This is a genomic window from Streptomyces sp. NPDC059679 (assembly GCF_042734105.1).
In the GTDB taxonomy this organism is placed as follows: Bacteria; Actinomycetota; Actinomycetes; order Streptomycetales; family Streptomycetaceae; genus Streptomyces.
Genome location: NZ_JBHWES010000030.1, coordinates 57,672 through 115,342 on the forward strand (window position 1 = coordinate 57,672; position 57,671 = coordinate 115,342).

A 57,671-nucleotide genomic window follows, 5' to 3' on the forward strand; every position below is an offset into this window, starting at 1 on the left:
GGGAGCGGGCCGGGCTTTACTTCGAGGCGAAGCAGTATGCCGAGGCCGCCCGCCTCCTCGTCCAGGTCGTCGAGGAGGCCCCGGAGCAGACCGCCCCGCGGCTGCTGCTGGCCCGCGCCTACTACCACTCCGCGCAGCTGGGCCGCGCCGAGGAGCAGCTGCGTGAGGTGATCGCGCGCGACCCGGTCGAGCACTACGCCCATCTGATGCTGGGCCGTACGCTCCAGCGGCAGGGGCGCGCCGAGGAGGCCGGGACATGGCTGCGGATGGCTGAGGCGTTCTCCACGGGCCAGGCGCCCGAGCTGGACTGACCGGCCTGAGCGGACAGGGCGGCGGCCGGACCTGAGGGTTCGGCCGCCGCACCTTACGTGGCGGCGACGGGCCTGGGAGTTCGACCGATGCGCCTGACGGGCGGTGCGCCTGACGGCTGCCGCGCCTGACAGGGCGGCGCCGGGCCGGGGCGGGTGTCAGCGGCCCATGGTGAGCCCGTCACGCGCCGCGCCTCTGCTGAGTACGGCGCGGCGGATGGTGTCCAGGGCCTCGGTGTGCCCGCCGACGCGCGGGAGGTTGACCACCCTGATCGGGTCGTTGTCCACGCCGTGGGGGATGAACTCCGCCTTCTTCACGGTCCATGGCTTGTCCGTGGTGGCGGGCGGGGCGAAGGTGAAGCGGGCGGCCGAGCCCATCTGGCCGCGCGGGTCGTTCATGACGCCCGCGACCTGGTCGCCCATGCCGTAGACGACCCAGGTGTCGTTCATTTTCTCGTACGCCTGGGGTATGTGGGCGTGGGTGCCGAGGATGAGATCGATGTCGTGGCGCCCGCCGTCCATCGAGGCGGTGAGCTTCTTGGCGACCGAGAGCTGGAGCTGATCCGGCGCTTCCTGCCACTCGGTGCCCCAGTGCAGGCTCACCACGACCACGTCGGCCCCCGCCCGGCGCGCGGCCCGGGCGTCCTTGACGATCTGCGCCGGGTCGATGAGGTTGACCAGCCACGGCTGGCCCTTGGGTACGGGGATGCCGTTGGTGCCGTAGCTGTAGGCGAGCTGGGCGACCGTGGCGTCACCGGCCTTCATGAGGGTCGGCATCGCGTGCTCCTCGGCGGAGCGGGCCGATCCGGCGTGTCGCAGCCCGGCGCGGTCCATCGCGTCGAGGGTGCGGGTCACGCCTTCCGCGCCGGCGTCCAGCGTGTGGTTGGAGGCGGTGGAGCAGGAGTCGTAGCCGAGTTCCTTGGCGGCCTCGGCGACCTCCGGCGGGCTTTTGAAGGTCGGGTAGCCGGTGAACGGCCCGCCCGCGGCGCCGTAGACCGTCTCCATATGGCATATCGCCAGGTCGGCCCCGGAGACCACGGGCTCGGCCCCGGCGAGCATGGGCCCGAAGTTGTAGCCGTTGCCGCCCGCGTCCGTGCGCGCCTGGCGGATCACCGAGTCATGGATCAGCAGGTCACCGGTGGCCACCAGGGTGAACCCCTTGGTGGGCCCGGGCTTCGCCGCGGCCGCGGTCCGGGAGGACTTCTCCCCCGATTCGGGGGTGGCGGGTATGCCGGCGGTGCACGCGGTCGCCGCGCCGAACAGCGCGGCGACCACGAGCGCGGTCCGTTGACGGGGCTCGAGAGACAACAGGCTCACCTCACGCTCACATGGGCCAAATAGGTGGATAGTCGTATTTATGTGCGTGTGGGAGTCCGCCTGAGTCGCGACAGCGCCGGGCTTCACCGGAACGGCCGACGAAACGCACCCGATGGGCCCACACCGCTACGCCGTCGGGTCGAGTGCCGCGGCGTGTCGTCGGCGTGTCGCAGGGGCGTGTCGCCGGGGCGGGGGCGGGGCGCGGAGCCGGGTGCGGAGCCGGGTGCGCGGTTCGCGGCAGTTCGTTAAGGCCGACAGTTGCCATTGCAGCGAACTGCCAGGCCATTCGGCCGCATTACGGCCCTACACTCGGGAAACCACACCGGAAATCGGCAGCCTACTTATCGAGGAGGCCAGACCCCTCATGCCCGCCAATGGCCCCGCCCCGGGGATTCCGCTTGCCGCCCAGCGCGAATTCTGGATCGCCCACTCCCTGCGCCCGGACAGCGTCGCCTACAACATCGGCGAATATATCGAGATACGCGGCCGGCTCCGTTTCGATTTATTCGAGGCCGCCCTGCGCCACGCCTTCGCCGAATGCGCGGCGCTCGCGGTGCGGTTCATCGCGGACGAGGCCGGTCCGCGCTGGGCGGTCAAGGGACGCGACGACTTCCCCCTCGTTCGCGTCGATCTGACGGCCGAAGCCGACCCGCGCGCCGCCGCCGAGCGATGGATGGCGGAATTCTTGACCAGGCCGGTTCCGCTGCCGGACGGTGAGCTGGTCGCCTACGCGGTGATCCAGTTGGCGGACGATCTCTATTACTGGTGCAGCCGATACCACCACATTCTCGTCGACGGATTCAGTGGACCGCTTATCGCGCACCGAGTGGCGGGGGTCTACTCGGCGCTGGACGCGGGCGAGGAAATACCGCCGAGCCCCTTCGGTGATTTCGGCCGCCTGCTGGCCGAGGAAGCGGAATACCGCGCTTCGGAAGCGTTCGTCCGGGACCGTGATTACTGGCTCGAGAAATTGCGCGACCTTCCGGAACCCGTTTCCCTGACCCGTCGGCACGCACCCGCCTCCGGTTTCACCCGGGCCTCGGACCGTCTGTCGCCCCAGGACCTGCTCGCCCTGGACCGCGTCTGCGAGCGGGCCAGAATCCATCGCTCCGCGATGCTCTTCGCCCTGGCCGCGCTGTATCTGCACCGGATGACCGGGGAGCCGGAAGTGGTGCTGGGGCTCGTCGTCGCGGCCCGCACCACCCCGGCCGCCAGGACCACCCCCGCCGTCCTGTCCAACGTCCTGCCCGTCCGGCTGTCCCCGCGCCCGGACATGACCGTCGAGGAACTGGCGCGCGCCGCCCAGAAGGCGATGCGCTCAGCCCTGGCCCACCAGCGCTACCGCGCGGCCGACATGGCGCGCCTGGTCTCGCAGGACGACCAGCCCGCCCGGCTGTACTCGATGATCGTCAACATCATGTCGTTCGACTACGACCTGCTGTTCGGCCCGCACCCCGCCGTCGCGCACAACCTGTCCACCGGCCCCGTCGAGGACCTCGCGCTCGCCTTCACCGACCACCTGGACGGCCGGGGCCTCTCGGTCGACCTGGACGCCAACGCCGCCGTATGGGGCGGCGCCGAGGCGCGCGGCCACGGCGCGCGGATCTCCCGGCTGCTGAGGACCGTCGCGGACGGCGGCAGCGGCATGCCGCTCGCCGAGGTCCCCCTGCTCTCCGACCGCGAACGGGGCTCGCTGCTGCGCAAGGCCACCGAGGCGGCCGTGGTGGTGCCCGACGCCACGGCGGACGAGCTCTACGAGCGGCAGGCCCGGCTCCACCCCGACCATCCCGCCGTGCTCTCCGGCTCCGCCGAGCTCTCGTACGCCGAACTCAACACACGGGCCAACCGGCTGGCGCGGGCGCTCATCGAGCGCGGCGTCGGCCCCGAGACACCGGTCGCGCTCGCGCTCCAGCGGTCCGTCGAGTTCGTCGTCGCCGTCCTGGCCGTCTGGAAGGCGGGCGGCGCCTTTCTGCCGGTCGACCCCCACTATCCGCCCGCGCGCGTCGAGTTCATGCTCTCCGACGCCCGGCCCGCGCTGACGCTGACGACCACGGCCCATGCGCGGACCGTCGGACACCTGTCTGGCGACCGGCTGCTCCTGGACGCCCCCGAGACCGTCCGCGACCTGGCCGGCCGCGACCCCGCGGACGTACGGGACGAGGAGCGGCACGCGCCGCTCGACCCGCGCCACCCCGCGTATGTGGTCTATACGTCCGGGTCCACCGGTACGCCCAAGGGGGTCGTGGTGACCCATGCGGGCCTGCCGAGCCTGGTGCACACCCAGCGCACCCGGTTCGGCGTCGGGCCCCGCTCCCGGGTCCTGCAGTTCGCCTCGCCGAGCTTCGACTCCGCGGTCTGGGAGCTGACCGCGGCGCTGCTGTCCGGCGGCTGCCTGGTCATCGGCGCCGACGGAACGCCGCCTGCGGGCCCCGAACTGCCGGAGCTGATCACCGGCATCGGCGTCACACACGCCGTGCTGCCGCCCGCCGTGCTGGCGAGTCTGGACCGCGGCACCCTCCCGGCCGGGCTCAGGCTGATGTCGGTGGGCGAGGCGCTGCCGCCGGCGCTGGCGGCCGACTGGGCCGCCGACACCGTCCTGCTCAACGGCTACGGCCCGACCGAGGCCACCATCTGCGCGGCCATGAGCGGCCCACTCGGCGGCGAGGGCACACCCCCGATCGGCAGCTCCGCCGCCAACACGGCCGCGTATGTACTCGACACCGCCCTGCGCCCGGTCCCCGTCGGCACGGTCGGCGAACTCTGGCTGAGCGGGCCCGGGCTGGCCAGGGGCTATCTGAACCGGCCCGGCCAGACCGCGCAGCGGTTCGTCGCCAACCCCTACGGCCCGCCCGGGTCACGGCTGTACCGCACCGGCGACCTGGTGCGGCGACGCGAGGAGGACCAGCAGTTGGAGTACGTGGGGCGCGCCGACGGGCAGGTCAAGGTGCGGGGCCTGCGGATCGAGGTCGGCGAGATCGAGGCCGTGCTGGCGGGCCATCCGGCGGTCCGGCGGGCCGTGGTGACGGCCGACGAGATCCGCCCCGGCGCCACCCGGCTGCTGGCCCATGCCCTGCCCGAGCCGGACACCGGCCACGCCACGGCCGCCGCGCTCCCGGCCGAGCTCATGGCCCGCGCCAAGAGCGGGCTGCCGGACTTCATGGTGCCCGCGCAGATCGTCCTGGTGGACCAGCTGCCGCTGAGCCCCAACGGCAAACTCGACCGGGCCGCGCTCCCGAAGCCCCAACCGGCCGAGGACACCGCACACCGGGCCCCGCGGACCGACCGGGAAGAGCTGTTCCACGAGCTCTTCACCGACATCCTCGGCCTTGACCACGTCGGCGTCGACGAGAGCTTCTTCGCCCTCGGCGGCGACAGCATCCTCTCCCTCACCCTGGTCAGCCGCGCCCGCGCCGCCGGGCTCGCCATCTCCCCGCGCGAGGTGTTCGAACACCGCTCGGTGGCCGCGCTGGCACGGGCCGCCCGCTCCGCGGCGGACACCTCCGACGGCGGCACCCCCCATGGCGAAGGCCGTCACACCACCGACGACAGCGGCGAGCTCTCCCCGACCCCGATCATCCGCTGGCTGACGGGCCTGGGGCCGGACGCCGTCAAGGAGTTCCACCAGTCGATGCTGGTGCGGGTGCCCGGCGACCTGCGCCACGACCACCTGGCCGGCGCGCTCGACACCCTGCTCGACCGCCATGCCGCGCTGCGCCTCCGGCTGGGCGCGGGGGAGGGCGGCGCGCTGGAGATCGCCCCGCGCGGCGCCGTCCGCGGCCATGAGTGCCTGACCCGGGTGCCCATGCAGGATGTGAACCCTGACGACACGGCGCGATGGCGCCGGGCCGTCGAGGCGGCCTCCGAGGCAGCTCGCGGCCAACTCGCCCCGGAGAAAGGGGCGTTGCTGCGGGTCGTGTGGTTCGACGCGGGCCCCGACCGGCCCGGCCGGCTGCTGGTGCTGATCCACCACCTCGCGGTCGACGGGGTCTCCTGGCGCGTACTGCTGCGCGACCTCGCCGACGCCTGGGCCGCGGCCGCTGAGGACCGGCCCCTCGCGACCCCCGGCCCGGTGACCTCGCTGCGGCGCTGGTCCCGGCTGCTGACCGAGAGCGCACACCACGAGGTCCGGACGGCCGAGCTCCCGCTGTGGGAGAACATCCTCGACGGCGCGGACCCGCTCCTCGGCCCCCGCCCGCTGGACCCCGCCCGGGACACCGCCACCAGCGCCCGGATGCTGTCGCTCTCCCTGCCGGCCGACGCCACCGCCGCCCTGCTGACCTCCGTACCCGAGCGCTACCACACCGGGATCAACGACGTCCTGCTGACCGCGCTCAGCCTCGCCGTGGTCGAGTGGCGGCGGCGTCGCGGTATCGGCGACACGGACGATGTGCTGCTGGAACTCGAAGGACACGGCCGGGAACACCTCGTCGACGGCGTCGACCTCAGCCAGACCGTCGGCTGGTTCACCAGCATGTTCCCCGCCCGGCTCGCCCCTGGAACACTCGACTGGGCCGAGGTGACGGCCGGTTCCGCGGCGCTCGGCACCGCCGTCAAGACGGTCAAGGAACAGCTCGCGGCGCTGCCGGACCACGGCATCGGCTACGGCATGCTGCGCCATCTCAACCCCGACGCGGCACACCGGCTCGCCGGACACCCAGGCCCGCAGATCGGCTTCAACTACCTCGGCCGGTTCACCGTGTCCGACGGCGCCGACTGGCTGCCCGACCCGGACCCCGACTTCGGAGCGCTGCGCGGCGGCTTCCCGCCCGCTATGCCGCTGCCGCACACCCTGGCCCTCAACGCGCACACCGAGGACCGGGAGGACGGCCCGCGGCTCACGGCGGTGTGGATCTGGGCGGGTGAACTGCTCGACGAGCCGGCCGTACAAGAGCTCGCCGACGCGTGGTTCGCCGCGCTCACCGGCCTGGTGGAACACGCACGGGCCATCGGAAACCTCGCGCACACCGCACACCGCGGCCACACCCCCTCCGACTTCCCCCTGGTCTCGCTCTCCATGGCCGAGGTGGAGCGGCTGGAGCGGACCGTGCCGGACCTGGCCGACATCTGGCCGGTGTCCAGCCTTCAGCAGGGTCTGCTCTTCCACGCCGTGTACGACGACACCGCCCACGACGACTACGTGGTGCGGTTCGGCCTGGACCTGGCGGGTGACGTCGACCCGGCGCGGCTGCGCACCGCCATCGAGGGGCTGTTCGCCCGCCATCCCGGGCTGCGCGCGTGCTTCGTACAGGAAGGGCTCGCCGAACCGGTGCAGGTGATCGCCGCCCAGGTGGCCCCGGAGTGGCGGGAACACGACCTGTCGCGGCTGGACGGACCCGCGCGCGAGGCTGAACAGGCCCGGCTGCTGGACGCGGACAGCGGGCGGCGCCTCCCCGTGGACACCGCCCCGCTGGCCCGCTGCATGCTGCTGCGGCTCGGAGCGGACAGCTACCGGATGATCCTCACCAGCCACCATCTGCTGCTCGACGGCTGGTCGATGGCGCTGCTGTCGCGCGAACTGCTCGCGCTGTACGACGCGGGCAACGACCCCGATGACCCCGCCGCGCTGCCCGCGCCCCGCCCGTACTCCGCCTATCTGTCCTGGCTGAAGGGGCAGAACACTCAGGCGGGGCTCGACGCCTGGCACACCGCCCTGTCCGGGGTGGCCGGAGCCACCCTCGCCGCGAGCCCGGACACCCCCGCGACGGCCGCCACCCGGCGGCACGTCCTGGAGCTGACGGCCGAGCAGACCGCCACGCTCACCGCGTACGCCCGCCGCCACGGCCTGACGCTGAACACGGTGGTGCAGGGCGCCTGGGCGATCGTGCTCGGCTGGCTGACCGGCCGCGACGACGTGGTCTTCGGCGTCACCGTCTCCGGCCGCCCGCCCGAGATCGACGGCATCGACACCATGGTCGGGCTGTTCATCAACACTGTGCCCGCCCGGGTCCGGCTGCGCCCGGACGAGACGTTCCCGGAGCTGCTGACCCGCGTCCAGGACGAACAGGCCCGGCTGCTGGACCACCACCACATCGGCCTCACCGACATCCAGCGCCGCATCGGCACCGGCCGGCTCTTCGACACCCTCCTGGTCTACGAGAACTACCCCCACGACCCGGACGCGCTGCGCACCGCCTCCAAGCGCCTGACCGTCACCGGGGTGCACCCCGAGGACGGCACCCACTACCCGCTCAGCGTGGTCGCGCTCCCCGGCGAACGGCTGCGGATCCACGTCAACTACTGCCCGGACACCGTCGGCCGGAGCCGGGCGTCGGCCGCCGCCGACGCGCTGGAACACCTGCTCACCGGGACGTCCGGCGCGCCCGGGGCGGCCGAGACCCCGGTGGCGCGGCTGCTGACCGCGGCCGCGCCGCAGCCGGCGCCCGGGCGCGTACGGTGCGAGGAGACCCTGCCGGAGCGGTTCGAGGCACAGGTGCGGGCCACCCCGCACAACATCGCCGTGGTCGACGGCCGGCGCTCCCTGACGTACGCGGAGCTCAACGACCGCGCCAACCGCCTGGCGCGGCTGCTGACCGGACACGGCGCCGGGCCGGAGCGGGTGGTGGCGCTGGCGGTCGACCGCCGGGCCGAACTGGTCGTGGCGCTGCTGGCCGTCCTCAAGAGCGGCGCGATGTATCTGCCGGTGGACCCCGCCTATCCGCGCGAGCGCATCGGATTCATCCTCGCGGACGCCGCCCCGGTGTGCGTGGTCACCACCACCGACACCGCAGCCGCGCTGCCCGACGGCCTCGGCGTACCGGTCGTGGAGCTCGACGCGCCGCAGGTCATGAGCGCCATGCGGGACCTCGCGCCGACCGACCTGACCGACGCGGACCGCGGCGGCCCGCTCACCCCGGCACACGGCGCCTACATCATCTACACCTCGGGCTCGACCGGGCGGCCCAAGGGCGTGCTGATCCCGCACGAGAACGTCATCCGGCTGTTCACCTCCACCGACCACCTCTTCGGGTTCGGCGCGGACGATGTGTGGACGCTGTTCCACTCCTACGCGTTCGACTTCTCGGTGTGGGAGATCTGGGGTCCGCTGCTGTACGGCGGCTCGCTGGTGATCGTGCCGCACACCGTCACCCGGTCCCCGGGCGAATTCCTGGAACTGCTGGTCGAGCAGGGCGTCACCGTGCTCAACCAGACCCCGTCGGCGTTCTACCAACTCCTCGGCGCCGACCGCGACCGCCCGGAGCTGGGCGCGCGGCTCGCCCTGCGGTATGTGGTGTTCGGCGGCGAACGGCTCGACGTCTCCCGCCTGGGGGACTGGTACACCAGGCGGCCTGACGACAACGCTGCCGCGCCGCGGCTGGTCAACATGTACGGCATCACCGAGACGACCGTGCATGTCACCCACACCGAACTGGTCCGCGCCGACGCTGTGCGGGACGGCTCGGTCAGCCCCATCGGGCGGCAGATCCCCGATCTGCGGCTGTATGTCCTCGACCATCTGCTGCGCCCGGTGCCCCCGGGCTCCGTAGGCGAGCTGTACGTCGCCGGCCCCGGCCTGGCCCGCGGCTACGCGGGGCGGCCCGCGCTGACCGCCGAGCGGTTCGTGGCCGACCCGTTCGGCGCCCCCGGCGAGCGCATGTACCGCACCGGAGACCTGGCCCGCCAGGGCGGCGACAGCGGGCTGGAGTACGTCGGACGGGCCGACGGCCAGGTCAAGCTGCGGGGCTTCCGGATCGAGGTCGGCGAGATCGAGTCCGCGCTCACGGCCCTCGACCAGGTGGCGCGGGCGGCCGTCGTACTGCGCGAGGACCGGCCCGGCAGACCGGCGCTGGTCGCCTATCTGCTGGCCGAGCCCGGCGCCGCGCTGCCCGGGGCCGCCGAACTGGCGGCGCTCGCGGCGGCCCGGCTGCCGGTCCATATGGTGCCCTCCGCGTTCGTGGAGATGCCCGAACTCCCGCTGACGGTCAACGGCAAACTGGACCGCGCCGCCCTCCCGGCCCCCGACTTCACGGCCGCCTCGACCGCGGCCCGGCCGCGTACCCCCGTGGAGGAGACCCTGTGCTCGCTGATGAGCGAGGCGCTGGGGGTGGGCAGCGTCGGCGTGGACGACGACTTCTTCCTGATGGGCGGCGACTCCATCGTCTCCATGCGCTTCGCCGACATGGCCCGCCACGCCGGTCTGGCGCTGCGGCCCAGGGACGTGGCGGAGGGCCGTACGGTCGCGGCGCTGGCCGCGATCGCCGAGCGGAGCGCGCCGCGCCGGGGGCCGGCCGGCGAGGGCCGCCACCGGGACGGCGGCGGCGCGGGCGACGGAGTGGGCGAGCTCCCGGCGACGCCGATCATCAGGCGCATGTGGGACGTCGACGGGCCGATCGACGCGTACCACCTCTCCATGGCGGTCCGCGTCCCGGCGGATGCGCGCCCCGAGCATCTGATCGCCGCCCTCCAGGCGCTCGTCGACCGCCATGACGCGCTGCGGATGCGGCAGCAGGACGACCAGGGGCGGCGGGCGCTGGAGATCGCGGAGCCCGGCTCGGCCCGGGTGGCCGACTGCTTCACCCACCAGGTCATCCAGGTCGCCGACGAGGCGGAGTGGCCCCCGGCGCTGGCCGAGGCGTCCTTCCGCCACCAGGCGGAGCTCGACCCCGCGTCCGGCCGCACCCTCCAGGCCATCTGGCTGGACCCCGGTCCTGAGCGGCCCGGCCGGCTGCTGATCCTGCTGCACCACCTCGTGGTCGACGGGGTCTCCTGGCGGTTCCTGCTGCCGGACCTGGCCCGCGCGTACGAGGCGGTCACCGATGGCCGGCGGCCGGATCTGCGGGCACCGGCGACCTCCTACCGCAGGTGGGCGCGCCACCTGGTCGAGGAGGCCATGGAGCCCGCGCGCGAGAAGGAACTGGAGATGTGGACGCGGATGTTCGAGCCGAAGCGGCCCACGCTGGGCGCCCGGCGGCTCGACCCGCGGACCGACACCCTGGCCTCGGCGCGGATGGCGCTCTTCGACCTCCCGGAGGAGGACACGGCGACGCTGCTCGCGGTGCCCGGTGCGCTGGGCGTGGACCTGCGCGATGTGCTGTACGCGTCGTTCGCCGTCGCCTACGCGCGCTGGCGGGGCGACGAGGGGACCGGTGTGCTGGTGGACCTCCAGGCGCACGGCCGTGAATTCCTGGCCGAAGGTGTCGATCCGTCGTCCACCGTCGGATGGTTCACCGCGCAGTTCCCGCTCGTCCTGGACCCGGGGGAGATCTCCGAGGAACAACTCGACGCCTCCGGCGCCGCGTTGACCGAGGGCGCGGCGCGGGTGGGGGCCCAGCTCGCGGCCCTGCCCGACAACGGCATCGGGTACGGCCTGCTGCGCTACCTCAACCCGCGTACCGCTCCGCAGCTGGCCGCGCTCGGCGATCCGCAGATCTCCGTCAACTACCTGGGCCGGTTCCAGGTCGGCGAGCGCTCGGCCCACTGGACCCCCACCGGCGAGGCGGGGTCGGCGATGGGCGGCGGGGCGGACGCCGGGGCTCCGCTGGAGCGCACCCTTACCCTCACGGTCGCGGTCGAGGACCGCGAGCGGGGCGCGCGGCTGGCGGCGCGGTGGATCTGGCCGTCGGGTGTCCTCGAGGACGACCACGTCGCCGAGCTCGCCCGGCGGTGGTTCGATGTGCTCAGCCGCTACGCCGGGCACGCCAGGGCGGCGCGTACCCAGGCGCCCTGACGGCGGTGACGGCGCCCCGTCCCGGCCCGGTCAGCGCATCTCCGGGATGTGCGGAACGGCGTCGGGGCGGCGCGCCGCCAGCCGCATCATGGCGATCGTGGAGCGGACGACCCTCCTCCTAGGCCCTTCGGGCCTGGGAGGTACCCCCTCCTTGACGTGGGCGGCGGTCCGGCTGGTGAGCACCAGCTCACGAGGCGTGTCGTCCGCCCGCACCGCCTGGATCAGCCCGTCCCGGCGGCCCAGGCTCACGCACTGCGCCACGAACCGGAAGCGCATCGGCCGCGGCTCGCGTCCGCGACGTCCGCGGGTCTCGTCGATGAGGCAGGTCGCCGCGTGCGAGGCGGCGGGCAGGGCGGCGTCGACGCGGATCCGGCCCTTTGGCGGACAGGCTGCCGCCGCCGACGACCGCGAGCTCACCAGGGTCGTCGAGCAGCCGTTTGTGCAGTTCGGCGGTGGTCTCCAGGGTGAAGGCGCGCTCGCCGGGGGCCACGGTGCGGCTGCCGAGCGCGTACACCAGGCGGTCGTACGGGAGGCCGACCAGGGTCACCCGCGCGTGCGGCGCCAGCCGCGGGGCGGCCATCAGCCCCGCGTAGCCCGCGCCCAGCACCAGGATGAGGGGACGGCGAAGACGTCGTGCAGACGAATCTGCGCCAGCCCTCGGCGAGCGGCCCCGATGTCGGATAAAATCAATCAAAGTCGATCAAATAGGACTCCTTGCAGCGATGACAACGGGGCCCGCATCTCCGCCGGGCCACCGGGACGGATGCCTATGAACAGCGGGTACGAGGGATCGGAAGAATTCGGTCCTGACCCCCTCGGAGACTTTCTCGCACGCTTCCTCGGCGTCGGACCGGCCGGGCAGCGCCCCGGCTCCCGGCACGTCGACTTCGGCCGCCTGATGAGCGAGCCCGCACGGCAGCTCGTCTCCTCCGCGGCCTCGTACGCCGCCGACCGCGGATCCACCGACCTCGACACCGAACACCTGCTCCGCGCGGCGCTCACCGCCGAGCCGACCCGCACCATGGTCGTCCGGGCCGGGGCCGACCCCGAAGCCCTCGTCGCCGAGATCGACCGGCAGACGGGGGAGGGGCCGCCGCGCGGCTCGGTCGCGGTCACGCCCGCCGTCAAGCGCGCGCTGCTCGACGCCCACGAGATCGCCCGGTCCTCCGGGTCCTCGTACATCGGCCCCGAGCACGTACTGATCGCGCTCGCCGCCAACCACGACTCCACGGCCGGGCAGCTGCTGCACGCGGCCCGGTTCGAGCCACGCCCCGGCCCGCCCGGCGGCCTCGCGGCGGCCCCCGGCGCTGCCGAACCCCGCCCAGGACCCAACCGGCGGGAGACCCCCAACCTGGACAAGTTCGGCCGCGACCTGACCGAGATGGCCCGCGAGGGCCGGATCGACCCGGTGATCGGGCGCGACGAGGAGATCGAGCAGACCATCGAGGTGCTGGCCCGCCGGGGCAAGAACAACCCCGTCCTCATCGGCGAGGCCGGCGTGGGCAAGACCGCCGTCGTCGAGGGGCTGGCCCAGCGCATCGCCGAGGCCGACGTCCCCGACATCCTGCTCGCCCGGCGCGTCCTCCAGCTCGACTTCCCGGGCGTCGTGTCCGGCACCCGCTACCGAGGCGATTTCGAGGAGCGGCTGACCGGCATCATCGACGAGATCCGCGCCCACTCCGAGGAACTGATCATCTTCATCGACGAGCTGCACACCGTCGTGGGCACCGGCGGCTCCGAAGGCGGCCCGATGGACGCCAGCAACATCCTCAAGCCCGCCCTGGCCCGTGGCGAACTGCATGTCATCGGCGCCAGCACACTCCAGGAGTACCGCCGCCACATCGAGAAGGACGCGGCCCTCGCCCGCCGCTTCCAGCCCATCATGGTGCCCGAGCCCGCCCCCTCCGACGCGCTGGAGATCCTGCGCGGGCTGCGCGACCGCTACGAGGCCCACCACCAGGTCCGCTACACCGACCAGGCGCTGCTGGCGGCCGTCGAGCTCTCCGACCGCTATCTCACCGACCGCTTCCTGCCCGACAAGGCCATCGACCTGATGGACCAGGCCGGCGCCCGCGTACGGCTGCGCTCCAGCACCAGGGGCACCGACATCCGGGCGCTGGAACGCGAGGTGGAACAGCTCACCCGGGACAAGGACCAGGCCGTCGCCGCCGAGCAGTACGAGCGGGCCACCTCGCTGCGCGACCGGATCGGCGAGCTGAACCGGCGCATCGAGGAGGGTTCCGGCAAACAGCACCCGGCCAGCCGGGTCGCCGAGGTCACCGTCGAGGACATCGCCGACATCGTCTCCCGGCAGACCGGCATCCCCATCAGCAGCCTCACCCAGGAGGAGCGGGACCGCCTGCTCGGCCTCGAGGAGCATCTGCACAAGCGGGTGATCGGCCAGGAGGAGGCCGTCTCCGCCGTCGCCGACTCCGTACTGCGCTCCCGCGCCGGCCTCGCCGACCCCGGCCGCCCCATCGGCAGCTTCCTGTTCCTCGGCCCCACCGGCGTCGGCAAGACCGAACTGGCCCGCGCCCTGGCCGAAGCGCTCTTCGGCAGCGAGGACCGCATGGTCCGCCTGGACATGAGCGAATACCAGGAGAAGCACACTGTCAGCCGGCTGATCGGCGCCCCGCCCGGATACGTCGGCCACGAGGAGGCCGGGCAGCTCACCGAGGCGGTGCGCCGGCAGCCGTACTCGCTGCTGCTCCTGGACGAGGTCGAAAAGGGCCACGCCGACGTCTTCAACATCCTTCTGCAGGTGCTCGACGACGGACGGCTCACCGACGCCCAGGGCCGCACCATCGACTTCAAGAACACCGTCATCGTCATGACCAGCAACCTCGGCTCCGAGGAGATCGCCGGGCGCGGCGCGGTCATGGGCTTCGGCGGTGGCGCGGAAGCCGATGAGGACGCGCGCCGCGAGCGGGTGCTGCGCCCGCTGCGCGAGCACTTCCGGCCCGAGTTCCTCAACCGCATCGACGAGATCGTCATCTTCCGGCGGCTCGCCGACGAACAGCTGCGGCAGATCACCGATGTCCTCCTGGAGGAGACCCGGCGCCGGCTGCGCGCCCAGGACGTGCCCGTCGACTTCACCCCCGCCGCCGTCGACTGGCTGGCCCACCACGGCTACCAGCCCGAGTACGGCGCCCGGCCGCTGCGCCGGACGATCCAGCGGGAAGTCGACAACCCGCTGTCCCGGATGCTGCTCAACGGCAAGCTCCAGCCGCACAGTCATGTGGAAGTCGATGTGGAGGAAGGGAAGCTGACCTTCCGCAAGGAGCAGAACCCCACCACCGCACTCGGCTGACAACGGTCTTGTGAACACTGGTTGCCGAGCTCGCGAGCGGGCGCGATAGCGTGTACAAGCCAATGGGGACAGCACCGCCCCTGGCACTTGGATTCCGCTCGCCCGCATGCACGAGGAGCCCACTTGACCAGCCCGGAACAGCGCATGGCCGACCTGCTCAAGACCTTCGGAGATCCGGCGGCGTGCACCGCCCATCTGCTGTGCGACCGGCACCCGGCCGACGCCGTCGCCTTCACGGTGGTCGGCGCCGACCTCAACGGGCACGACATGACCTACGGCGAACTCCGCGAGTCCTCCGCGCGGATGGCGAGCGCCCTGGCGGCCCTCGGGGTGGGCCCCGGCGACCGGGTCGCCACCCTGATGAGCAAGTCCGCCGAACTCCTCGTCGCGACACTCGCGATCTGGCGGATCGGCGCCGTCCAGGTGCCCCTGTTCACGGCGTTCGCGCCCCCGGCCATCGCCCTGCGGGTCACCGGAAACGGCACCAAGGTCGTGATCACGGACGCCGGGCAGCGCCCCAAGCTGGCCGCGGGCCCCGACCTCCCCACCGACCAGCCGTGGCGGATCATCACCACCGGGCCCACCGAGGAAGGCGACCTGTCGTTCGCCGAGCTGCTCGCGGGACACCCGCCACTGGACGAGGCGGCCGTCCTCGGCGGGGACGCCACCATCGTGGAGCTGTTCACCTCCGGCACCTCAGGACCGCCCAAGGCCGTGCCCATCCCGCTGCGGGCGGTCGCGGGATTCGCCATGTACCAGGAGTTCGGCCTCGACCACCGGCCCACCGATGTGTTCTGGAACGCCGCCGACCCGGGCTGGGCCTACGGGCTGTACTACGCGATCATCGCCCCGCTCGCCCTCGGCCTGCGCAGCCTGCTGTACAACAGCCTGTTCTCCGCCGAGGGGACCTGGGCGGTGCTGTCCCGCTTCAACGTCACCAACTTCGCCGCCGGCCCCACCGTCTACCGCAAGCTGCGCGGCACACCCGCCCCCGACGGCGTGCGGCTGCGCTGCGCCTCCGCGGCCGGTGAGCCGCTGCCGGCCGACGTGGTCAGCTGGGCGGAGCGGACACTCGGCATCCCGGTGCGCGACCACTACGGCTCCACCGAACTGGGCATGGCCATCGCCAACGCCTGGCACCCCGCGCTGCGCACCGACCTCAAGCCCGGCTCCATGGGCCGGCCGCTGCCCGGCTGGAGCGTGACTGTCCTGCGCGAGGACACCAACTCCGCCGTCGCCGAGCCCGGTATGCCCGGCCGGGTGGCGATGGACATCACCAAGAGCCCGCTGATGTGGTTCGAGGGTTACCGCGACGCCCCGGAGCGCACCGCCGAGAAGTTCAGCCCCGACGGACACTGGTTCTACTCCGGCGACACCGCCTCCCGGGACGAGGACGGCCACCTGTTCTTCTCCGGGCGCAGCGACGATGTGATCCTGATGGCCGGGTACCGCATCGGCCCGTTCGAGGTGGAGAGCGTGCTGCTGGAACACGAGGCGGTGGCGGAGGCGGCCGCGGTCGGCGTCCCCCACGAGGAACACGGCGAGGTGATGGAGGCATTCGTGGTGCTGCGCGCGGGGGCGTCGTCGCCTTCGGACCCCGACGCCCTCGCCGCCGAGCTCCAGCAGCTGGTCAAGGACCGGCTGGCCAAGCACGCCTACCCGCGGAGCGTGCACTTCGTCACCGAGCTGCCCAAGACGTCGAGCGGCAAGACCCAGCGTTTCCTGCTGCGCCCGCGCCAGGTCAGCTCCCGCGCTCGCTGAGCCGGGTCCGGGGCGGCCCCCGCTCGGCTATCGTGAGTGGTTACGCGGTGGGCAGGGTGATACGGGGCCCGGGGGGCACCTCCCAGCGGTGGCTGGGGGAGAACCGAGCCCTGGAAAGAGCAGCCGAGGGGATTAGGCCTACGTGAACGAGGCAGCTGAGGCAACCGGCGCGGGCAAGCGGGCGGCGGAGTCCACCGCGGGCAGGGACGTGTCCACGGTCAGGGACGTCGCCAAGCGCGCCGGGGTGTCCGCGTCCACCGTCTCCCGCGTCATGGGCGGCACCTATCCGGTGGCCGCGGCCACCCGGGCCAGGGTGGTCAAGGCGATGCGCGAACTGGACTACGTGGTCAACGCGCACGCCCGCGCGCTCGGTGGGTCCACCAACAAGACCGTGGCGTTCGTCGTGGACGATGTGACCGGCCCCTTCTACGCGCATATCGCGCGCGGCGTGGAGGAGCAGGCGTCCGCCGAGGGGCGGCTGTGCATGCTGTGCACCACGCACGGCGATCCGCAGCGCGTCCTCGCCGTGGTGGAGATGATGCGCGAGCAGCGGGCCGATGCGGTGATCGTGGTCGGCGGCGCCTGGGAGGACAAGGGCTACCAGGACCGTATGGCCCACTTCGCGCACGCCCTGGACCGGGTGGGCTCGCGGCTGGTGCTGGTCGGCAGGCCGCCGCTGGGCGAGGGCGTACCGGCCACCGTCGTGGACTACGACAACGAGGCCGGCGCCTTCGCGATGACCACCCACCTGCTCAGCGCCGGGCACCGGCGCATCGCGTATCTGGCCCGGGTCCCGGGCCTGTCCACGAGCACCCAGCGCATCAGCGGCTTCACCCGGGCCCATGAGCTGATGGGCCTGAGTCCGGACCCGGCCCTGATCCTGGACGGAAACTTCACCCGCGCCCACGGCTATCGCGCGGCCCGGGAGCTGCTGGCCTCCGGGGCCGAGTTCAGCGCGGTGTTCGCGGGCACCGACATGGTGGCGGCGGGGGCGCTGCAGGCGCTGCGCGAGGGCGGTCTACGGGTGCCCGAGGACGTGTCGCTGGCCGGGTACGACGACATTCCGGTGGCGATCGACGTCTACCCGGCGCTGACCACCGTGCACGTACCGCACGAGGAGCTGGGGCGCACCGCCGTGCGGCTGGCCCTGCACCGCGAGGAACTGCCCGAGAGCCAGCACCAGGTGCTCGGCACGCATATCGTCATCCGCGCGTCGACCAGGGCCCCCGGCCGTTCCCCGGAAAACCGCTAGAAAACGGTCTCTGCTGACGGCTTTCGCGCGCGGCGGTCGCTGGCGGAGGCTATCGAAAATTTTCGCGTCTGGTAGCGACGGAAGACGGCGCGGGTGCGGTTCGCCCATGATGGACACCGGTTTCCCTGGATTCCCCCACCGTACGCCTTCTTGGAGCGACCACCATGGCGCAGAGCCGGCCGAGGTTCCTCGTCTACACCCGCACCACCGCCTACCGGCACGACTCCATCCCCGAGGGCGTCCGCGCCTTCCATGAGCTCGGCGCCGAGTATGGCTTCGACGTGGAGGCGACGGAGGACCCGCGGGCCCTCGAGCGCGGCCTCGACCGCTTCGCGGCCGTGGTGTTCCTGTCCACCAGCGGTGATGTGCTCACCCCCGGGGGACGGGAGGCGCTGCGGTCTCACCTGCGGGGCGGCGGCGGGTTCATGGGTGTGCACGCGGCCGCGTGCACCGAGTACGGCTGGCCGTACTACGGCGAGCTGCTTCGGGCCCGCTTCGACCGCCACCCCGCACTGCAGCCGGGAGTCCTCACCATCGAGGACCGGGACCACCCGGCGACCGGCCATCTGGGCGCCACCTGGGCGTTCACCGACGAGTGGTACGACTTCCGGGCCAGTCCGCGCGGTGCGGTGCGGGTGCTGGCCTCCGCCGACGAGACCTCGTACGAGGGCGGGGGGATGGGGGCCGACCATCCGCTCGTCTGGTGTCATGAGCATGACGGTGCGCGGGTCTTCTACACCGCGCTCGGACACACCTGTGAGGCGTACGACGATCCCACCTTCCGGGCCCACCTCCTCGGCGGGCTCCGCCACGTGGCGCGATCACAGCACTGACCACCTTCCGCACCACCCCCACACCCCCCCCACGACCACCCCCCCACGATGGGAGTGACTTCTCGATGAGCCGCGAGAACACACACAAGCTCAGCCGCCGCAGAGTGCTGAAGGCCGCCGGGGGGCTCGCCCTCGCGGGCGCCGCCGGCGGCATCACCACCGCCGTCACCGCGGGCTCCGCCGGCGCCGCCCCGGCCACCTTCACCCACCCGGGCATGCTGCACGCCTACGGCGAGCTCAACCGGGCCAAGGTACGGGTGGCCGCCGGGGACGACCCCTGGCTGGCCGGCTGGAACCGGCTGATCGCCAACTCGCACGCCCAGTCAGGCTGGAAGGCCAACCCGCAGGCCACCATCATCCGCGGCGGCACCGGCGAGAACTACGGCATCCTCTACAACGACATCCACGCCGCCTACCAGAACGCCCTGCGCTGGAAGATCGCCGGAACCACCGCCCACGGCGACACCGCCCGCGACATCCTCAACGCCTGGTCCGCCAAGCTCACCACGGTCACCGGAACCTCCGACCGGTTCCTGGCCGCCGGGATCTACGGCTACCAGTTCGCCAACGCCGCCGAGCTGATGCGCGGCTACTCCGGCTTCGACCTCGACCGGTTCAAGAGGATGATGCTCAACGTCTTCTACCCGCTGAACAACCAGTTCCTCACCGGTCACAACGACGCCTGCATCACCCACTACTGGGCCAACTGGGACCTGTGCAACATGAACTCGATCCTGGCCATCGGCATCCTGTGCGATGACGGGGCCAAGTACGACCAGGCCGTGAACTACTTCAAGAACGGCGCGGGCAACGGCTCCATCAAGCACGCCATCCCGTTCGTGTACGACAGCCAGGGCCTCGCTCAGTGGCAGGAGTCCGGCCGTGACCAGGGCCACACCATGATGGGCATGGGCCAGATGGGCGCCTTCTGCGAGATGGCCTGGTCCCAGGGCGACGACCTGTACGGCTATGACAGCAACCGCTTCATGAAGGCCGCCCAGTACGTCGCCAAGTACAACCTCGGCCAGGACGTCCCCTTCACCACCTACACCTGGGGCTCCGGCCAGAACTGCGACCAGCAGTCCCACACCGCGATCTCCGCCGCGAGCCGCGGCCAGCTCCGGCCGGTGTGGGACATCCTGCACTATCACTACGCCAGGCGCCGGAGCCTGTCCGTCCCGTACATCACGGCCATGGCGGAGAAGGTCCGCCCCGAGGGCGGCGGTGGAGACTACGGCTCCACGAGCGGTGGCTTCGACCAGCTGGGCTTCGGCACCCTGCTGTACGCCAAGTAGGGCGGTACGACGGTCTTCGTTCGACGCCGGTCATCCCGAGGCCCCGCAGTTGTTACAGCTCCAACCGCCGTTGGGCCCCTGGATGACCGGCGCTCCGCACTGACTGCAGTTCACAACGGCCCCCCTGTCTCGCCTTTTACCCAAGAAGACGCCATAACTCTGCCTCAGGCTGCTCGCTTTCAGGCGGAGAACGAAAGGGCGCCGTTCTCGCGGCTCGGAGGGAGGCTCTGCTCGGCCCAGATGACCTTGCCGTGGGGGGTCTGCCGGGTGCCCCAGCGCTGGGTGAGCTGGGCGACGAGCAGTAGTCCGCGCCCGCCCTCGTCGAAGCTGCGGGCCCGGCGCATATGCGGGGCGGTGCTGCTGGCGTCGGAGACCTCGCAGATCAGCCCGGCGTCATGGATCAGCCGCAGCTGGATGGGGCTGCTGGCATGGCGGATGGCGTTGGTGACCAGCTCGCTCACCACGAGTTCGGTGGTGAAGATCGCCTCCTCAAGACCCCAGGCCGTCAGCTGCCGGGAGGTCCAGCGGCGCGCCTCGGCGACGGTCGCCGCGGTGGCCGGTACGTCCCGGGTGGCCACGCTGGCCGCGTCCAGGGTGCGGGTCCGGGCGATCAGCAGGGCGATGTCGTCACTGCCCCGCTCCGGGGTGAGGGCGTCCAGTACGGACTGGCACATCTGTTCGGCTGACTCGCCGGGCTCGGTCAGTGCCCGGCACAGCAGCGCCAGCCCCTCGTCGGGGTCGCGGGCGGCGGACCGCAGCAGCCCGTCCGTGTACAGCACGAGCGTGCTGTTCTCCGGGAGCTCCATATCGACGGTCTCGAACGGCAGGCCCCCCACGCCCAGCGGCGGCCCCGGGGGCACCCGCGGCAGCGTGACCGCCCCGCCGGGGGTGACCACGACGGGCGCGGGATGGCCGGCGCTGGCGAAGGAGGCCGTGCGGGTGATCGGGTCGTACACCCCGTACAGGCAGGTGGCGCCCAGCTCGCCGGTGCTCTCCTTCCGCTCCTCGGCCACGAGATCGCCCGTCTGGTGACGCGGCTCCGTCTCGCCGGTACGGGGCTCGGCCTCGCCGGTGTGGGATTCCTCCTCGTCCAGGCGGAGCACCAGATCGTCCAGGTGGGTGAGCAGCTCGTCCGGGGGCAGACCGATATCGGCGAGCGTACGAACCGCCGTCCGTAGCCGCCCCATGGTCGCCACGGCGTGCACTCCGTGCCCCACGACATCGCCCACGACCAGGGCGATCCGGGCCCCCGAGAGCCTGATGACGTCGAACCAGTCGCCCCCGACCCCCGCCGCGGTGCGCGCCGGAAGGTAGCGGGAGGCGATCGACGCGGCCATCTGCCGCATCCCCGTACGCGGCAGCATGCTGCGCTGGATGGCCAGCGAGACGGCGCGCTCACGCGTGTAGCGGCGGGCGTTGTCCACGCACACCGCGGCCCGCGCCGTGATCTCCTCGGCCAGCAGCAGATCGTCGTCGTCGAACGGATCCCGCGTCCGGTGGCGGTAGAACATCGCGACCCCCAGCGTGGTGCCCCGGGCGATCAGCGGCACCGCCATCACCGAGTGGATCCCGTACCGGTGCACCGATTCGCCACGGCGGGGGACCTCCCGGGTCCAGCGCCGGATCTCCTCGTCCCGGGTCGAGTGCCGCACACCGCGGCCCGCCGCCAGGGCCTTGGCGGGAGGCGAGTACTCCGGCCAGGAATCCGCGCCTCCGGCCACCAGCGACGCCTCCGGGCAGCCCTCCAGGACTGACTGCTGCGCGATACGGCGGAAGTCCACGGCCCGGCTCGCCGGGCTCACCATCGGCTCCTGCCCGTGGTAGATCGCGTCCAGCAGATCGACGGTGACGAAGTCGGCGAACCGGTCGACCGCCACATCCGCCAGCTCCTGCGCCGTCCGGCTCACGTCCAAGGTGGTGCCGATCCGGACGCTGGCCTCGTTGACGATCGTCAGCCGGCGCCGGGCCCGGTGCTGCTCGGTGTAGTCGAAAACCACCGCCGACAGGCCCCGCACCATGCCCATCGCGTCCTTCACGGGGATCAGATAGACGGCCCAGGCGGGCTTGCTCGGCTCATCCGACAAGGGGTCGAAGCCCTCGTGGCGGAGCGCTTCTCCGGTGCGGATGACCTGTTCCTGGAGCCGGTCGATCTCCTGGACGATGGGCCGGGAGTCCATCTCGCGCAGGCGCAGCCCGCGCATCTGAGCCACCGACTGGCCCATGAGATGGGTCATGGCCACGTTCGCGCCCACCAGCCGCGCCCGGGTGTTGTAGATCGCCACGGGAATCGGCATCTGGGCCAGCGTCCAGTTCTCCAGCAGCCGCTCCTCCTCGGACAGCTCCTCCTCGGGCCACCCCGGGGCGCGGCGCTCCGGGCCGGGCTGGGCCTCCGCTGCCGTACCCGCCACCACGAGCCAGCGCATCCCGCCGCGGGCGTCGGTCAGCGGATGTGCCTGGACCGCCAGCTGTACGCGCTGCCCGCCCCGGTGCCTGGCCTTGATCGGACCGCTCCAGCCGTCGCCCGGCTGCGCGCGCAGATAGCTCCGGGCCGAGGCGGGGAGCTCCCCGGCGAGGAGGTCCAGCACCGGATGGCCCAGCATGTCGCCGGGCTGATACCCGAGCAGCCGCGCCGCATCGGGTCCCCAGGCCGTGATGTACCCGCGGGCATCGACCTCGATCGCCGCCGAGAGCGGCGCGGCCTGCTGATGCCCGAACTCCTCGGCCCTGCCGGGGGACCTCCCGGAATCGTGCTTGCGCATCGGCATCTGCCTCGCCGGGCCGTAATCGAATGCCCGGGCTCGGGGCCCGGACGCCACGGCCCCTCTCCAGGATCATCCCCGGGCCCGGGCCCGCTCAATCGGCCCCGGGCCGTGGTCCGGGCCGGGATCTGTGGACGGTGGTCCGGACCGGGATCCGCCCGGGACGGCTCAGCTGTGCGGGACGGCGCCCCGCTCGGCGGTGCGCAGTGCCAGCTCGGCCAGCGCCTCGGGGGCGCCGGCCTGGCCGCGTATCCCCGGAAAGGCATTGATGTCCACGATCAGCGGCGCCCCGCCGCCCGCGTCGATCACATCCACGCCGTACACCCGCAGTCCGAAGACCGAGCCGACCCGCAGCGCCAGCCGCGCCCAGCCGTCCGGCAGGTCCCCGGGTGTCAGCGAGCGCGCCGGGCCGCGGTCGGGGTCCGCCAGCTCCGACCGGCGTACGGCCGCGAAGACCCGGCCCTCGATCACCCACAGCTTGTGGTCCCAGCCGCTGTTCTCGGTGAACGGCTGCACCACCACCGGCTCGCCCGACCAGTCGGCGCCAAGGGCGCGCAGCCCGGCGGCGTCGTCGACCCGGGCCACCAGATCGTGCCGTCGGCTGTGCCGGCTCTTGATCACCACCGGATACGCGAGCTCTTCGCCGCCGAGCCGGGCGAGGGCCGGTACGGTCCGGGTGCGTGCGAAGGGCAGCCCGGCCCGGAGCGCCAGGTCGGCCATCGCCGTCCGGTCCTGGCACAGCTCGGTCGGCCCCACCGCGTTCAGCACCGGAGCGCCACGCTCTTCGAGATAGCGGGCCAGGCCGAGCGCGCGGGGCATGTGCGCCTTCAGCAGATAGACATCGGCGAGCGCCCCGAAGGAGTCCGGATCCTCCGGTGCGCCGTCCCAGCCGCCCGGATCCACGGCCTCCACCCGGTGCCGGGGCGTCAGCAGCGCGGTCGTGGCGGCCAGCAGCGGGTGCTCGGGCTCCGGGGTGATCAGACCGATCCTCATCGGCTCTCGCCGGTGCCCGCGGGGACCTGTTCCGCCACCCGCGCCCGCTGCCAGGCGGGTACCACGGCCGTCGCCCCTGCCGTCGCCTCCGCCCCGCTCGGACCCCGGCGGGCCAGTTCCAGGACGGCCCGCCCCACCCGTGCTGCCGCGTCCGGCACCTGACGGAAGCTCGGGAAGTCGTTCACATCGACGATCACAGGGCCGTCCGGGCCCAGCAGCACATCCACGCCGTACAGATCCAGGCCGTAGACCGCCCCGGCCTCGGCGACGATCCGGCCCACCTCGGCGGACAGCGCCACCCGCCGCTCGCGCACCGGCCCCTCGGGGTGCAGCGGCGAGCTCCGCTCGGTCGCGTACAGCTCGCCGCCCACGCAGTAGACCTTGAGGTCGACCCCGGAGTTGGCCACATAGGGCTGGGCTATCAGCATCCCTTCCCCCGCCAGCTCCGCCCGCAGCCCGGCCAGCCGGTCGGGGGAGGACACCAGCCGCACCGCCCGCCCCGAGCTGCCGTCGGCGGGCTTGACCACCAGCGGGAACTCCGCCTCCGGTATCTCCGCCAGCGACTCGGGCCGGGCCGCCGCGTAGGTCCGCGGCATCGGCAGCCCCCGGGCGGTGCCGATCGCCGCCGCCAGCACCTTGTCCCGCACCCCGCGGATCGACCGGGCGTCATTGACCGTCGTCAACCCCACGGCCGCCGCGGCCTCGAGCAACGTCAGACCCGGGCCCCCGGAGACGGTTTTGAGCACCCAGGCGTCATGGCTGCCCGCCCCGACCGCCTCCGACACACTCACCAAGGAGCTCCCCGGCCACACCACATCCACGCGGTGTCCCCAGGCGGTGAGCTGTCGGATCACCTCCAACGGCATGCCGTCGTAGCGGTAGTGCTCCTCCACCAGAAAGCAGAGCCTCATGGACCTTCCCTGTCACGCCGGACGTTCGCCGACCCGTCCGGCGCGCCATAACGTCTCAGCATGTCATGGCGCGCCGGAGCACTCGCGGGCGGGAACGGAACCGGCTGTGTGTCAGGAGACGATGTCCTTACGCCCGAAGCCGCGGAAGGCCAACGCGATCAGCACCAGGGCGTATGCGACGGACACCGACACACCCTCCACCATGCCGCTCCACTCCGCATGCGGCTGGAGCGCGTCGATCCAGGCGAACTGCCAGTGCGCGGGAAGGAAGTCGCGCCAGGAGCCGAGCGCGGTGACCGCGTCCAGGACATTGCCCACGATGGTCAGCCCGACCGCCCCGCCCACCGCGCCCAGCGGGGCGTCGGTGACGGTCGAGAGCCAGAACGCCAGTGCCGCGGTGACCAGTTGGGACAGGAAGATATACGCCACCACGATGGCGAGCCGGCCCAGCGCCTCACCCGTGGCCAGCGACCCGCCCGTGGGGAGCCGCAGCGGCTCCCAGCCGTACGCCACCGTCCCCACCACCAGCGCCACCAGCGGCAGCAGCACGATCGCGGCCGCGCTGAACCCGAGCGCCACGGCGAGCTTGCTCAGCAGCAGCCGGGTCCTGGGCACGGGCGCGGCCAGCAGATAGCGCAGCGAGGACCAGTTGGCCTCGGCCGCGACGGTGTCCCCGCAGAACAGCGCCACCGGTACGACCAGCAGGAAGGCGGCCGAGACGAACAGCGCCGTCGCGGTGAAGTTGGCCCCGGAGGCCGTCGCGGTGACCATGAGGGTGGTCCGGTTCTCGCGCCCTTCCGGGGTGCCGCCCAGCGCGAAGGCCGCGACGAGTACGAGCGGCAGCGCGGCCAGCACCGTCGCCATGACCATGGTCCGGCGCCGGCGCAACTGCCGGACCGCCTCGACCCGCAGGGGCAGGGTACGGCCCGGCCGGTGGCCGGGCGCAGCCTCCATCACAGAGCCCCCTCCCTCCCGCTCAGTCCTGGCGCGCTTCCACGCGTCGGCTTCCCTCGTCACTGCTCGCTCCTCCGTCGCTGCGCGGCTCCTCAGTCCAGCCCACGCAGCGCGCCAAGACACGCTCATGAGGCCCCTCCGATCAGGGTCAGGAACGCGTCCTCCAGGCGCCGGTTGGGCCCGAAGCTGGTCACCGGGATCTCCAGCCGCATCAGCTCCGTGAGCAGCTGCGCGGGGCCCGTGCCGTCGAGCCGCACCAGCAGACCGTCGCTGGTACGCGCGGCGGAGGCGACCCCCGGCAGCGCGCCCACCTTCTCCACCAGGGCGTCGCTCAGCTCGCCCTCGTGGCCGACCAGCAGACTGCTGCCGGTGCCGGCGATCTCCTCGACCGGGCCCGCCTCGACGAGCCGGCCGCGGTCCATGACCACCAGATGGGTGCAGGACTGCTCGACCTCCGCGAGCAGATGGCTGGAGACGATCACGGTGCGGCCGACCGCCGCGTACCGGATCATCACCTCGCGCATCTCGCGGATCTGCGGCGGGTCGAGCCCGTTGGTCGGCTCGTCCAGGATCAGCAGATCCGGCAGGCCCAGCATGGCCTGGGCGATGGCCAGCCGCTGACGCATGCCCTGGGAGTACGTGCGCACCGCGCGCTCCAGCGCGTCGCCGAGCCCCGCGATCTCCAGCGCCTCGTCCAGATGGGCGTCCTCGGCCGGGCGGCCGGTGGCCCGCCAGTACAGCTCCAGGTTGGCCCGGCCGGTCAGATGCGGCAGAAAACCGGCCCCTTCGACGAAGGCGCCCACACGGGAGAGCACCGAGGCACCGGGCCTGATGGCGTGTCCGAACACGCGGATCTCACCGCTGTCGGGGGCGATCAGCCCCATCAGCATCCGCAACGTGGTGGTCTTGCCCGCGCCGTTGGGCCCGAGCAGCCCGAGGACCTGTCCCTTCTCCACGGTGAACGAGAGGTCCTTGACCGCGTACCGGTCGACCGACTTCGCGTACCGCTTGCTCAGTCCCGTGATCCGCAGCGGCACCTCGGCCAGCTCGGGGTCGGGTGCCGGGGCGGCCGTGCGCCGCCTGCCGGTCAGCAGCAGGGCCGCCGCCACCACGGCGGCCACCAGCGGCAGCCCCCACACCCACCAGGGCAGCGGGGCGGACTGGGTGCGTACGTCCGGCGCGGTGGGGACCGTCAGGCCCCCGTCCGCGAGGGAGACGGTGTACGTGGCGGGCTCGGCCGGCGAGGCGTAGCCGAGGTCGGTCGCGGCCAGCACCAGCCGCAGCCGGTGGCCCGGCTCCACCTCGTGGTCGACGGCGGGCAGCCGCAGTTCGACGCTCCGGCCCCGCTCGGCGCCGGTGACCCGTACGGGGGAGACCAGCTGTGAGGGCAGCACCTGCCTCCCGTCGGGCCCCACGTCGTACACCTTCGCGAACAGCACCGCGTCAGGCGCGTCCGCCTTCACCCGCACCTTGACCGTGGGCGAGCCGGTGATGCGCAGCGACTGGCGCAGCGGCGCCGAGTCGAAACGGGCGTACTGTCCGGGGAAGTCGAGGGAGATCCCGACGCCCAGGGAGGAGGCTTGGGACAGACCGGCGATACCGGGCACCGAGGAGACGCCTGACGGCCCGCCGCCGGGCGGGTTGGCGAACGACTGCTCGCCGCCGCTCAGCCGCACGCTCCGCCCGTGGCCGGTGAGCCCCGGATAGCTGTCGCCCGTCGCACCGCGCAGCAGGGCGGCGCCGTCGGTGGAGTCGAACCCGCCGGTGCGGGTGATGCGGAAGGCCGGCCCGGTGTCGGTGCCCTTGTCGCCCTTGAGATAGCGGTCGAACCACGCCTGGGTACGGGACGTGATGCGCTTGGTCTCCAGGTCGCCCCCGTCGTGTCCGCCGGCGAGCCAGTCGACGGCGACCGGCCCCCCGTTGGCCTTGATGGCCTTGGCCATCGCGTCCGACTGGTCGAGCGGGAAGAGCGAGTCGGTCTGGCCCTGGAGGATCAGCGTCGGGACCTTGATCCGGTCGGCCACGGCGGACGGGCTGCGCGCCTCCAGCATCTTGCGGGCGGCGTCGTCCGGCTTGCCGGACACGGCGACCCGCTCGTACATCGCGCACAGCCGCGCCTCGAACCGGCCGCAGCCCTGGCCGCTCCGGTCCTTCCGGTCTCCTTGATTCCTCCGCTGGTCTCCCTGGTTTTCCCGGTCTGCCTGGTCTTCCTGGCCTCCGGGCGCCTGGCCGGCGGTGGGGTCCGCCGAGCCGGTGGTGAAGAAGATGCCTGTCCACAGGCTCTTGAAGACACCCTTGGGGAAGAGCGAGTCGGCCAGGTTCCAGTAGGTGATGGCCGGAGCGATGGCGTCGACGCGGCGGTCGTACCCGGCGGCGAGCAGCGAGGCGGCCCCACCGTACGAGGCGCCCGCCACCCCCACCCGGGGATCGCCGGCCGCGTCGAGCCGTACCTCGGGCCGCTTGGCCAGCCAGTCGATCAGCCGCCGGACATCGGCCACCTCATGGGCCGGGTCGTTCAGCCCGATCTTCCCCGAGGACGAGCCGAAGCCGCGCGCCGACCAGGTCAGCACGGCGTATCCGTCGCGGGCCAGTTCCTCGGCCTGTGACCGCAGATCGTCCTTGCTGCCCCCGAAGCCATGGGCGAGCAGCACCGCGGGCCTGCGGCCGGAGCCCGCGGTGAAGTACGAGGTGTCGATGCGGGCACCCGGCATGTCCAGCACCCGGTCCTCGCGGTGGACGGAGGGGCGGCTGTCGGAGGCGACGGCTGCCCAGGTGCCCGCACCCGCGAGCACGGCGACCGCGGCTGCCGCCGACACCACCAGCCGTCGGCCGCGCAGCCGGGCTCTTCGCAGAATCATGTCTGCACCCTAAGCGGGCCTCGGGGACAGGGCCGCTGACACCGGGTGGATTCCGGGCCCCTCCCCGGGGAGTACCCTGCCCGTTTCGGGTACGCCTCCCGTCGTACGGCGCGGCGGTCCGGCAGACGCTGCGAAAGTGGTCTGCGGGACCTGCCGGCCACCCCGTTCAAACCCGCCGTGGCCAGGGGCTTTTGTCGGTGCCCGGCAGTAGAATGGAGGGGTCAAGAACAAGGGTCCCCGACCTCCTTTGGAGGAAGCCGATGGCCGCTGCCGCCACACCTCTTCCGGACCTGCCGAGCTATGCGACCCTCCCGACAAAACGAGTGCCCGCCGGACGTCCGCGCGAGTGGTACGAGACCCACCACCGTCGGCTGAAGGCCATGCGCCTGGCCATCGCCCTGCTCAACTCCGGGGTGTACCGCCCCGAGCAGGCGCCCAACCGCAAGATACGCACCACCGCCGCCCGGATCGGGGTGCGCCCGCCCTCCAACACCACCTGCCGCATGGTGCGGTCCCTCATCCGCTACGAGCAGCGCTGACGCCGCGCCCGCCGCGCCGTCGTCTTCGTCGTTGTCTTCGGCTCCACGGCGCGGTGGGTCCGCTCGGTTGAGGCTGCTCAGGTCCTGTCAGTCGCGCCGGGCGATCACCCGGTAGGCGTTGGACAGATGGCGCCGGCCGGCCAGCGGCCTGATCAGGAAGTGGTCCAGCGCGGCGGTCACCAGCAGAGCGGGGACGCCCGCGAGCACGATCGCCGTGCGCAGCAGCCGCCGGGCCCGCCCCGGCGGCTGCGCCAGCCAGGGCTGGTCCTCGGGCGGGGCGACGGCGTTCAGCAGCAGCCACACCGCGCCGAGCAGATCGACCGGGTCGTGCGGCCCGGCGTGCTCCTCGGCGACGACGGTGAAGCCGAGCCCGGACAGCTCCTTGCGCAGATTGGCCACGGGCACGAAGTGGAGGTGCTGCGGCTGAAGCCACGGCAGCCACCAGCGGCCCAGCAGCCGGGAGAAGCGGCTCTCCGGATCGGGCACATCGATCAGCAGATGTCCGCCCGGGCGCAGCGCGCGCCGCGCCGCGCGCAACTCCCCGCGGGGGTCCGTACTGTGCTCCAGATAGTGGAACATGCTCACCACGTCGTACCCGTCGGCCAGTTCCGTCACCCGCTCGACGAAGCCGCCCCGGATGCCCCGCGTCACCCGGCCCGCCCGCTCGGCCAGCTCCACTCCGGCGCTCAGATCAAGACCGTCGAAGAGGGTGCCGGGGAAGACCGCGCGGGCCGCCTCGCAGAAATGGCCGTGGCCGGTGCCGACGTCCAGCCAGTTCCCCGGGGTCTCGGCGAAGGGCCGCAGCGACTCCGCACGCCTGACGTACGTCTTCCGGCGCCCGGCGAAGAGACCGCCCATGTCCTTCTCGCCCAGGCCGTCGTAGAAGTCCCGGTAGTAGAACTCCAGGCCCTCACCGCTCAGCCGCGGATTCTGGAACACATGGCCGCAGTCCCGGCACCGATCCAGCCGGAAGCCGCCCGGCTTGTGCTGGAAGAGGTCGGCGGTGCGCAGCCGCTCTTCCAACCGGGCCGAGCCGCACCACGGGCAGTCGGGCCGGGGCGGTTCGAAGAACCGGTCGGTGCCGCGCGCGAGATCGGCCGCGTAGCGCGGGCGCAGCGCGGCGACGGCCGCGGCGCGGTCCCGTTTCTTCGTGGCTCGGTTCGTTTCCGGTGCGCTCAAGTCGGTGTCGACAGGTTCGTGCCCCTTCGGCTCTCCCTCAGCTACCGCCGGACGTCGCTCCTGGCCGGGGCCGGGGCCGGGGCCGGGCGCGGTGGGTGGTTCGACGCCGCTGGTCATCTCTCCTCCAATGAGGGCTGCGAAGGTGGCCGGGTGGCGGCCCGCGCTGCCAGCCGTTCGAGGTGGCCGGCGGCCGCGGTGGCGCCGCCGGCCGCGCGGAAGGACGCCCCGATGCGCTCGGCCGCCGCCCGATGCCCCGGCTCGTACAGCACGGCGTCCAGTGCCTCGCCAAGACCGGTCGCCGTGACCCGGCCGAACCGCACCCGTACGCCCGCCCCGGCGGCCACCACCTGCCCGGCGACCACGGGCTGGTCGTCGCGGATGGGCGCCACGACCAGCGGTACGCCGTGCCACAGCGCCTCGCACACGGTGTTGTGCCCGGCGTGGCACACGACGGCCGCGACCCGCGCCAGCAGCGGCAGCTGAGGGACCCCGCGCACCACCAGCAGATTGCCGTCCAGTGGCGCACCGGGCGCGGTGTCCAGCGCGCCCGCGGGGTCGACGAGCACCGTCTGGACGCGGCCGGCGCGGGCGCGCGCGGCATCCCGGCAGACGGCGAGGAAGCGCGCTCCGGCGTCGGCGTTGACGGTGCCCAAGGTGACCAGGACGGCCGGGCGCGCCGGGTCGAGCCAATGCCAGGGAAAGTCGGGCGCGGCGGGGCGGGCGGCGATCGACGGGCCCACGAAACGGATCCGCTCCGCGGCCCGCACGGGCCGGCCCGCCAACTCCTCGGTGGTGAACGCCAGCACCAGATGCGGTGAGAAGCGGGGATCCGCCGTCCCGGCCGGATCGCCGATCCGGGTGCGCAACCCCTCCAGCAGGCCCTCCAGCCAGGCACCGATCCGCGGCATGCCGTCCAGTGCCCCGGTGAACTCCGCCGAGGTGGTGGCCGAGGTCGCCCACCGTACGCCCAGCCGCTCGGCGACCAGACCACCGGCGACGGCCTGCTGGTCGGCGACCACCACATCCGGCCGGAACTCCTCGACCGCAGCCCGTACCCCCGGGGCCATCGCCTCCGCGAGCGGCACCAAAAAGCGCTCCCACAGGAACTTGAACGCGCCGGGGCCCCGCGCGTCCGCGGGGCGTACAGCGCTGATGTCGCCCTCGCCGAGCGCGGGCACCGCGCAGCGGAAGACCACCGCCCCGTCCCCGGCCAGCCGCCCCACCACCTCCGGCGTCCCGGCCCAGGCCACCCGGTGGCCGCGGGCGGCGAGTTCGGCCCCGACGCCGAGGGTGGGGTTGATGTGTCCGACGAGCGGCGGCACGACGAACAGGAAGCGGCGTCCGGAGGTGGCGACGCCTCTCATACGGCCGCCTCCGCTTCGGCGAAAACCGCCGCCGGAGGCAGCCCACCCGGATCGCCGATCCAGCCCAGGACATGGCGGAGCACCAGGGCGGGCACCTCGACGAGGACCGAGTGCTCATGGCCCGGCACGACAACCGTCCGGCTGCACGGCAGCAGCGACTCCAGCCACGGGGCCTGGGCGGCCATGTCCGAATCGGCGCCGTAGAGGGCGAGAACCGGACTGCGTACGGAGCGGATCCGGCCCTCGCCCAGCACCGCGCTCGACGGTATGTCCTGGGCGATGGTGGTGGTGCGCACCAGCCGGGCCGCCGATTTGGCCAGCCGGGCGGTGTGCCCGCCGTGGTGGGCGTCGATCCAGGCCAGGGCGTCGGCCTCGTGCTCCGACAGCTGGGTCGCGGTGTAGCCGAGGAGCTTTTCGAGCTTCGCCGCCCACGCGGGGGTGGCCGGTTCGGACTCGATCAGCGAGAGACCGGCCACCCGCTCCGGGTGGCGGACCGCGTACTGGAACGCGACCGTCCCGCCGAAGCAGTTGCCGACCAGGTGCACCGGTCCGTGGATGCCCAGCCGGTCGAGCAGCCGCTCCAGGTCCCCGACGAAGGCATCCAACCGGTAGCCGTGCGCCGGGCGTTCGCTGCGCCCGTGGCCCCGCTGGTCGTACATGACCACGTCGACCCCGGCCGCGGCGAGCCCGGGGCCCACGGTGAAGTAGTGGGCGGCCAGGCTGTCGGTGAGCAGGCCGTGCAGCAGTACGGCGGTGGGGGCCGCGGGCCCGGCCCGGCCGGGGCCGAGCCGCTGCACATGGAGCCTGACGCCGTCCGGTCCGCCGGTGTGGACCATGGCCATCGGTCAGCTCCCCCCGGCGGCCTTCAGGCAGCCCACGACGTACTCGACGAGACGCCCCACGGTGAGGTCGATGATCTCGTCGAGCTCAAGACCGGCCACGAACTCGGCGAAGTTGACGTGCCGTCCGTACCGGGCCTGCAGAATTCCCGCCAGGGTGACCAGGTCGATGCTCTCCAGCTCCAGGTCCTCCATGAACCGGCTGTCCGCGGCGATCTCGATGTCGTCGAGGCCGTACTCGTCGAGCATCTTCCGGAGCATTCCGGCGATGTCCGCGAGGACGGTCTCCTCGTCGTCCGCCACGGGCGCCGCGGCGGTCTGCTTGGCGGTACTCACTGGTCGGTCTCCTCACTCGTCGTCCGCCGGGCCGGTGGTCCAGGCCACGACGTAGTCCCTGCTGGGCAATCCGGGAGGGTTGGCCGTACGCGCGCAGTGCACCCGGTAGCGGCGCGGCCGCCCGGCGGCCGTGGCCACTTGGAGCAGGAGCCGCCGCGGGTCCTCCGCGTCGAGCACGGTGACGTCCGGCCCGTGGCCCCCGACACCCTCGCCGCCCTCGGCTTTGGCGACCGCCTCTTTCACCGCGCGGAGCGCCGCGGTTTCCTGTGCGGCGGTGTCCAGTCCGGTGATCTCCTCGATATGGATGCCGGGGCCCGGCCCGGAGTCCTCGCGGTCGCGGTCCGGCGCGCGCGGCACCACCAGGGCCGCCCCGGCCTCGGCCCGGCCGGCCAGCGCTACGTCCAGCCCGGGCAGCGTCCGGCCGTGCGCCCCGAGGACGTACGGGCGGCCGTATGCGTCCTCGCACACCTGGATCTCGGCCGGGAAGACCGGCCCCTCCCCGTGCGCCCAAAGCCACTGCCGCACCGCGTCCTTGGCCGCGATCCGGCCCAGCAGCCACTGCCGCCGGCCGCGCGGGGCCTGCCGCTCGTACGCCCTGCGCTCGGCGCCGGCCAGGTGGTTGCGCATGATCAGGTCGCGCGACGCCAGATCGGGCCAGCGCTCGTGGAGCAGTGCCCAGCCGCCGGGCTGCGGCTGGGAGAGCGCGTTGAGTTCGGGGAAGCGCTCGACCGGCCGGGTGCTCGGGTGGTTGTCGAAACGGCGGTCCTGCCAGCCGTCGATCTGGGCCCACACCTGCCCGCCGATGAGCAGCTGGACATCCGCCTCGAGCGTGGTGTCGGTCAGCGAGCCGACCCTGATCACGCACTCCACCGTGGTGCCGGGGAGCGGCTGCGGTCCGAAGAGGCGGATGTGCCGCATGCCGACGGGGAAGACCACGGTCCGCTCGGTACGGGTGGCCATGAGCCAGTAGCCGAGCAGCTGGCCGACATTGTCCAGCAGGGCGCCGGGCGCGGCCGGCGTGGTGATCGTGCCGCGCACCCGCGCCGCACCGATCGCGGTGATCTCGCTGACTCCCTGGAACGCCGGGCCGTGGAACATCCAGCGCCGGCTGTACAGCTCGGCCGCGGTATGGGCGGGGGCCTCCTCGGCGGCCGGGTCGGCGGGCCAGGGGGCGGGGCGGGGGTACGGGAAGCGGGGCGCGAGCTCCACCGTGCCCTGGGCGCTGCGGCCGAATTCCACGGCCGGCCGGTCCGGGCCGTCGGGCGACGGTGTCACGGTGATGGGCACCTCGACGGGCGGCGCGGCGGTCACCCACCGGCCGAACCGCGCACCGTGCACCGCCACCGCCCGCCGCCCGGGGGCCGTCCGCTCCGCCGCGTCCATGAGGTGCCCGACGATCGTGGTCGCCGGAACGACAGGCCACCGGTCCGACTCGTCCGGCCAGCCGGGCCGTTGCCGGAAGAAGCAGTGGTCGCGCAGGTACGGCATGGTGTCCGTGGACACTCGCAGCACGGTGCGCCAGGTCGTCGGCGCGGGTGCGGCGGCCTTGGGGACTGGCGGGGCTGGCGGGACTGACAGGGCTGACGGGACTGGCGGGGTCGACGGTCCGGCCGCGCGGTCCGCGACGGTGATCAGCTCGGCGGCGGCACCGGCCGTCTCCCGGAGCAGCGCGCCGAGTTCCGCGGCCACCGGAAACCGCCCCGCCACCGCGTCCACCGCGTCCAGCGCGGACACGGCGTCGGCCCCCCGGAGGGCGGGAATGTCGACGCTGGGGGAGGCGGCGGCGCCGGACGCCAACGCGTGGCGCAGCGTGGGGAGGTGGCGCTCGTCCAGGGAGATCAGCGCGCCGCCGAGGTCGAGCCGTACCGGCTTCGGCGAGACAGCGGATGGCACGGTGGCGGGCGTTGCCATGACGTCGGGCGCGGTGGCGGGGCGCGGCAGCGACGGGTCCACCCGGGCCCCGTCCACCCACAGGGCGGTGGCCACCCGGCGCAGCTGGGCGACGCCGTCGCGGTGCGGCGAGTCGGCGGCCACCGCGAGATGTTCCGCCCCCTGGAGTGTGTCACCGATGAGCGAGGCCAGCTGCCCCGGACCGACCTGCACAAACGCTCGGAAGCCCGCCTCGTACAGCGCCTTCGTCAGCAGCCGGAAACGGACCGGCTCGAGCAGATGGCGTACGAACAGCTCCCGTACCCCGGCCGCGTCGGGCGGATACGGCGCCGCGGTCGTCCCCGACCAGATGGGCACGCGGGGCGGAAACAGCTCGAACCGCTCCGCGGCGGCTCTGATCGGCCCCAGATACGGCGCCAGCATCGGGGTGTGGAAGCCCGACTGGAACGGAAGGACGTGCCCGATCACCCCTTCGCCACGCAACTGCCGTACGAACGCCTCGACGTCGGCCCGCGGCCCGCACACCATCGACTGGCTCGGCGCGTTGTCGTGGGAGAGTACGACCCGGCCGTCCGCGGCCTCCGCGAGCGCGGCCAGCACCCGCTCGGCGGGGGCGCCCAGTACGCCGAAGGCCAGCCCGGGCACGCGTAGCGCGTCGGGGTCGAACGAGCCGAGGAATTCGTCGACCGCGGCGCCGGAGTACAGCCCGGCCGACACCATCGCGGTCCATTCGCCGACGCTGTGCCCGGCCACCGCGTCCGGCACCACCCCCATCCGCCGCAACGCGCGGTCCAGCAGACGGCCGACGGCGAAGACACCGACACCGTGGCGGCCGATGTCGCCGACCGGCGCGCGGCCGTCGGGCGCCCCGACGGTGGCGGGGGAGAGCCCGAAGTACTCGGCGACGCCGTCCACGCGCGGCGCGAACTCGGCCTCCAGGCCGGGGAAGACGAAGACCACCCGGCCCGGCTCGCCCGCCGCGCGCTCGCTCAGCAGCGGATCGGGCGTGAACCACACGTCGCTGCGCCCACGCCACGAGGCATTCTTCGCCACCACGCGCCGCGCCAGCGCCAGCCGCTTGGCGGTCGGCCCGACGACGCCGAGCCTGACCCGGCCCGAGGCGGGGACGGTGGCGGTGGCCCGTAGTGCCGCGTCATCCTCCTCCGCCAGCCACGCGGCCAGCCGCTCCGGCGTCTCGGCCGCCACCGCGAGTACCCGCTCCGCCTCGGTGACCTGGGCTTTGGCCACCGCCGCGGCCGTCGTCCGGGGCCTCGGGGGCGACGAGGGCCGAACGGCCGCCAACGGCGGCTGTTCCAGCACCACATGAGCGTTGATCCCGCCGAACCCGAACGCGTTCACCGCCGCGCGGCGCACCCCCGCGCCCCGGCGGCGCACCCCCGCCCCCTGCCCTGTGTCCCACGGCTCCGCCGTGGCGATCGGGCGGAAGCGGGTCGCGGCCAGGGCCGGGTGCGGGTCGTCGCAGTGCAGGGTGGGCGGCAGCAGGCCGTGGTGGATCGCCAGGGCTGCCTTGACGAGGCCCGCCACCCCGGCCGCCGGCATGGTGTGGCCGATCATCGACTTCACCGACCCGATCACGGCGCGGTCGGCACCGTCGCCGGTCGCGGCGCCGAAGACCTCCGCCACCGTGGCCAGTTCCGCCGTGTCACCCGCGGGCGTCGCGGTGCCGTGCGCTTCCAGCAGCCCGAGCGAGCCGGGCTCGCGCGGATCAAGCCCGGCCGTACGCCACGCCTGTCGCACCGCCCGCGTCTGGCCGCCCGGGTCCGGGTTGACCAGGCCCGCGGCGCGGCCGTCGCCCGCCACGCCGGTGCCCCTGATGACGGCGTACACCCGGTCGCCGTCCCGCCGCGCGTCGGCCAGTCGCTTGAGCACCACGACGCCGGTGCCCTCGCCGATCAGGATCCCGTCGGCCTCGCGGTGGAAGGGGCGGATGCGCTCGCTCGGCGAGAGCGCGCGCAGTTGCGCGAAGACGCTCCACAAGGTGATGTCGTGGCAGTGGTGCACCCCGCCCGCCAGCACCGCGTCGCACCGGCCGGCGGCCAGTTCGCCAACCGCTTGGTCGATGGCGACGAGCGAGGACGCACAGGCGGCGTCCACGGTGTACGCGGGGCCGCGCAGATCGAGCCGGTTGGCCACCCGCGAGGCGGCGAGGTTGGGCACCAGGCCGATGGCCGCCTCGGGGCGGTCGGGGCCCAGCCGCTCGGTGAACGCGGCCCGGACTCGCTCCAACTGGTCGGCGCCGAGGCCGGGCAGCAGCTCGCCGAGCGTGCGTACGAGCTGGTGGGCGGTGCGTACCCGCTGGTCGAGGCGGACCAGACCGGGCGTGAGATAGCCGCCGCGGCCCAGCACCACCCCGACCCGCCCCCGGTCGGGCAGCCGCTCCTCGCCGCCCGCATCCGCGACGGCCGCGGCCGCGACATGCAGGGCGATCAGCTGGTCGGGCTCGGTGCCCGGGACGGAGGCGGGCATGATCCCGAAACGGGTGACCTCCAGCTCGGCCAGCCCGTCGACGAATCCGCCACGGCGGCAGTACACCCGGTCGGCGCCGATCGCGGCGGCGGTGGCCGTCCTGGGGGCGTAGAACTCGGCGTCCCACCGCTGCGCCGGGACCTCGGTGATCGCGTCCACGCCGGTCACCAGGTTGCGCCAGTACGTCCCCAGGTCCGGCGCCCCGGGCAGCAGCACGGCCATCCCGACGATCGCCACCGGGGGTCTGCGGCCGCCGCCTTCGTCGTCGTACGCCACGGTCACCAGCTCGACGCCGTATAGACGACGGCCCGGTCGGACTCCTCGCCCCAGGCGAGCTCGCGCAGCAGCGCCAGCGCCCCTTCCTCCGGGTCGATGAGCTCGACGCCACGCCTCGCGTATTCGCGTGCGAGCGCGGGGCTGACCATTCCGGCGTGCCCGCCCGTGGGCGCCCAGGGTCCCCAATGGACCGTCAGCGCCCGGCGGCCGGTGCGGGCCGCCCACCGTGCGCCGAGGGTTTCCAGCGCGTCGTTGGCCGCCGCGTAGTCGGCCTGGCCGCGGTTGCCGAGGACGGCGGAGACGCTGCCGAAGAGCACCGCGAACAACGGCCCTCCGGGGCTGCCGCCCGGTCCGCCGGGCAGCTCCTCCAGCGCGTCCAGGAGCGAGCGCGCGCCGCCCGCCTTCGTGTCGAAGACCCACTGGAAGGATTCGGCGGACTTCTCCTCGATCAGCCGGTCCTCGATCACCCCCGCCGCGTAGACGACGCCGTCCAGCCGGCCGTGGTCGGCGTGGATCTCCTTGACGGCCTGGCGCACCGCGTCGGGGTCACGGAAGTCGACCGACCGGTAGCGCGCCCGGGCCCCGAGTTCGGTCAGCTCCCGCAGTGTGGCGGCCACTTCACGCCGCGCCAGGATCCCGGCCGCCTCCCGCTGGATCTCGGCGGGCCTTCGGCCGCCGCCCGCGGCGAGCGCCGTGCGCAGGGCGGCCTCGTCCCGGGCCCCGGCGGTGGCCGGGTCCTCGGGCCCGGCGGGTACGGGGGTGCGGCCGAGCAGTTCGATACGGCAGCGGGTGGCGGCCGCGAGGGCCGCCGCGCACCGTGCGGTGATCCCTCGCGCCCCGCCGACCAGTACGACCACCGAATCGCGGTCGAGGCCGATGGCCGCGGCCTCCGCCGCCCCGTCCCCGGCGGGCCCCGCGCCCGAGGTGCCGAGGACGCCCAAGCCGCTCTCCACGAGCTCAAGACCGTGCCGGCCGTCGGCGGTGCGCAGCACGACGGGTGGGTGGTCCGGGGCGAACACCTCGTCAAGCAGGGCGTCGGCGACGGCGGCGGCGGGCGCGTCGGCGGGGAGATCGACGACGGTGGCCACCGTCCGTGGGTACTCCCGGGCGACGCTGCGGAACAGGCCGTGCAGCCCGGCCGTCCCGACGTCGAGCGGGTCCGCCCGCCGCGCGGCCAACAGCCACCGCGGCCCGCCCGCCAGGGCCGCCCGCAGTACGGGGAACGCCGCGGGCAGTACGGGCGCGCCGGACGCGGCCGACGGCTGGAGCATGATCACCCCGTCAGGGGGTACCTCCCAGCGGTGGTCGGGTGATGGACCGTCGCCCTCGCCGAGAAGGTGCCCGCCCGCCAGGGCCACGGCCTCGGCGCCGCACCCCCGCAGCCGCTCCGCGACCGCCCCGGCCAAGGGCTCGTCATCGCCCAGCAGCACAAACCGCCTGCCGGACAGGGCGGTCGAGGGCTCGCCGAGCGCCGCGCCCCCGGCGAGCGGTACGGACCGCAGCAGCATCCGCTTCGGCGCCACGCCCCTGACGGCTGGGCTGCTGGGGAGTGGTCCGCGTGCCGCGGCCCCGGGGCCGCGCGCGGACTCTGGGCCGGTGGTGGCCTCTGGGCCGGTGGTGGCGGGGCCGCTCGGCGGTGGCGCGCCCGTCGGGGACTCGACGGCCGGGGACCCGATGGCCTCCTCCGGACCGGTGGCCGTGGGCACGCCGGCCGTCGGGGCGCTGTCGTCGCGTGGACCGGCGGCCCCGGGCCCGGCGGTGGCCTGTGGCCCGGGCCCCGCGGCGGTGGCGATGCGGTTCGGTCCCGCGTCGCCCCCGTCCGTCGCCGCCGCGTCGTCGCTCAGCCGGAGGGTGAGCCAGGCGGTGACCGCGGCGGTGGTACGGGCCTTCGTCAGCTCTTCGAGCTCTTCGTCCGCGAGCGCCGCCGCGCCGCTGCCGCCCGTGCCGCTCACGCCCAGGCGGGCCGCCAACTCGCCCGCGATCTCGGCCCGTTTGATCGAGTCGATGCTCAGATCCGCCTCCAGGTCGAGGTCAGGCTCGATCATGTCGACCGGGTATCCGGTGCGCTCGCTGATGATCTGCGCGACCATACGGGCCACGTCCGCCTCGGTGACCGCCACTGGCTCCACGGCCGCGTCCGCCTCGGCAGGCATGGGCAACGGCATCGGCGTCGGCCCGCGCAGGGGCTCTGGCGGGAGGGCCGCTGCCGCCTCCACCGCTCCGGCCACCCCCGGAACCGCGGGCGCGACGGGCCCGGCGGGCCTGGCTCCCGGCGTGGCCCCGAGATGAGTGAGGAGCACATCGCGCTGGGCCGCCACCATCTCCCGGCTGGTTCTCAGGAACTCCAGGATCAGCGCGTCCCGGTCCGTCTGGCTCACCGTCGCCTCCTCGACACGTCGGGCCGGCGCCAGCGCGCCGGGCAGGATTTCACCCGCGGCGGTACGGACCAGCTGCCCGTCCACCGTCCAGCCGGGCCGCTTCGGCGCCGCCGCGCGGCCGGCGTTCACGGCGTCGCGGCCGCGGAACATCCAGCCGGTACGCACCGGCAGCCCGGCGACGGCCAGTTGAGCCAGAGCGTCGAGAAAGCCGTACAGCCCGCGCGGACCGACCCCGACGCCGACCCCGACCCCGACCCCGCCCCCGACTCCTGCGCCGCCGACGGCGTTTACGGCCCGTGCGCCGACGCGCCGCCCCTCGAAGGCGATGGCGCGGTGCGGACGGTCGCCGAGGATTTCCCCCACCAGCCGGGTGAGCACGGTGCCGGGCCCCGCCTCGACGAAGATCCTGGCCCCCGCCTCGTACATGGCCTCGATCTGCTCGACGAAGCGGACCGGTGCGCCGATCTGGGCCGCCAGCTCCGCGCGTATGGCGTCGGGCTCGCTGCCGTGCGGGGTGGCGGTGCGGTTCGCCCAGACCGGGTACTCGGGCGGATGAATCGGCTGTCGGGCGAGGGACTTGGTGAACCGTTCACCGGCCGTGGCCACCAGCGGGCTGTGAAAGGCGCAGGCCACCGCGAGCCGCTTCACCGGATATCCGGCCTCCCGCAGCAGTCCGATCGCGGTGTCCACCTCCCGCCGCGGCCCCGAGATCGCGGTCTGGCGCGGCGCGTTGTGGTTGGCGGCCACCACCTGGCCGGCCAGGCAGCCGTGGCGCAGGACGCGCTCGACGTCCTCGCGGCTCGCGGTCACCGCCGCCATGGTGCCCGGCTCGGGGCCCGCGGCCTGCGCCGCGTCCAGGATCGCGGACGCCCGCTCGGCGCTCAGCGCCAGCAGCGCGGCCGGGTCGAGCGCGCCCGCCGCGCAGAGCGCGACCAGCTCGCCGTAGCTGTGCCCCGCGGCCATGTCGGGGCGGACTCCGGCCGCCGCGAGCAGCGAGTGCGCGGCCAGGCCGACGACACCCAGCGCCGGCTGGGCCACCCGGGTGTCGGTGATCCTGGCCCGCTGGGTGGCCCGTCCCGGCTCGTCGAAGGCGGCCGGTGGGTGGAGGGCGGAGGCGTGGGATCCGGCGAGCCGCGCGTGGCCGTGGAGTTCGGGGAAGGCGACGAACAGGTCGGCGAACATGCCGGGCCGCTGGCTGCCCTGTCCCGGGAAGAGAAAGGCGACCTTGCCGGGGCCAGGACCGAGACCGGGGCCTCGCCCCGCGCCGTCGTCGGCGGATGCGCCACCACCGCTCTCCGCGACGGTCCGACCGGCCAGGTCGCCACCGCCGTCCGGATCGGCCGGCCGTTCCGGACCAGTCGTACCCTCCGTACCGGCCGAGTCCGCCGACCCGGCCAGATAGATCCCCGCGGCCGGGTCGTGTTCCCCCGCCAGCACCCGCCGCAGCAGCGCCGCCAGCTCGCCGGGCCCGCCCGGGGCGGTGGCCACCACGGCGGCCCACACCGGGCCCTGACCGGCGTCGGAGCGGGTGGCGGCGGCGAGGGCGAGGTCGCGCAGCCGCCAGTGCGACCCCAATGCCTCGTCGGCCTCGTTGGCCTCGGCGAGCGCCAGCGTCTCCTCGACTGCGCGGAGGGCCGCCGCCCGGTCCGTGCCGCGGAAGGTGAACAGCTCGGCGGGCCAGGCGTCCAGGGCATGGGCCGGGGGCGGGCCGGCGTCGTGGGCGGACAGGACGACGTGGAAGTTGGTGCCGCCGAAGCCGAAGGCGCTGAGCCCGGCGATCCGCTCGGCGGGCGGGGCCACCCAGGGTGCGGCCTCGGTGTGGAAGGCGAAGGGGCTGGTCGTCGCGTCCCAGGAGGCGTTGGGGCGGCGCAGGTGCGAGGTGGGCGGCTTGACGCCGGTGTAGAGGGCCAGCGCGGTCTTGACCAGTCCGGCCAGGCCCGCGGCGCATTTCGTATGCCCGATCTGCGACTTGACGGATCCCAGCGCGCAGCCGCCGGCCGTGGCCCCGGCGGCGGTGAACACCTCCGTGAGGATGGACAGTTCGGTGCGGTCGCCGACGACCGTACCGGTGCCGTGGGCCTCGACGAGACCGACGTCAGCGGGGGAGATCCGGGCGTTGCGGTAGGCGCGCTCCAGCGCGGCCCGCTGGCCCTCGGGCCGGGGTGCGGTGAGCCCGAGCGACCGTCCGTCGCTGGAACTGCCCACGCCCTTGATCACGCCGTAGACGCGGTCGCCGTCGCGTTCGGCGTCCGCCAGCCGCTTGAGCACCACGCACGCGACGCCCTCGCCGAGCGCGATGCCGTCCGCCGAGGCGTCGAAGGTGCGCGAGCGGCCCGTCGGGGACAGCGCGTGCACGGAGGAGAAGAGCATGTAGTCGTTGATGCCGTTGTGCAGGTCGGCGCCGCCGCACAGTACGAGGTCGCTGGTGCCGCTGACCAGTTCCTTGCAGGCCACGTCGACGGCGGCCAGGGAGGAGGCGCAGGCCGCGTCCACCGTGTAGTTGGCGCCGCCGAGGTCGAGCCGGTTGGCGATCCGCCCGGCGATGACATTGGCGAGCATGCCGGGGAAGGAGTCCTCGGTCAGCTCGGGCAGCTGTTCCGCCAGCCCCTCGGGCACCGTGCCGAAGTAGGAGGGGAGTACGGCGCGCAGCGTCTGGGCGTTGGACAGATCGCTGCCCGCCTCGGCGCCGAACACGACCGACGTACGGGAGCGGTCGAAGGCCCGGCCACCCGCGCTGCCCGGGCCGCCCCGCTCCTCACCGGGCGCCGCCTGGTATCCGGCGTGCTCCAGGGCGCGCCGCGCCGCCTCCAGGGCCAGCAGCTGTACCGGCTCGATGCTGCCCAGGGACGTCGGCGGGATGCCGTAGCGCAGGGGGTCGAAGGGGATCGGGGGCAGGAAGCCACCCCACTTGGAGGCGGTGGCGCCGTTGGGCGCCGTGGCGCCGTGGGTCTCACCGGGGGAGTAGTGGACGGCGGGGTCCCAGCGCTCGACGGGCACTTCCGTCACGGCGTCGACGCCGCCGACCACATGGGCCCAGAACGTGGCGAGATCGGGGGCGCGTGGAAACATGCACGCCATCCCGACCACGGCCACGTCCAGCGGCGCCGGGGCCTCCCGCTCCGCCCGCCCGGGCGGGGTCACGCCCAGGCGCTCGCGCAGGGCGGCCGCGGCGCGGTGGAAGTAGTCCGCGGCGGCCGGGGCGACGGAGTGGTGCAGGGCGGCGACGGTGGTGGTGGCCGAGCGCAACACCGTCACATCACCCGCCATGAACATGCCATCCTGATATTGGCGCTCCTCGCCGACCGCCACCAACTCGCCGCCCGGGCCGCGTTCGACACCCTTGCCCGCGATCCGCAGCCGGCCGACGTTGAGCCGTTCCAGCCGCTCCCACACCTGCCGCTCCGGGACGCCCTCCCCGCGCAGCCGCTCCTTGACGGCGCCGAACTCCTCGGTGAACGGGCTGGGGACGCAGCGGGTGGCGTGCCCCGGAGCGGTCTCCAGCAGCGCGGTGCGCCGCGCGGCCACCACCTGGCGCTGGAACAGCGGCTGGACGGCGCCGTGGGCGACCGCCTCCTCGGTGAAGAGATACGCGGTCCCCATCAGCAGGCCGACCAGGACACCGCGCCGGGTCAGCGGGGCGGCGAGGGCGGCGGCCATCGCCGCGGACCGCTCGTCGTGGACGCCGCCCGCGAAGAAGACCTCGATCGGGGCCGCCGCCCGGTTCCGCCCCGCCCCGCCCGCCCCGCCCCGGCCCTGCTCCTCCAGAAAGTCCTCGATCACCGCGATCTGGGCCTCCCACAGCGGAAAGCTGTGGCGCGGGCCGACGTGCCCGCCGCACTCGGATCCCTCGAACACGAACCGACGGGCGCCGGACCGCAGGAACTGCCCCAGCAGCCCCGGCGAAGGGACGTGCAGAAAGGTGGCGATCCCGGCCTTCTCCAGCGCCTCGGCCTGGGCGGGCCGCCCGCCCGCGATGATCGCGTGGCTGGGGCGGATCTCCCGTACGGCCTCGAGCTGGGCCTGTCTGATCTCCTCGGGCGCGAAGCCGAGCACCCCCACCCCCCACGGCCGCCCCTCCAGCGCGGCCGCCGCCTCCACCAGCATGGCGCGGGCCTGTTCGCGCCCGGCGAGGGCGAGCGCGAGGAACGGCAGGGCGCCCTCGGCGGCGACCGCGGAGGCGAATCCGGCCCGGTCGCTGACCCGGGTCATCGGCCCCTGCGCCACCGGCAGCCGGGTGCCGAGCGCCACGCTCATCGGGGCGTCCGGGCGCAGCGCGGCGGCGGCGCGGTCGTCCCGTACGGCACCCCGTACGGCTTCGGCCACGGCGCGTACGGCCCGGCCGACATCGCCGTACCGCTCGGCGAAGCGCGCCGCCAGAAAGCCGTCCTGACCGACCGGCAGCGGCCGGGCGCGCGCATCGCGCACCCGGCGGCGCAGCACCCGGCGGCCGTCGACCACTGCGGTCTCCGAGCCGTCCAGCGAGCGGAGCACGGTGGCCGTCTCCTCGGGCACCCCCGATTCGGCGAGCAGCGCCAACTGAGTGTCCAGCGCGACGCCGGCGGCCCCGCCGACGACCGCCGCGGCGGCCGTGTGGAGGCCGATCCCGCCACAGGCCCACACGGGTACGGACACCCGCGGCTCGGCGAGCAACTGCTGAAGGAGTACGAAGGTGCCGAGTGCCCCGACCCGGCCGCCGCTCTCGCCACCCCGGGCGATCAGGCCGTGCGCCCCGGCTCGTACGGCGTCCAGGGCCTCCTCCAGGCCGGTGACCTCGGCGAGGACGCGGTGGCGGCCCACGGCATCGGCCGCCGCCACGGCATCGGGCACCGCCCAGGGGGAGTCCGGCGCGAGAACCACCGTGTCCGGACCCGCACCCGCGCCAACGCCCCGGTCCTGGGGCCCCGCCTCGGGGTGGGCCGCCGCCAAGTCCGCGGGCGCCAGCCGGCAGCCGGGGCCGATCCGCACTCCGTACCGGCCGTCGGGCGCCCAGTCCCGAAGCCGCTCCAGCGCCTCCCGGGCCCGCCGGTCCCCGGCCCCCAGGTCCAGGATCCCGAGCCCTCCGGCGCGGCTGACCGCGGTGGCGAGCCTGGCGTCCGGTCGCCCGAAGGGAGTGATGCCGAGGACGAGGTCGCCGAGCCGGTCAGCAGATCTCATGGCGTCTCCGAAAGAATCGGCAGAGCGGTGGGGGTAAAGGGAGATCATTCCCGGCACGTGGACCCGAAGGTACGGCTTCGGAATTCCGCCCGGGGCGGCGCGAGGCATGAAATTAGACGACGGACCTGATGGAACGTCAAGAGCGAAGCGCCCGCCGGGGCGGTGATCACGCCGAATCGGCCGATGTGGGCGAACGGTTCGCTCGCGACAAACAAGGGCAGAATCCTCATCCGTGCGTCAATCATCGATTTCCATTCGATGAACGGGCTGATTCGGCCAAGAGAAGGGACGCCCCGGCCACGGCCCGGCGGGGCGTGGCATATAGGGTGCCCGGGTGCGCTGGAAAGATGAATCCGGAACCAAGTGGCGGCTGCGACAGCAGAGGCTGGCCTGGCCGCGGTGGGTCAAACCGGAAGTAGCCTTCGAGCACGCCCCGAGCGGTCTGGGCGACGACCCGATCTCCGCGATCATCGCCCTGCCCTTCCTGCTTGTCTTCGTGGTGATGCTGCCCTTCTGGCTGGCCGAACTTCTTCTGCGGCTGCTGCTGGCCCCGTTCGTGGTCGTGCTCCGGCTGGCCGGCGCCATCCCTTACCGGCTCAAGCTCTACAAGGCGGGGCGGTTGACCGGGTCATATTCGGCGGATGGCCACGGTGAGCTGGTGCGGCTGCGCCATGAGCTTCGCCGCATGGGGAGCCCGGCCGGCGGCGGTCACTGATTCCCGTACCGGCGCGTCCCGCGCGTACGGGCGGGTCCCGTCTGGTGCGGGTGTGCCGGGCGGGGCGGGCGTTGCGGGCCCGGCCGCCTTGCCCCCCGTATCCCGCCGTCCCTGTCGGATGCCGCTGATAAAATCCCAACTCCATTGATGTGCAGCGGGATTGAGGCAGCAGGATCCGGGCAGGCGGGAATTCTGTTCGGATCAATTCCGGAAAGGGGAGTCAGGTGACCGGTCTCAACAAGGGCCCGAGCAAAGTCCAGGTGGCGCTCAAGTGGGACCCCAGCCCGCTGGGGCAGCCGGCCCACGATCTCGACATCATCGCGGGGACTTACACCGCGGCGGACCCGTACGGCGAACCGGCCTACCTCGTGCACTTCGACCGCCGGTCGCCCGACGGCACCATCACCCTCAACCGGGACAGCCAGACCGGCCAGGGCCTCGGCGCCGACGAGGTCATGACCTTGGAGCTGGACCGGCTGTCCCCCTCCTACACCCGGGTGATCGTGGGCGTGGCCATCCAGCAGGGTGGCGGTCCCAAGACCTTCGGCGACGTGACCAACTGCAGCTTCCGGATAGCCGACGGGATCACCGAACTGGTGAACAGCGGTTTCGTCGGGGCGCTCGGTGCCAAGGCCGCGACCATCGCCGAATTCATCCGGAACGATTCGGGGGAGTGGCAATTCCACGAGGGGATCCGGGGATTCGACGCCGACCCGGACGAATTCGCCGGGCTGATGGGCCGGGATTATTCCTGACCCCTGTCCGGCCTCTTACGCGGATGGGTCGGCCTCTTCCATGGATGCGTTCGGGCGCGGCGAGGCTTTAGCATGCCGTGAAGATCACTTCCCGGGGAGGCCACCATGGCGAACGACGCCGATCTGCGCCATCTGCGCCGCTGCGTGGAGCTGGCGGCCGAGGCCCTGGAAGCGGGCGACGAGCCGTTCGGTTCGGTGCTCGTCGCCGCGGACGGGGCCGTCCTCTTCGAGGACCACAACCATGTGGCGGGCGGCGACCACACCCGCCACCCCGAGTTCGAGATCGCGCGCTGGGCCGCGGCCAATCTGACCCCCGAGGAGCGCGCCGCGGCCACCGTCTACACCTCGGGCGAGCACTGTCCGATGTGTGCCGCGGCCCACGGCTGGGTCGGGCTGGGCCGCATCGTGTATGCCAGCTCCTCCCGGCAGCTGGCGGCCTGGCTCACCGACCTCGGGGTCCCGGCCCCTCCCGTACGGACCCTGTCCATCCAGGAGGTCGTCCCGGGCGCCGTGGTGGAGGGCCCGTTCCCCGCCCTCGCCGAGCGCGTACACGAACTGCACCGCCGCTTTCACGGCTCCTGAAGCGCGGGTGGGCGAAGGCGGAAGAGGGAGCTCAGTCGAGCAGTTCCCGTACCAGCACCTCGCCCCACCACCGCTCGACCCGGTCGGGTGACCAGCCGCGTTCCCCGGTGAGCACGGTGTAGACGTCGATGTTGCAGAGCGCCGCGTAGACATCGACCGCTGACCGTACGTCCAGGCCGCGCCGGAGGACGCCGGCCGGCCAGGACGAGAACACCTGTACCCGGGTCTCATCGCCCCGCGCGCGGCCGTCCCGGTAGACCGTCGCCAACTCCGGCTCGACGCGTCCCGCTTCCCGCACCAGCGCGATGACGTCGCCCGCGCGCTCGAACAGCCGCCGGTCGTAGCCGGCCATCGCCGCGAGTTGCCGGGCGGGGCCGGCCGCCGGGGCCTCCAACTCCGCGAGCATCCGCGACGCGTCGGCGGACAGATCGGCCGCGTCGGCCAGGGCCCGGGTGAGCCCCGTCTTGTTCCCGTACGCCGTGTAGACCGTCGGCACGGAGACCCCCGCCTCACGCGCCACGTCCCGCACGGTGGTCGCCGCCCATCCCTGCGAGACGAACAGCCGACGCGCGGCGTCGGCGATCTCCGCGCGAGTCTGCTGTGCCTGCGTCGTCCGGCGCACCGAGTCATAGCGGCGCCGGCCCGGCTCTGCGCTCATGGCCTGCCTCTCCTGCCCACTCTTGCTCCACTTGATTTTACGCTGCTTATAATGAATACATGATACGTCAACTACGGCAGCCGCCCCCTGGGCCGACGATGGGCTTCTCCCGGCTCAGCGGCATCGCCGCCCTCGGCTTCGCCTTCCTGATCGTGTTCGCCAATGTGCTCCAGGTGCCCGCGGGTATGCCCCTCACCGGCGCCGACGTGGACGAGGTCGACGCGTTCTTCAGTGCGAAGGCCGACATCGTCGGCGTCGGGTCCGCGCTCACCCCCGCCGCCTGGGCCTTGGCCACGCTGTTCGGTGCGGGCGCCGTATCCGCGCTGTGGCGGTCCGAGCGCGACCGGGGCGAGGCGTGGTCGCTGCTCGGCTTCGCCGGTCTGGTGCTGCAGAACGCCGCCTTCGCCGGGGTCATCGCGCTGCGCCTCGCGCTCGCGTCGACGGCCGGCGGCCACGCCGACGCGACCTCGGGGTTGTGGGCGTTCCACGACGCGCTGTTCACCCTCAACGGCACCTTCCTGGCCCTCGCCCTCGTCGGCCTGTCCGTCGGCGGTCTGCGCGGTGGGCTCATCCGGTCGTGGCACGGCGCCCTGGGGCTGCTGTCGGCCGTGCTGCTGTTCGGCTCGGCCACCCTCGTCCCCCTGGTCATCGACCACGCCGGCCCCTTGGGCCTGCTCGGTCTCGTCGGCTGGCTGATGTGGGTCGTCTGGCTCGTCGCGTACGGCACCGTTCTCATCCGCCGCAACCCGGCCTCGCACTCCCGCGCGCCGGGCTGACCGGCGGTTGTGGGTCCCCCGCCGATGTGGGCGCGCGTCGCTCGGCCCGGGATCCCGCTCAGGGGCGGGGCCCGGGTGCGTACGCGCGCAGGAAGAACCGCACCCCGCCGGCCACCAGCTCGTCGATCAGCGCGTCGTCGACCTCCACGGTGCCGAACAGCGAGCGGTTGTTCACCCGGCCGGTGACCAGGAGGCCGAAGTACTCGGCGGCCTCCACCGGGTCGGCGATGTCGAGCAGTCCGGCTCCCGCGTACCGCTCCAGCCGCTCGGCGATGGCCTGCTGTGCGTGGCCCACCGAGCCCGCGCGGCGCCGCAGGGCGGGGAAGTGGCCGGCCTCGGCGCTGATCAGCCGGACCAGCGCCGCCCGTACGGGTGACCGCAGGACGGCGGTCGCGAACTCCCGGCCGAACGCGGTGAGCGCCGCCTCCAGCTCCGCCGCCCCGGGCTTCTGCTCGCCGGTGCCCTGGGCGGTCGTGGCGGTGCCGGGGGCCGTGACGGCGACGGTGTCCAGAGTTTGCTCGAGCAGTGTCTGGAAGCCCTCCTCCTGCGCCGCTTCAGTCTCCTCGATGGCCGCCAGGAACAGGCGTTCCTTGTCGCCGAAGTAGTCGTAGACGGTGCGCTTGGAGACCTTCGCGCCGGCGGCGATCGCGTCCATGCTCGCGCGCGCGTACCCCTCGCTTACGAAGATCCGCAGCGCGGCCGCGACGATGGCGGCGCGCTTCTCGGGCGAGCCCTGGCGGAGGGGGGCCTGGCGGGGCATGGGCGCTCCTGATCTGGGGCCGCGGATGCGGCGGGTCGGTGCGTGACGAGGGAACTGCACGGTGCAGTGTACAGAGCTACACTGCACGGTGTAGTTTCCTTCGCTATGAGTGACCGATCGTCCCAACCTCCCGCATCTCCCGACTCCCCCGACTCCCCCGACCCGGCCGCAGGACCCGCCCGCGCCCCCGCGCGGCTCGACGCGGCGCTGCTCCGGCTGGCCGCGATCGTCGTCGTCGGCGCGCTGACCTCCATGCTCGACATGACCATGGTCACCGTCGCGCTGGCCGGTCTCGCCCGTGACTTCGACGCCTCGGTGGCCGTGATCCAGTGGGTCGGCACCGGCTATCTGCTGGCCATCGCCATGGTCATCCCCGTCACCGGATGGGCCATCGAGCGCTTCGGCGCCAAGCGCGTCTGGCTGTTCGCGCTCACGGTCTTCACGGCCGGGTCGGCGCTGTGCGGCACCGCGTGGTCGGCGGGCAGCCTGATCGCCTTTCGGGTGCTCCAGGGCGTCGGCGGTGGCATGATCGTGCCGCTGAGCATGGCCATCCTGGCCCGGGCCGCCGGGCCCGAGCGGCGCGGCCGGGTGATGAGCGTCGTGGCGATACCCGCGCAGTTGGCCCCGATCGCCGGTCCGCCGCTGGGTGGACTGCTGGTGGAGGGTCCCGGTTGGCGATGGATCTTCTACGTCAACGTGCCGATCGGCCTGCTGGCCGTCCTGCTGGCCTGGCGGGGCATTCCCCGCGCCCCGCGCCCCGCGGCCGCCGGGTCGTCGCTGGACGTGGTGGGCCTCGCCCTGCTGTCACCGGCCCTCGCCGCGCTCACCTACGGCCTCTACCGCACCAGCGTGCCGTTCACCGCCGCCGGAGCGGTGCTGCTCGCCGTGTTCACGCTGCACGCGCTGCGCACCCACCGCACCCCCGTCGTGGACCCGCGGCTGTTCGCCCGGCGGCCCTTCGCCGCCGCGTCCGCGCTGAATTTCCTCTCCCGAATGTCGATCTTCGGGGCCATGATCCTGATGCCGCTCTACTACCAGCAGGTACGCGGCCACAGCGCGCTCACCGCCGGGCTGCTGCTGATCCCGCAGAGCCTGGGCACCATGGTCGCCCTGCCGCTGGTGGGCAGGGCGACCGACCGCGTCGGCGCCCGCCCGGTCGTGCTGGCCGGGATCGCCGCCGCCCTGCCTGCCGCGCTGGTCTGCGCCCGGATGGGCGCGGACACCAGCGAGCTGCTGCTGTCCGCCGCGCTGTTCGTATGGGGCCTGGCCACGGCCGCCGCCACCGTGCCGGTGATGGCGGCCGCTTACCACGGCCTCGAGCCGGCCGCGATCCCGCGCGCGACCAGTGCCATCACCACGGTCCAGACCGTGGGCGCCTCCGTCGGCGCGGCGGTTCTGGGCACGATCCTGGCGCACCGGACGGCCGATCGGCCGGGTGCCCCCGCCGAGGCGTTCGCGGACACCTTCTGGTGGGTCGTGGCCTTCTGCGCCCTGGCGCTCGTCCCCGCCTTGCTGCTGCCGAGCCCGCCCCGCGCCCCGCACGACAAATCCCAAAGCTGACGGATCCCGGAGCTGAAGCCTCTGGCCAGTTGCGCTCTTGCGCGTTCGGGCCCGTTCGATAGTGTTGAATGTCCCGGTTTGGGGAGTGGGTCGGGATGGCGTGGCAGGAGGGCGTGTCATGGCGCGTCGTGAGAGATATGAGCTGATCTTCGTGCATCCGGACGCCGCGGCCCAGGCCGCCGAGGACGTGGCCGAGGACGTCGTGGTGGTGCACCGTACGGACAGCAGCGGACCGGGAGGGCACCCCGTCTACGCGGACGACACCGGCATCGTGCGGGCCGAGATAAGCGACCGCGCCGAGGTCCGGATGCTGGCCAGCGGCGGGCATCAGGTGCACTCCTCCGCGGTCCGCGCCCGGCCCGTCGGCTGAGCCATGCGCCCCGCAGCCTCCTCCGCTGCGCGTCCCACCTGCGCCGTATGCCCGCGGGGAAGGCGGCGGTGGGCCTGGCGACGGGGGATTGTCAGACCCAGCCGCTACCTTGCGACCAAGGGATAGCCGGAGGGTCGACAGGGAGCCTTGAGATGAGTGACGTGACGGCGACGGAAAGCGCGGCCGCGGTCGAGCCGCAGCTGGAGCGGCACCGAGTGGAGCTGACCGGGTACTGCTACCGGATGCTGGGCTCGGCGTTCGAGGCCGAGGACGCCGTGCAGGAGACCATGGTGCGGGCCTGGCGGGGCTTCGACCGGTTCGAGGGCCGGTCGGCGCTGCGGTCGTGGCTGTACCGCATCGCGACCAACGTATGCCTGGACATGCTGGGCGGCAGCCAGCGCCGCGCCCGGCCCATGGATCTGTCGGCCGTGGCGACGGCCTCCTCGCCGCTGGGTCCGCCGCTGCCGGAGACCGCGTGGGTCGGACCGGCCCCCGACGGCCGCATCGTGACGGAGGACGGTGATCCGGCCGAGCTGGCCGCCCAGCGGGAGTCCGTGCGGCTGGCGTTCATCGCCGCCCTGCAGCATCTGGCGCCCCGGCAGCGGGCGGTGCTGATCCTGCGGGAGGTGCTGGCCTGGAAAGCCGCCGAGGTCGCCGAGCTGCTCGACACCACGGTCGCGTCGGTCAACAGCGCGCTGCAGCGCGCGCGGGCCACCATCGCCACGAGCGGAATCAGCGCCACCGACCCCATCCAGCCGCTGGACGAGGAGCAGCGCGCCCTGCTGGCCCGTTATGTGGACGCCTTCGAGCGCTACGACCTCGACTCCCTCACCTCCCTGCTCCACGAGGACGCGACGCTGTCGATGCCGCCCTACTCGCTGTGGATGCGTGGCCACGCCGATATCCGCCAGTGGCTGCTGGGCAAGGGCATAGGCTGCTGCGGCTCACGGCTGATCCCGACGGTGGCGAACGGCTCGCCCGCCTTCGGTCAGTACCGCCCCGCCTCGGACGGCGGCCATGAGCCATGGGCGCTCCAGGTCATCGAGGTGTCAGCCGGCCGGATCACCGCGCTCAACTCCTTCTTGGACACCGCCGGCCTCTTCCCGCTCTTCGGCCTGCCCGCCCGCCTGGACCCCGTCGCCGCCCGGTAGGTCCGCCGTCGGCACCACGCTGTCCAGGCCCGATCGGGCGAGGGCGGCCCGCAGCTCGCCGCTCGCGCCGCGCAGTCGGATCCCGCTGCCCAGGCGCCGGGCGGTGAGCTGGAGCCGGGCCAGCGCCTCCAGCACGGCCAGGTCCGGGGTGCGCACCGCGGCCACGTCCACGACGACCGGACCGGTCCCCGCGCCGTGCGACGCCAGCTCGCGCAGGCGCGCGCACAGCCCGGGCACCACGGCGCGGCGGACCACGGGGTCCAGGACCAGCACGGCCGGGGCGTGCACCGCATGATCACCACGGCCGTCGGCGGGTTCGGGACCCGGGCCGCGGGGCGCCGGCGTCTCGTCATGAGCGGTCAACGTCCACCTCCTCTCGGTGCGTTCTCCCTGGAAGACCGGCCGATGCGGGGAAACTCATCGCCCGGGATGGCAGGATCTGCACATGGCGAGTAAACGGCCCGGGAGGGCGGCGGCCGAGCCCGCGGACGCGGCGCGGCGGCTGCGGGCGGCGCGGGAGGACGAGGCGGACGCGCTGAGCGAACTGGCGCTCAGATCGAAGGGCCACTGGGGGTACGACGAGGCGTTCCTGGCCGCCTGCCGGGAGGAACTGCGGCTGCATCCTGGCGAGGTGGCGGCCCGTCGGACCACGGTCGCCGAGCAGGACGGGCGGATCCTGGGCTTCGCCACCCTGGAGGGGGACGGTCCCGAGGGCGAGCTGGGGATGCTGTTCGTGGAGCCGGACGCGATCGGCGGAGGAGTGGGCCGCCTGCTGTACCGGCATGTGCTGCGGGAGGCGGGCCGGCTCGGCTTCACACGGCTGACCATCGGGGCCGACCCCTACGCCGAGCCCTTCTATCTGGCGATGGGCGCACAGCGGATCGGTGACACGCCGTCCGGATCCATACCGGGCCGGGCGCTGCCGCTGCTGGCCGCCTGGCCCTGACTGCCGGAGCCCTCCTGGGTGACGGCGTGGACCGGCGGGGCACCGGCCGTGCACATCGGGAACGTCGGCGACTTCAACGCCCAGTTCGCCGGCGGCTCGCCCGCGGTGCGGCGCGCCGGGGGCCATTACGCCTGCCTGGCCGCTTTCTACAGCACCGACCCGCGGATTCTCGTGCTCCCGCGGCAGGCCGACGACTTCTGGGTGCGCGAGCTGTCGCGCGTGCTGGAGTGGCAGGACGTCGCGGTGTACGGCTCGGTCGCGGGGGAGGACGGCGGGGTGGCCGAGGCGCTGCGGTCCAGGCCGGCGCTGCTGGAGCGGATCCGGCGGTCCGGGCTGCCGGTGATCACCTGGGGCCGCACTCCGGAGTCCGAGCGGCTGCTCGCCCCGCCTGAGCCGACGGCCGGGCCCGGGCCCGGGTCCGATGTCGGGCCGGACGGACTTGGCCAAGCGCTGCACGTGACGCGTCGTTATGAGTCGAAGGCGGCCGCCCACCGGCTGTTTTGCACGCTGGCCCCGGCCCACCCCGGCATCGTCGTCCCCGCGCAGGAGCGCGTGACATCGCGTCGCGGGGCCGCCCGCGCGCTGGCCGCCCGTGCCGCCGCCGGCGCCACGGCGGTGGTGAAGGCCGAGTACGGGGTGGGCGGCTACGGGACCACCGTGGTGACGCCCGGCCGGATCGCCGCGGCCGGCGGCGCCCAGGCCCTGGCCAAACGTCTGGCCCGGGGCGCCGTGCTGATCGAGGAGTACGTCCACGGCTCCGGCCCCCTCCGGAACCTGACCTTCGACGCCCTCGTCGACGACGGAGGCGCCGTGCACCCCGTCGGCGTGGGCGTGATGGACATCGACGGGACGAGCTACCAGGGGGTCACGGTCGGCCCGGGGGCCGTCCCCGACGCACCCGCCGCGGTCGCCGAGCGGTTCGCGACGGCCGTGGGCCGGGCCCTGGCCGCCGAGGGCTACCGGGGCTGGTACGACGTCGACTTCGTCATGGACCGGGCGGGTCGGCTCGCCCCCGTAGAGATCAACCTCCGGCTCACCGGGCCGGCCGTGGCGTTGATGATCCAGGCCAGGCTGGCCCGGCTCCAGGGCGGCCGGCCCCTCGTACGGACCCTGGACCGGCTGCCGCTGGGCTCCCGGCTCCCGGCCGCGGCGCTGGCCGACCACCTCCGCGAGGTGTCCCGCCGGTGCTGCTCGCTCGGGGTGACGCTGCTGCCGACCGTGGTGACCGCGGCCTTCGAGCCGGACCCCTACGTGGGCGTGGCGCTCGCGGCCCGTACGACCGGCGCCCTCGACGCGGCGGAGGCGGTGGTGCGCTCGGCCAACGAGGCCCTGGGCCGGATGTTCCTGGACACCGGCGTCAGCGCATCGGATCCGTCTTCCGGGGCTTCGCCGCGACGAACGCGACGAGCACGGCGCCGGCGATCATGAGCGTGACGTTGAAGACGTAGACGAGGGCGGCCTGCCGCGCCCAGTCCGTCTTGGCCGCGAGCCGGTAGTAGTTGTCCTGCGGCCACCACGCGATCAGCAGCCAGGCCACCGCGAGGTGCGCGGCGCTCGTCAGGGCGGGGGAGCGCCCGTGGCGGGCCACCAACGGCCGCGCGCAGAACAGGAATCCCATCCCCAGCCCGAAGGCCAGCGACTCACAGACGTACAGCCCGGTGAACAGAGCTGCCCAGGGCTGGGGAACCAGCGACAGATCGGTCGAATACGGCCACAGAGCGTCGGTGAGCACCCAGGACAGGAAGGAGAAGAGCGCCGTGATCCCCGCGATGCCGCTCCATATGCCGCCCCCTTCACCTCCGTCGGCCGACAGGCCCCCCTTCCCGCCCGACGCGCGCCGTGTGGCATCGCGCTGCGCCGGCAGTGGAACGCCGCTCCGGTCGATCTTGCCGGACCGCGTTCTGGGCAGTGCGGCCACCTGGGCCAGCGTCTGCGGGGCCCGGGCGGACGGCAGCCGGGTGGACAGGAACAGCCGGAGTTCGTTCCAGTCCACCTCGCCACCCTCGACGGCGGTGACGTAGGCGATCAGGGTCTTCCGGCCCTTGCCGAATTCGACGGTGGTGACCAGGCACTCCCCGACCGATGGATGCCCGCGCAGCACCGCCTCGGCGTCGGCGTGCGAGGCCACTCGGCCGAGGTGTTCGAGCCCTCCGTCGTCGCGCACCCGGCCGAGGTCGCCGGTGCGCAGGAACCGACCGGACTTGAACGCGGAGCCGTCCCGATAGCCGCGGCCCAGGACCGGGCCCTTGATGCCCAGTTCGCCCCGCGCGCCCCGGGCGGCGGGCGCCCCGCCCCGGCCGAGCACCGCGACGGCCGCGCCGGGGAAGGCCGTGCCGATCGGCGAGACGCGCTCCGGGTGCTCGGTGACCGCGGGCCGGTCGGGCAGTTCGAAGTACGTGCCCGATCCGGCGGCCTCGGTCACGCCGTAGACGTTCAGGATCCGCACATGCGGCCCCAGGGTCCGGCGCAGGTCCTGCTGCTCGTCCAGGTACCAGCTGTCGCCCGAGACGGCGATCAGCCGGACGTCCGCGAGATCCGCGCCCTGCGAGCGCAGATGCCGGTGCAGGCCGCGGATGGTGGGAACGTCGCAGGCCACGACGGTGACCTCCCGGTCGACGAGCAACCGGTGCAGCGGGGCCGCGTCGCCCGCCCGGTCCAGGTCCTCGTCCCGGCCCGCCAGCACCAGTGTGCCGCCCGAGCACAGCGCGCGGACCCAGTCGGCGGTGAATCCGGCGAACTCCGAAGGGGTGGTCTGAAGATGGCGGTCGGCGGGGGAGAGGCGGTACACCACCCGCCACCCCTCATTGGCGCTCACCAGGGTGCGGTGTTCGATCAGCACGCCCCGGGGCATCCGCCCGACCGTGCCGGCCGTATACAGCACACATGCCAGGTCCGAGACGCCGACACCGGCGTCGAGCGGTTCCCCGGACCGGGCGGCGATGGCCTCGGCCTGGGTGTCCAGGCAGATCACCGGCCGGCCCGAGCGGACCGTGTCGGACACCATGACCCGCAGCGACTCCCAGGTGACCGCGGCGAAGAGCCCCGGGTCCGCGAGGACCTGCCGCAGCACCGACGGCGGGGCGCTCGGCTCCACGGGCACATACGCCCCGCCCGCCTTGAGCACCCCGAGCATCGCGGTCAGGACCTCGGCGTCGCGGCCCAGGCACACCGCCACCGGCCCGCCCCGCGGCAGTCCCGCCTCCCGCAGATGGCGCGCCAACCGGTTGGCCCGCTCGTCCAGTTGCCGGTACGTCAGCTGCTGGAAACCCGATATGACGGCGACCGCGTCGGGTGTGCGCCGCGCGTGGTCCTCGTACAGCTGGTGGACGCACCGCCGCGGGCGAGAGGCGGAATCCTTGGATGTGGGCGGCTCCTGCGGCATGACGTGTCCCCCGGCGGTCGTCGGATCGGCCCTGGGCATGATCTGTGATCATGCCCAGGGCCACGCTTCCGCACAATGGCACGCCTGACCGGTGGCCGGTGGTTGCGCCGGGGGAGGGGTCAGTTGTTCTGGATGAACTGCTTGGCCAGGCCGTCGCCCACGGAGACCGCCTTGTCGTGGTTCTCGATGGGGGAGACCGAGGAGTTCTTGAAGAGGATGTACGTCACACCCGAGTCCGTGCCGCCGTTCTCCGGGTCGGGGTCTATCCCCAGGGCGTTGGCCGTCGCGTAGGACGCCTCGCCGATTATCTTGGTGGGGCCGGTGTCGCCGACCACCGCGTACTCCACCTTGTTGTTGTAGATGACGGCGACCACGCCGCCGCCCTTGATGCCCGCCTGGCTGTAGTTCCAGATGGAACTGGTGCTCGGCACCACCACGTACGGCAGCTTGTCGGCGATGAGCGGCTTGCCGTCCGACTGGTGGAAGGCCGTGTCGTCCTGGAACCACGGGTCGGTGTCCCCGTTGCACCGCGAGGTGACCTGGCCGTCGCAGTCGATGTCCATATCGGCCTTCCAGAAGACCGCCCCGTTGGCGCCGCAGACCGGGATGGTGGCCGAAGTCTCGTCGTCGGTGCGGTACTTGCCGTTGGATATCTGCGAACAGCCCTGCACCTTGGCGAGCAACTGGGCCGCCGTGACCGTGCCTTCATTGGCCGACTTGGGGGCCGGTGCCGGGCCCCGGGTGGCGGCACCGGCGCCCGTGGTGACGGACACGGCCAGCAGACCGGCGCCGGCGAGCGCGAACGCGAGTCGCTTACGCATGACACACCCCTTTGTTAGGAACCTTTCCTAACCTCCCTTGCACTGTGGCGACTTGATAAGATCATGTCAACAGTGGGGCGCGGATCGCCCTCCGCGCGCAGGTCGCTCACCCCAACTCGCCGGCGATCTCACGGACGCAGCGACGCAGCCAGATGTGTCCGGGATCCGCCTCGAACCGCGGATGCCACGCCTGGCAGATCGGCAGCCGGGGCAGCTCCAGCGGGATCTCGAAGGTGACCAGCCCCAACCGCTCGACCTGCGGTTCCGGCAGCCGCCGCGCGGCGCGCGCCACCAGATCGGTGCCCGCCGCCACCATCAGCGCCGCCGAGAAGGTGGGCACCGAGGCGACCACCCGGCGCCGCAGCCCGAGTTCCGCAAGCCGCTCGTCGATCGGGCCGTACAGTCTGCCGCGCCGGGACGGGGTGACGTGGTCGGCGGCGGCGAACCGCTCCGGTGTCACCTCCTCGTCCAGGAGCGGGTGGCCGCGCCGCACCACGCCGACGTTGTCATCGGTGAACAGCTCCTCGACACGGGTCTC

Annotated in this window: 36 protein-coding genes (2 of these 36 cut by a window edge); 17 read left to right on the plus strand and 19 right to left on the minus strand. The window is 73.3% G+C overall.

The genetic code is table 11. The annotated features are described in order from the left end of the window. On the plus strand, window positions 1-311 hold the 3' portion of the coding sequence (locus ACFV2X_RS28975; protein ID WP_385621851.1) for a tetratricopeptide repeat protein. Its footprint begins 115 nt before the window's first position; 311 of the gene's 426 nt are visible here — the last part of the coding sequence; its start codon lies beyond the left edge, outside the window; the stop codon is at window positions 309-311. Window positions 312-467: 156 nt separating this feature from the next. Here ACFV2X_RS28975 and ACFV2X_RS28980 read toward each other — a convergent pair whose 3' ends face one another. Next, a complete protein-coding gene (locus ACFV2X_RS28980; RefSeq protein ID WP_385621852.1) occupies window positions 468-1,616 on the minus strand; it encodes a CapA family protein in 1,149 nt (382 codons plus the stop codon). Between the two features lie 373 nt (window positions 1,617-1,989). Here ACFV2X_RS28980 and ACFV2X_RS28985 point away from each other — a divergent pair, with 373 nt between their 5' ends. Then, entirely contained in the window at window positions 1,990-11,289 is a 9,300-nt protein-coding gene (locus ACFV2X_RS28985) for an amino acid adenylation domain-containing protein (protein ID WP_385621855.1), read from the plus strand. Between the two features lie 30 nt (window positions 11,290-11,319). Here ACFV2X_RS28985 and ACFV2X_RS28990 read toward each other — a convergent pair whose 3' ends face one another. After that, on the minus strand, window positions 11,320-11,706 hold the full coding sequence (locus ACFV2X_RS28990; protein WP_385621858.1) for a hypothetical protein: 387 nt from the start codon (window positions 11,704-11,706) through the stop codon (window positions 11,320-11,322). Between the two features lie 352 nt (window positions 11,707-12,058). On the opposite strand from ACFV2X_RS28990, the gene ACFV2X_RS28995 reads away from it, so the two are divergent. The 5 genes from ACFV2X_RS28995 (at window position 12,059) to ACFV2X_RS29015 (ending at window position 19,740) form a co-directional block, all read left to right on the plus strand. Then, window positions 12,059-14,599 (plus strand): ATP-dependent Clp protease ATP-binding subunit, encoded by a 2,541-nt coding sequence (locus ACFV2X_RS28995; protein ID WP_385621860.1) that lies wholly within the window; start codon window positions 12,059-12,061, stop codon window positions 14,597-14,599. A gap of 123 nt (window positions 14,600-14,722) precedes the next feature. After that, on the plus strand, window positions 14,723-16,360 hold the full coding sequence (locus ACFV2X_RS29000) for an AMP-binding protein (protein ID WP_385621863.1): 1,638 nt from the start codon (window positions 14,723-14,725) through the stop codon (window positions 16,358-16,360). Between the two features lie 208 nt (window positions 16,361-16,568). Beyond that, window positions 16,569-17,612 (plus strand): LacI family DNA-binding transcriptional regulator, encoded by a 1,044-nt coding sequence (locus tag ACFV2X_RS29005; RefSeq protein WP_385621956.1) that lies wholly within the window; start codon window positions 16,569-16,571, stop codon window positions 17,610-17,612. 164 nt (window positions 17,613-17,776) lie between these two features. Continuing rightward, entirely contained in the window at window positions 17,777-18,445 is a 669-nt protein-coding gene (locus ACFV2X_RS29010) for a ThuA domain-containing protein (protein WP_385621866.1), read from the plus strand. A 65-nt stretch (window positions 18,446-18,510) separates the two neighbouring features. Beyond that, complete coding sequence (locus tag ACFV2X_RS29015; protein WP_385621869.1) at window positions 18,511-19,740, plus strand: alginate lyase family protein; 1,230 nt, start codon at window positions 18,511-18,513, stop codon at window positions 19,738-19,740. A gap of 179 nt (window positions 19,741-19,919) precedes the next feature. Here the strand turns inward: ACFV2X_RS29015 and ACFV2X_RS29020 are convergent, their stop codons facing one another. From ACFV2X_RS29020 to ACFV2X_RS29040, 5 genes are all read right to left on the minus strand, one after another. Further along, the gene (locus ACFV2X_RS29020; RefSeq protein WP_385621872.1) at window positions 19,920-22,505 is read right to left on the minus strand and encodes a SpoIIE family protein phosphatase; all 2,586 of its coding nucleotides are present in this window, start codon (window positions 22,503-22,505) and stop codon (window positions 19,920-19,922) included. 162 nt (window positions 22,506-22,667) lie between these two features. Then, window positions 22,668-23,492 (minus strand): RimK family alpha-L-glutamate ligase, encoded by an 825-nt coding sequence (locus tag ACFV2X_RS29025; RefSeq protein ID WP_385621875.1) that lies wholly within the window; start codon window positions 23,490-23,492, stop codon window positions 22,668-22,670. After that, window positions 23,489-24,403 carry a RimK family alpha-L-glutamate ligase gene (locus tag ACFV2X_RS29030; protein WP_385621877.1) on the minus strand — a complete coding sequence of 305 codons (915 nt, stop codon included), beginning with the start codon at window positions 24,401-24,403 and terminating at the stop codon, window positions 23,489-23,491. Before ACFV2X_RS29030 ends, ACFV2X_RS29025 begins: the two co-directional genes overlap by 4 nt. A 111-nt stretch (window positions 24,404-24,514) precedes the next feature. Beyond that, window positions 24,515-25,357 (minus strand): ABC transporter permease, encoded by an 843-nt coding sequence (locus tag ACFV2X_RS29035; RefSeq protein WP_385621879.1) that lies wholly within the window; start codon window positions 25,355-25,357, stop codon window positions 24,515-24,517. Between the two features lie 125 nt (window positions 25,358-25,482). After that, entirely contained in the window at window positions 25,483-28,215 is a 2,733-nt protein-coding gene (locus tag ACFV2X_RS29040; RefSeq protein WP_385621881.1) for a CocE/NonD family hydrolase, read from the minus strand. Between the two features lie 260 nt (window positions 28,216-28,475). Between ACFV2X_RS29040 and ACFV2X_RS29045 the strand changes: the two genes are divergently transcribed. Continuing rightward, a complete protein-coding gene (locus ACFV2X_RS29045; RefSeq protein ID WP_089505484.1) occupies window positions 28,476-28,754 on the plus strand; it encodes a hypothetical protein in 279 nt (92 codons plus the stop codon). An 87-nt stretch (window positions 28,755-28,841) separates the two neighbouring features. Here the strand turns inward: ACFV2X_RS29045 and ACFV2X_RS29050 are convergent, their stop codons facing one another. From ACFV2X_RS29050 to ACFV2X_RS29075, 6 genes are read right to left on the minus strand one after another with little or no spacing between them, the layout of a single operon-like run. Further along, entirely contained in the window at window positions 28,842-30,050 is a 1,209-nt protein-coding gene (locus tag ACFV2X_RS29050; protein WP_385621883.1) for a class I SAM-dependent methyltransferase, read from the minus strand. After that, window positions 30,047-31,297, minus strand: a complete 1,251-nt coding sequence (locus tag ACFV2X_RS29055) for a glycosyltransferase (protein WP_385621886.1) — start codon at window positions 31,295-31,297, stop codon at window positions 30,047-30,049. The genes ACFV2X_RS29050 and ACFV2X_RS29055 overlap by 4 nt, the downstream gene beginning before the upstream one ends. Next, complete coding sequence (locus ACFV2X_RS29060; protein ID WP_385621888.1) at window positions 31,294-32,139, minus strand: alpha/beta fold hydrolase; 846 nt, start codon at window positions 32,137-32,139, stop codon at window positions 31,294-31,296. The genes ACFV2X_RS29055 and ACFV2X_RS29060 overlap by 4 nt, the downstream gene beginning before the upstream one ends. Before the next feature lie 3 nt (window positions 32,140-32,142). Further along, window positions 32,143-32,472 carry an acyl carrier protein gene (locus tag ACFV2X_RS29065; protein WP_179284970.1) on the minus strand — a complete coding sequence of 110 codons (330 nt, stop codon included), beginning with the start codon at window positions 32,470-32,472 and terminating at the stop codon, window positions 32,143-32,145. A 12-nt stretch (window positions 32,473-32,484) separates the two neighbouring features. Next, window positions 32,485-37,131, minus strand: a complete 4,647-nt coding sequence (locus tag ACFV2X_RS29070; protein WP_385621891.1) for a beta-ketoacyl synthase N-terminal-like domain-containing protein — start codon at window positions 37,129-37,131, stop codon at window positions 32,485-32,487. After that, window positions 37,128-44,657, minus strand: coding sequence for an SDR family NAD(P)-dependent oxidoreductase (locus tag ACFV2X_RS29075; RefSeq protein ID WP_385621894.1), 7,530 nt, complete (start codon window positions 44,655-44,657; stop codon window positions 37,128-37,130). The genes ACFV2X_RS29070 and ACFV2X_RS29075 overlap by 4 nt, the downstream gene beginning before the upstream one ends. A gap of 334 nt (window positions 44,658-44,991) precedes the next feature. Between ACFV2X_RS29075 and ACFV2X_RS29080 the strand changes: the two genes are divergently transcribed. The 3 genes from ACFV2X_RS29080 (at window position 44,992) to ACFV2X_RS29090 (ending at window position 46,709) form a co-directional block, all read left to right on the plus strand. Next, window positions 44,992-45,372: a hypothetical protein gene (locus ACFV2X_RS29080; RefSeq protein WP_089505489.1), complete on the plus strand. Its 381-nt coding sequence runs from the start codon at window positions 44,992-44,994 to the stop codon at window positions 45,370-45,372. A 200-nt stretch (window positions 45,373-45,572) separates the two neighbouring features. After that, window positions 45,573-46,127: a TerD family protein gene (locus ACFV2X_RS29085; protein ID WP_385621957.1), complete on the plus strand. Its 555-nt coding sequence runs from the start codon at window positions 45,573-45,575 to the stop codon at window positions 46,125-46,127. A gap of 105 nt (window positions 46,128-46,232) precedes the next feature. Beyond that, window positions 46,233-46,709 carry a nucleoside deaminase gene (locus tag ACFV2X_RS29090; RefSeq protein ID WP_385621897.1) on the plus strand — a complete coding sequence of 159 codons (477 nt, stop codon included), beginning with the start codon at window positions 46,233-46,235 and terminating at the stop codon, window positions 46,707-46,709. Between the two features lie 31 nt (window positions 46,710-46,740). On the opposite strand, the gene ACFV2X_RS29095 is transcribed toward ACFV2X_RS29090, so the two are convergent. After that, window positions 46,741-47,367, minus strand: coding sequence for a TetR/AcrR family transcriptional regulator (locus ACFV2X_RS29095; protein ID WP_385621900.1), 627 nt, complete (start codon window positions 47,365-47,367; stop codon window positions 46,741-46,743). Window positions 47,368-47,426: 59 nt separating this feature from the next. Here ACFV2X_RS29095 and ACFV2X_RS29100 point away from each other — a divergent pair, with 59 nt between their 5' ends. Continuing rightward, window positions 47,427-48,143: a 2-oxoglutarate/malate transporter gene (locus ACFV2X_RS29100; protein WP_385621903.1), complete on the plus strand. Its 717-nt coding sequence runs from the start codon at window positions 47,427-47,429 to the stop codon at window positions 48,141-48,143. A gap of 58 nt (window positions 48,144-48,201) precedes the next feature. Here ACFV2X_RS29100 and ACFV2X_RS29105 read toward each other — a convergent pair whose 3' ends face one another. Continuing rightward, window positions 48,202-48,903 carry a TetR/AcrR family transcriptional regulator gene (locus ACFV2X_RS29105; RefSeq protein WP_385621905.1) on the minus strand — a complete coding sequence of 234 codons (702 nt, stop codon included), beginning with the start codon at window positions 48,901-48,903 and terminating at the stop codon, window positions 48,202-48,204. Between the two features lie 105 nt (window positions 48,904-49,008). Here ACFV2X_RS29105 and ACFV2X_RS29110 point away from each other — a divergent pair, with 105 nt between their 5' ends. From ACFV2X_RS29110 to ACFV2X_RS29120, 3 genes are all read left to right on the plus strand, one after another. After that, on the plus strand, window positions 49,009-50,463 hold the full coding sequence (locus ACFV2X_RS29110; protein WP_385621907.1) for an MDR family MFS transporter: 1,455 nt from the start codon (window positions 49,009-49,011) through the stop codon (window positions 50,461-50,463). Window positions 50,464-50,581: 118 nt separating this feature from the next. Next, a complete protein-coding gene (locus ACFV2X_RS29115) occupies window positions 50,582-50,833 on the plus strand; it encodes a DUF6296 family protein (protein ID WP_385621910.1) in 252 nt (83 codons plus the stop codon). Between the two features lie 152 nt (window positions 50,834-50,985). Beyond that, window positions 50,986-51,984, plus strand: a complete 999-nt coding sequence (locus ACFV2X_RS29120; protein WP_385621912.1) for a sigma-70 family RNA polymerase sigma factor — start codon at window positions 50,986-50,988, stop codon at window positions 51,982-51,984. Here the strand turns inward: ACFV2X_RS29120 and ACFV2X_RS29125 are convergent. Next, a complete protein-coding gene (locus ACFV2X_RS29125; RefSeq protein WP_385621914.1) occupies window positions 51,883-52,347 on the minus strand; it encodes an STAS domain-containing protein in 465 nt (154 codons plus the stop codon). The genes ACFV2X_RS29120 and ACFV2X_RS29125 overlap by 102 nt on opposite strands. 82 nt (window positions 52,348-52,429) lie before the next feature. Here ACFV2X_RS29125 and ACFV2X_RS29130 point away from each other — a divergent pair, with 82 nt between their 5' ends. Together ACFV2X_RS29130 and ACFV2X_RS29135 are read left to right on the plus strand one after the other, a co-directional pair. After that, window positions 52,430-52,930 carry a GNAT family N-acetyltransferase gene (locus ACFV2X_RS29130; RefSeq protein WP_385621917.1) on the plus strand — a complete coding sequence of 167 codons (501 nt, stop codon included), beginning with the start codon at window positions 52,430-52,432 and terminating at the stop codon, window positions 52,928-52,930. An 18-nt stretch (window positions 52,931-52,948) separates the two neighbouring features. Continuing rightward, window positions 52,949-54,358: a hypothetical protein gene (locus tag ACFV2X_RS29135; RefSeq protein ID WP_385621920.1), complete on the plus strand. Its 1,410-nt coding sequence runs from the start codon at window positions 52,949-52,951 to the stop codon at window positions 54,356-54,358. On the opposite strand, the gene ACFV2X_RS29140 is transcribed toward ACFV2X_RS29135, so the two are convergent. The 3 genes from ACFV2X_RS29140 to ACFV2X_RS29150 all read right to left on the minus strand — a co-directional run. Further along, window positions 54,288-56,351, minus strand: a complete 2,064-nt coding sequence (locus ACFV2X_RS29140; protein ID WP_385621922.1) for an AMP-binding protein — start codon at window positions 56,349-56,351, stop codon at window positions 54,288-54,290. The two genes, ACFV2X_RS29135 and ACFV2X_RS29140, sit on opposite strands and share 71 nt — an antisense overlap. 80 nt (window positions 56,352-56,431) lie before the next feature. Further along, window positions 56,432-57,133, minus strand: a complete 702-nt coding sequence (locus tag ACFV2X_RS29145; RefSeq protein WP_089505499.1) for a glycoside hydrolase family 75 protein — start codon at window positions 57,131-57,133, stop codon at window positions 56,432-56,434. A 106-nt stretch (window positions 57,134-57,239) separates the two neighbouring features. Next, window positions 57,240-57,671, minus strand: the end of a protein-coding gene (locus ACFV2X_RS29150; RefSeq protein WP_385621924.1) for a LysR family transcriptional regulator. The gene runs 474 nt beyond the window's last position; only the last 432 of its 906 coding nucleotides appear in the window; the start codon falls outside the window, past its right edge; the stop codon is at window positions 57,240-57,242.

Coding starts and splice junctions, on each gene's coding strand:
- ACFV2X_RS28985 (WP_385621855.1), top strand. CDS start 1,990: ATGCCCGCCAATGGCCCCGCCCCGGGGATTCCGCTTGCCGCCCAGCGC.
- ACFV2X_RS28995 (WP_385621860.1), top strand. CDS start 12,059: ATGAACAGCGGGTACGAGGGATCGGAAGAATTCGGTCCTGACCCCCTC.
- ACFV2X_RS29010 (WP_385621866.1), top strand. CDS start 17,777: ATGGCGCAGAGCCGGCCGAGGTTCCTCGTCTACACCCGCACCACCGCC.
- ACFV2X_RS29015 (WP_385621869.1), top strand. CDS start 18,511: ATGAGCCGCGAGAACACACACAAGCTCAGCCGCCGCAGAGTGCTGAAG.
- ACFV2X_RS29020 (WP_385621872.1), bottom strand. CDS start 22,505: ATGCCGATGCGCAAGCACGATTCCGGGAGGTCCCCCGGCAGGGCCGAG.
- ACFV2X_RS29025 (WP_385621875.1), bottom strand. CDS start 23,492: ATGAGGATCGGTCTGATCACCCCGGAGCCCGAGCACCCGCTGCTGGCC.
- ACFV2X_RS29030 (WP_385621877.1), bottom strand. CDS start 24,403: ATGAGGCTCTGCTTTCTGGTGGAGGAGCACTACCGCTACGACGGCATG.
- ACFV2X_RS29035 (WP_385621879.1), bottom strand. CDS start 25,357: ATGGAGGCTGCGCCCGGCCACCGGCCGGGCCGTACCCTGCCCCTGCGG.
- ACFV2X_RS29040 (WP_385621881.1), bottom strand. CDS start 28,215: ATGATTCTGCGAAGAGCCCGGCTGCGCGGCCGACGGCTGGTGGTGTCG.
- ACFV2X_RS29045 (WP_089505484.1), top strand. CDS start 28,476: ATGGCCGCTGCCGCCACACCTCTTCCGGACCTGCCGAGCTATGCGACC.
- ACFV2X_RS29050 (WP_385621883.1), bottom strand. CDS start 30,050: ATGACCAGCGGCGTCGAACCACCCACCGCGCCCGGCCCCGGCCCCGGC.
- ACFV2X_RS29055 (WP_385621886.1), bottom strand. CDS start 31,297: ATGAGAGGCGTCGCCACCTCCGGACGCCGCTTCCTGTTCGTCGTGCCG.
- ACFV2X_RS29060 (WP_385621888.1), bottom strand. CDS start 32,139: ATGGCCATGGTCCACACCGGCGGACCGGACGGCGTCAGGCTCCATGTG.
- ACFV2X_RS29075 (WP_385621894.1), bottom strand. CDS start 44,657: ATGAGATCTGCTGACCGGCTCGGCGACCTCGTCCTCGGCATCACTCCC.
- ACFV2X_RS29090 (WP_385621897.1), top strand. CDS start 46,233: ATGGCGAACGACGCCGATCTGCGCCATCTGCGCCGCTGCGTGGAGCTG.
- ACFV2X_RS29095 (WP_385621900.1), bottom strand. CDS start 47,367: ATGAGCGCAGAGCCGGGCCGGCGCCGCTATGACTCGGTGCGCCGGACG.
- ACFV2X_RS29100 (WP_385621903.1), top strand. CDS start 47,427: ATGATACGTCAACTACGGCAGCCGCCCCCTGGGCCGACGATGGGCTTC.
- ACFV2X_RS29105 (WP_385621905.1), bottom strand. CDS start 48,903: ATGCCCCGCCAGGCCCCCCTCCGCCAGGGCTCGCCCGAGAAGCGCGCC.
- ACFV2X_RS29110 (WP_385621907.1), top strand. CDS start 49,009: ATGAGTGACCGATCGTCCCAACCTCCCGCATCTCCCGACTCCCCCGAC.
- ACFV2X_RS29115 (WP_385621910.1), top strand. CDS start 50,582: ATGGCGCGTCGTGAGAGATATGAGCTGATCTTCGTGCATCCGGACGCC.
- ACFV2X_RS29120 (WP_385621912.1), top strand. CDS start 50,986: ATGAGTGACGTGACGGCGACGGAAAGCGCGGCCGCGGTCGAGCCGCAG.
- ACFV2X_RS29130 (WP_385621917.1), top strand. CDS start 52,430: ATGGCGAGTAAACGGCCCGGGAGGGCGGCGGCCGAGCCCGCGGACGCG.
- ACFV2X_RS29140 (WP_385621922.1), bottom strand. CDS start 56,351: ATGCCCAGGGCCGATCCGACGACCGCCGGGGGACACGTCATGCCGCAG.
- ACFV2X_RS29145 (WP_089505499.1), bottom strand. CDS start 57,133: ATGCGTAAGCGACTCGCGTTCGCGCTCGCCGGCGCCGGTCTGCTGGCC.